This window comes from Bradyrhizobium sp. NAS96.2 (assembly GCF_001908235.1).
GTDB lineage: Bacteria > Pseudomonadota > Alphaproteobacteria > Rhizobiales > Xanthobacteraceae > Bradyrhizobium.
This window is the reverse complement of sequence record NZ_LGHK01000016.1, coordinates 1-57,671: the sequence shown is the minus strand read 5'-3', so window position 1 is coordinate 57,671 and position 57,671 is coordinate 1. Positions and strand designations below refer to the sequence as shown.

Genomic DNA, 57,671 nt, shown 5'->3' with positions numbered 1-57,671 from the left:
CAACAACCGTGAAAGCTGCGCCTTGCCGCCGGTTGATTTCGTCAATAAGCTGGTTCCCACAACTGCTAACAGGCTGATGGCTCTTACGGAAACCTCCCGGCGCGGCGTCGCGATCGCCATATGCTTGCTGGCGCTCGGCGCCGGCGCTTGGGCTGTCACGGGTCAGGTTCGGCGCGCAGCGGCGGAGCCGCAGCCGGGCAAGCCGGATTCGGGCCGCCCTGAGCCCTCCCGCACCGCAAACAGCGACCAGGCACCGGTCAAGCTGACGACCAGCCAGCAGGGACAGATCGGGCTCGAAACTTCGGTTGTGGAAGCCGCTCCGCATCCCGAGCAATTCCGCGCATACGGTGCGGTGCTGGACATCTCTCGCATTACCGAGCTCACCAACAGCTACGCCAATGCGCAGGCCCAGTTCCAGACAGCGCAGGCCAAGCTCGAAGTCGCGAAGAGCGCATTCGACCGGACCAAGAATCTCGTCGACTCCGCCGCGCTTCCGAGAAAGGAAGCCGAAACCGCGGAGGGAACGCTGCGAACCGACAAGGCCGCGCTTGCCGCGGCGGAATCGCAGCTCAGGACTCTCGCAGCAACAGCACAGCAGGAATGGGGACCGGTGATCGGCCGCGGCATCGTCGAGCGCTCGCCCGCGGTCGTCAGGCTGATCGAGCGCGGTCAGTTTCTGGTTCAGGTGACGCTGCCGCCCGGCGTGAGTGTCACCGAGACTCCGGGAACGGCCCTCGCACAGGCGCCGACGCGAAATGCGAATATCGATCTGCAGTACGTCTCCCCGGCAACCCGCACCGACCCGCGCATTCAGGGGCTGAGCTATTTCTTCTCGGCGCCAGGCGACAGCGGCCTGCTGCCCGGCATGAACACCACTGTCTACGTGCCTTCAGGCAACACTTACGAAGGCGTGTTCATCGAGGATACCGCGATCGTGCGATGGCAGGGCCGATCGTGGGTTTACCTGCGCGTGAGCCCCGACAGCTTCCGGCGGCATCCGATCAGCACGGATCAGCCGGTGTCGGATGACGACTACGTCGTCCGGGACATCCCGTCGGGATCCGAAATCGTCATCCGGGGTGCACAGGTCTTGCTGTCCGAGGAGGCCAAGAGCGAACTTCGCAGCGGCGATGACAATGACTGACGGCACCGGCTCCGACCGTTCAGGACCGCAAGCCGCTCTCGTCGCGTTCGCCATCCGCTTCCGCGGCATCGTGCTCGCGCTTTCGTTCGCGCTGCTGGGCTACGGCCTGTTCGCGCTCGGCGAAGCCAAATACGGCGTCTTCCCCGAATTCGCACCGCCACAGGTCACGATCCAGACCGAAGCTCCCGGCCTCAGCCCGGAGCATGTCGAGATCCTGGTCACGCAACCGATCGAAACGTCGATCAACGGCCTGGCCGGCGTCGAAAGCCTGCGCTCGTCGTCGATCCAGGGCCTCTCCATCGTGACGGTCGTCTTCCAACCGGGCAGCGATATCTACCGAGCGCGCCAATTGGTGACGGAGCGACTCTCGGCCGTGGCCGCGCGGCTGCCACAAGGCGTGCAGCCTCCTTCAATGACACCGTTGACTCCGCTGGCCGGCACGGTGCTGGTCATTGGCCTGACGTCCGACCGGCGCTCGCTGATGGATTTGCGCACCGTTGCGGACTGGACCGTGGCAAGACGGCTTCTGGCCGTCACGGGCGTGGCACAAGTATCCACTTACGGCAAAGACGTCCGGTCTCTGCAAGTACAGGTCCGCCCGGACGACCTGATCCGGTTCCGGGTCGGCATGAACGATGTACTCGCCGCCGCGCGCAAGGCCACTGGCGTGCGGGGCGCCGGCTTCATCGATACCGCCAATCAGCGCGTCACGCTGCAAACCCAGGGGCAGTCCCTGACGCCCGACCAGCTTGCCCGCACCGTTCTTCTGCACGAAGGCGGCGCGAGCGTGGTTCTCGGCGACGTCGCCACCGTCGTGACGGCTCCCGAGCCGCCGATCGGGGCCGCCCTCATCGACGGCGTGCCAGGCATCATGCTCATGGTGAGCCAGCAATACGGCGCGAACACGCGAGAGGTCACCACGCGGGCAGAAGCCGCCCTGCAAGAGCTGCGACCGGGCCTTGAAGCCGACGGTGTCAAGCTCCATGCGGACATCTTCCGGCCAGCCAATTTCATCGATGCGGCGACCGAGAACGTGCTCAACGCGTTGTTGATCGGCGGGGCGCTCGTGGTCGTTGTGCTGTTTCTGTTTCTGTTCGACTGGCGTACCTCGATCATCAGCTGCACTGCCATTCCCCTCTCGTTGATTGCGGCCGTGCTCGCACTGCAATGGATGGGTGAAACGCTCAACACGATGACGCTGGGCGGCCTTGCGATCGCGATCGGCGAAGTCGTCGATGACGCCGTGATCGGCGTCGAGAATGTGGTACGTCGACTGCGCGAAAACCGCCAAGCAACAGCGCCGAGACCCGAGGCTCGCGTCGTGCTCGAGGCCTTCCTCGAAGTGCGGACCGCCGTTGCCTATGCGACATTTGCGGTGCTGCTGGTCTTCTTCCCGATCCTGACGCTTTCCGGCATTGCCGGCCGTCTCTTCGGGCCCCTGGGCATCGCTTACATCCTGGCCGTGCTCGCCTCGCTGGCGGTCGCCCTTACGGTGACGCCGGCGCTCTCCATGCTGCTCCTCGCCGGCAGAAGCGGCGGACAGCGCCTGCACGAACCGCCTGCGGTGCGGTGGTCCCGTCGCCACTACCAGGCCTTGCTGCGTCATATCGGCCGTTACCCGAAGCTGGTGATGACGGCGGCCGCGGTTCTGACGATCACCGGCGCGGCGATGCTGCCCTTCTTCGGCGGGACCTTCCTGCCGGATCTGCGCGAAGGCCATCTGATCCTGCACGTCTCCGCGATCCCCGGCACCTCGCTCGACGAATCGCTTCGTATCGGCAAGCTGATGACCGATACGCTCCTAAAAATCCCGGGTGTGCGCCGGGTGGCGCAACATGCAGGCCGGGCCGAGGCCGGCATCGACACGGTCGGTCCGCATTCCAGCGAGTTCGAGGTCGACCTGGAGCCCGGGCTCTCGGGTCGGGCGCAATCCGCGGCGGAAGCGCGCATCAGGGCCGCTCTTGCCGGATTCCCCGGGGTTTCGTTCTCGAGCAAGACCTACCTGACGGAACGTGTCGAGGAGACCGTCTCCGGCTTCACCGCGGCGGTGGTCGTCAACATCTACGGGCCCGATCTCGATTTGCTCGAGCGCGCTGCGCGCGACGTCGCTCGGGAACTGGATGAAGTCGCGGGGGCCGCCGACGTGCAGCAACGATCCCCGCCGGGGATGCCGCAAGTCAACGTAACGCTTCGCCCGACGGATCTGCAGCGCTGGGGGCTCGATGCGGTCGAAGTGCTCGAACTCATTCGCACCGCCTATCAGGGCGATGTCGTCGGCCAGGGATATGAAGGCAATGCCGTCTTCAATGTCATCGTGATCCTCGACGCGCATGCCCGCGCCCGAGTCACTCAGATCGGTGACCTGCCTGTGCGGACGCCGAGCGGCGCCTACGTTCTGCTGAAGCAAATCGCCGACGTCTACGAGACCTCGGGCCGTTATCAGATCCAGCACCTGAATGCGCAGCGCGTTCAGACCGTGACGGCGAACGTCAGCGGCCGCGATCTCGAATCCTTCGTGGTCGCCGCCAAGCGCAAGCTGGCGCGCGAGGTTACGCTGCCGCCCGGTGCTCACGTGGAGTTTGCCGGTGCGGCCGAGGCCCAGGCCCGGTCGCGGCACGATCTCATCGTCAATTCCTTGCTGGCCGGGACGGGCATCGTCGTTCTGCTTGCGATGGTGACCGGTCATTGGCGAAACCTGTTGCTGGTCATGATCAACTTGCCGTTTGCGTTTGTCGGCGGCGTGTTCGCCCTGGCGATGACCGGTGGCCTGCTCTCGCTCGGGTCGATGGTCGGGTTCGTCACGCTGTTCGGAATCACGCTGCGCAACTCGATCCTGATGATCTCGCATTACGAGCATCTGGTCCTGGTCGATGGTCGCGTGTGGGGACTGGATACCGTGATCGAGGGCGCGGCCGACCGCCTCGTCCCGATCCTGATGACATCTCTGGTGACCGGCCTCGGATTGCTGCCGCTCGCGATCGGCGCAGGAGAACCGGGACGTGAAATCGAGGGCCCGATGGCGATCGTCATCCTTGGGGGCCTGATGACTTCGATGGCACTCAGCCTGCTGGTGCTACCCACCCTCGCGCTTCGGTATGCGCGATTCAAGAGCCGCCCCTGAGCACGCGCAAGGCGCGTGACGATCTATTCGCTTCACGGACAGGCAGCGGCGCTGGCCGGGCATAGGCGCAGCACAATCCGGCAATGGACGGTTGAGGTCTCGGGCGGGATCGTCGAAGCCTGCTCAGGTGAGGCTTTGCGCGACGGCACCGGAGCGATCATTTCGACAGGCGTCCGGAGATCGAGGGACCCGCCGACACTGCCACGGCTCCGACGGCGTTTGCCATCGAAGCCGCGGCAGGTCGTCAGGTGGACTTACTTGCGCGCTGCGCAGGCGTACATGTTGATTTCCATGCCGACCGGCACTTCGACGATCTTCGGTGTTTTCCAGGCCATTTCCTTCTCCCAAGTATAAGTTGGCGCAAGCCTCGCGCCGCGCGGCAAGCTAGGGCTGGCTTTTCCAGGGCGCAAGCCGGGCGGGTAAGGACCCGACTTCGCTGCTGGACATGCCGAAACGGACGACGGCTCGCGGGCATCCGCCCGGCTTTGCAACGGCTGGGAAATTCCGACACTGATCTGTCAGGCATTTTCCGGCTGCCGGTCGGCGACGCACCGATGAGCAAACCCGATTGCGCCGGCCGCGTCTTGCCCAAGAGCGAAATCGCAACTTTTTTTGTTATGCGCGGAATCCAGCATCAATATCCGGAATCCGCGCAACGAAACCCGCTTCCAGGCAGCTACTTGAGCAGGCGCAGCAGTGCCCGGCCGGCGCGCGACTTCAGCTCTTTCGCATCAAGCGTTCCGTCATTGTCGGGATCGGCGGCCTTGAAACGCTGCTCGACGACCGCGAGGTATTCGTCGAGCGTCAGGGTGCCGTCGTGATCCGGATCCGCCATCTTGAGCTCTTTCGCGGTCAGCCGTCCGCGCAGTTCGCGCACGTCGAGCGTGCCGTCGTGGTCGGCATCGAGCTTCGCGAACAGATCGGCGGCAGCCTTCTTGGCTTCCGCAAGGTCGACGGTGCCGTCATTGTCGGGGTCGAGCATCTTGAGCGCGTTGCGACCACCGGATGTGGCCAGAGCGGGCCCAGACAGGACGGCAGCAGCCAAAGTCAAAGCAAGCGATCGGCGCGAGATCATCATTCGTCTCCCTTGATGCCGCTCCGGCGTGAGGTACGGAGCAGGTCCGCAATCGAAGTTCACCATAGCAGCTTCGGCGAGGCTTCCGCAGCAATTGCAACCGGTGTGCCCCTGTCGGGTTTCGGGTGGAAACGGACGGCCTGAAGCATCATCGATGGCGCTCCGTCGATTGCATTGGCGCCAGAACGCGCGAGGTGACCCCATGAGCGATATTTGCAGGACCATGTTGGGCTGCGTCGTTGCGCTCGGTCTGATTGCGCCCGTCTCCGCGCAGAACCGGGCCCCCGTCCCATCGGCGGAAGCGATCCAGCCGCGGGTGCTCACCGGCAAGGAGCGGCTCGGACGCAAATGGACCGACGAGCAGCGCATCGACAATTGCAATGTGCCGCCGGACAAGCGCGGCACCAAGCCGCGGCCAAGTGCCTGCCCTCATGCACCGTCGAGCTGATCGAACCGTTCGCGCTGCGGCATAAGTGCGAACTGCGCGGTGGCGTTGTGTATTCCGCGCGACGGTAAGCCACGGACGCATCAGCAAAAAACTGACACGATCGACCGGCCTCCGGCGGTGGCTGGGGTTCGTTCACGTTTTCGTATTGACCCGTTTTGGTTTCAGGCCGATGGTTCCATCCGCAACGTCAGGAATAGGCGTGCAGCAAAGGTTCATTGGGAGGATAGGATGAGACGCATTGCGCTGGCCGCAAGCCTCGTGATTCTTGCATCGTATGGTGCAAGCGCTCAGACCAACGAGCAGTTGGTCAAGGGTGCGACTGATACGTCGAACGTTCTCAATTACGGAATGGGTTACAACCTTCAGCGCTTCTCGACGCTGAACCAGATCAACAAGGACACCGTCAAGAATCTGGTGCCGGTCTGGAACTACAGCCTGAACGACGACCGCAGCGAGGAATCGCAGCCGCTCGTCTACCAGGGCGTCCTCTACGTCACCACGCACAACGCCACGATCGCGATCGACGCCAAGACCGGCAAGCAGATCTGGAAGACCAAGGTCGAATATCCCGCCGAGACGCCGCGCATCGTCTGCTGCGGTATCATCAATCGCGGCGCCGCCCTCTATGACGGCAAGCTGTTCCGCACCACGCTCGACGCCAATGTGATCGCGCTCGATGCCAAGACCGGCAAGGAGCTGTGGCGCGAGAAGGCAGCGGATATCAAGGAAGGCTACTCGATGACGGTGGCGCCGCTGGTCGCCGACGGCGTCGTGATCACCGGCATCTCGGGCGCTGAATTCGGCACCCGCGGCTTCATCGACGGCTGGGATCCCGCGACCGGCAAGAAGCTCTGGCGGACCTACTCGATCCCGACCCCGGACGAGCCCGGTGGAGACACCTGGAAGGGCGATACCTGGAAGCTCGGCGGCGGGTCGACCTGGATCACTGGCTCCTACGATGCCGAATTGAACACGGTGTATTGGGGCATCGGCAATCCCGGACCGTTCAACTCGGCGGTGCGTCCCGGCGACAACCTCTACACCTGCTCGGTGCTCGCGCTCGATCCGAAGACCGGCAAGATCAAGTGGCACTACCAGTTCTCGCCGAACAACCCGTTCGACTACGACTCGGTGGCCGAGATGGTCCTCGCCGACATGAACGTCGAGGGCAAGCCGACCAAGGTGCTGATGGATGCCAACCGCAACGGCTTCTTCTACGTGCTCGACCGCACCAACGGGAAGCTGCTCGCGGCCAATCCTTATGTGAACGTCAACTGGGCCACCGGCGTCGACCTGAAGACCGGACGGCCGATCGAGACCGACGTCGCCAAGGATGCGCGTGACGGCAAGAAGGTCACGGTCTACCCGTCGATCCTCGGCGGCAAGAACTGGGAGCCGATGTCGTTCAATCCGCAGACCGGCCTCGCCTACGCCAACACGCTCGCCTTCGGCGGCAAGTACAAGGCCGAGCCGGTGACGTTCAAGCAGGGCGAATGGTATCTCGGCATGGACCTCACCGACCCCTGGGAATGGGGCACCGGACCGCGCGGCCATCTCAAGGCGATCGATCCGATGACCGGCAAGGCGAAGTGGGAAGCGCCGAGCGATATTCCGCGCTTCTCCGGCGTGCTCTCCACCGCCGGCGGCGTGGTGTTCTCCGGTCAGCTGACCGGCGAATTCGAGGCGTTCGACGCCGACACCGGCAAGAAGCTCTGGCAGTTCCAGACCGGCTCGGGCATCGAAGGACAACCCGTGACCTGGCAGCAGGACGGCGTGCAGTATGTCGCCGTCACCTCGGGCTATGGCGGCGTCTATTCGCTGTTCTCGGGCGACGAGCGGCTTGCCAAGGTGCCCCCCGGCGGCTCGGTGTGGGTTTTCGCGGTCAAGAACTGAGCGCGGAGCACACGTGACTGAAAGAGTAACCCTGTTGACGGCGGCGATCTTCGCCGCCGTCGCGGCGGCCTTGATCACCTTGATCCCGGCGGCCGCGCAGCAAGCCGGTGCAATCGACCTTGAAGGTCAGGCCGACCAGGGCAAGGTCACCTACGCCAAGAACTGCTCGCATTGCCATGGACCCAACATGGTCAACTCCGGCACCATCACGCCGGACCTGCGCGCATTTGCCGGCGACAAGACCCGCTTCGTGACCACCGTGAAGCAAGGCAAGAACGGCAAGATGCCGCCCTGGGCCGATATCCTGAGCGAGCAGGAGATCGCCGACGTCTGGGCCTTCCTGTCGAGCCGGAGGCCCCAATGAGGGGCCTGCTTGCCGGCGTTGCGACGGCCCTGCTTGTTGGCATGACCGCGGCAGCGCATGCCGCCGACGCGCCGCTCAAGGTTTGCCTCGACGAGGATCTGCCGCCCTTGTCGGCGCATCATCGCGGCAAGCCGGATGCCGGCTTCGACGTCGCGCTTGCGCAGGTCATTGCCGAGCGGCTCGGACGTCCGCTCAATATCCAATGGTTCGAGAGCAAGCTCGACGAGGATTCGAGCCCGGCGCTGGAAGCCAATGCCCTGCTGTCGGACGGGCGCTGCTCGCTGGTCGGCGGCTATGCGCTCACCACGGATTCGCTGAAGGCGCCCGGCGTCACGACGGCCAAGCTGCCGGACTTCGATGGCGCCACCCGCGACGATCGCCGTCGCCGGATCCCGATCGGGGTGCTGGTGCCGAGCCAGCCCTATATCTATTCCGCGATGACCGTCGTGCTCGGTCCCAAGGCCAGGGACAAGATCAAGGAGCGCAAGATCACCGATATCGGCGATCTCGCCGGCCTTCGCCTGACGATCGAAAGCGGCACGCTGGGCGATGCCATCCTGATGACCTTCGACAAGGGAAAACTGATCGAAGACATCACCCATCTGGTCCCCGGCCGCAGCGATCTGCTCGGAGAACTGGAGCGCGGCGAATACGACGCCACGCTGCTTGATCTGCGCCGGTTCGACGCTTACCGCGCGAGCCATCCGGATACCAAGATCACGGCGTCGGGATATTACTATCCGATCGGCGCCAATCGCGGTTACGTTGCGCTCGAAACCGACAAGGCGCTGCTGGAGGCCGTCAACAAGGTGCTGTCCGATCTGCAAGCCAAGGGCACCATCGCCGAACTTGGCAAGGCGGCAGGCCTCACGTGGCTGCCCCCGCGCGAGCCGATCATCCTCGGCGATGTCTGGCTGAAGATCCTGAACCGCTAGCGCTTATCGCAGCTCGGGAGGCGACTGCCATCCACATTATTGCACACGCTCTTTCCGCGTCATTGCGAGCGAAGCGAAGCAATCCATGGCGCCGCAAGCGAAGACATGGATTGCTTCGTCGCTAACGCTCCTCGCAATGACGGGGAAGAGATCAGGATCATGACGCGGATGTGAGCCCGCTATCGCAGGTAGCTCGCGAGGTTCATGCTCTGGATCTTGGAGATCGCCGAATAGGACGCCGTCAGCTGCGCCTGATAGGTCGAAAGCTGCGCCGTCACCGCAGCGACGTCGACGCAGGTGAGGTTGGTCGACAGGGTCTTCGCAAAATTCTGGTAGTCGCTCTGGTCGGTGCTGGCGGTCTCGATCTGCGACGCCGCGGTCGAAAGCTTTGCCTGCACCGTGGACGTTGCACCCGGCGCAGTGCTGGCGAGGTCCAGTGCCTGCGAGATACCGCTCGACGTCAACGTCGTGCTGTTGCCGACGTATTTCAACAGCCGCATGACCTGCTCGAACGCCGGGTTGTCGGCGGTGACGCCGTAGGAAATCGACTGGCTGTCCGAGACGCGCACCGACGCGATCTCGCTGTCGCCCTTGTAGTAGCTGGTATCCGACGCCGTCAGCGAGCCGGTGCCGGTGTCGAAGCTCGTCAGATTCGCAGGCGCCGTGTCGGTACGGGCGCCGCTGAAGACATACTCGCCGTCGTACTGGGTGTTGAGCAACCCCTGCATCTGCGACATCGCCTGCTGGGCGTAGTTGATCACCGATGCCGTCGCCGTGCTGCTGCCGGTGGTGGCCGCGCTGAGCTGGGTCCGCAGCTGCGTGATGATATCGGTCACCGAGCCGACCGCCGAATACATCGCCTGCACCTTGTTGTCGGCGAGATTGCTGGCATCGATATAGGACTGAGCCCGCGTCACCGAGACCTGCAGATTGATCACGCGGCCGGCGCCGGAACCGTAACTACCGGAATCCTCGGATTGCAGCCCGGAGGACTCCTGCACCTGCTCATTGGCCATCGCCGCCTGCAGGCGCAGCGCGCTTGATATCATCTGGTCCGACTGCGCAAAGGTGGCGACGCGCATCATCATGACAACGCCCTCACACTCAACCTGTGCATTCCCGACAGGATCAGCGTGCGCGGGCTCGAGCAGATCGCCTATGTGCGGCTTGCCCATCTGTTCTGGCGGATGTCGCGCGAACTCGCCCGGGATCCCTCACCGCTGCACGAATTGGAAATCGCCTGGTGCGGCGTCAAGAGCACCCGACAGATGTACCGCGACGTGTGCGAGCTGCCCGCCGGCATCAGCCCAGCCGAGCTGGCCCGCCGGATCCGCGCCTTTCACGACGACTTCCGCGCCATTCCGCTGACTGTCTCCGTGCACGGCGTCCGCTTCCAGCTGGCGACGACCGCCAAGCAGGCACCCGAGGCGCCGCAGGTGGTGTCGCCGCCCCTCGCCGCGGCTTCCTAGCGGCGCGAGACGCTTCACTGGGAATCGGCGAGCATTCCGTTCAGAAGCGCTTCGGCCCGCTGCAGCAGCGGCTTCGCGCCACTGTCCGATGCAATCGCGATCGCCGTACGCAACTGGTGGAGAACCAGGTTCCTCTCGTTCTCATTCGTGGCTGGCGATATCGTTGCCTCGCTGAACAGCGCCTCGGCTTCCAGACCTGAAAAGCCCTGCTGCCGCGCGGTGTTGCGCACCTCGCGCAGCATGTTCAGCGCAGCCCGTGTATCGCCGAGCCGGTTGACAGCGAGCGCCAGATAGATCGAGGCTCGCAGCACAATCGAGGTGTAGCCGACCGATCTGGCTTCTTCCCGGGCTTCAATGAGCGTCAGCCGCGCTTCATCGAGACGCCCCTGCTCCAGATATGCGATGCCAAGATGGCACGTGACAACCGGCACGAAGAGGCGAATTCCATACTTCTGCGTGAGCGCGAAAGCCTCCCCCAGGATGTCAGCTGCTCCCTCGGGATTGCCCTGGCCGAGCATCAGGAAGCCGCCGCTATACCCCGCGGCAACGCGATCAAACGGTCGATTGCTCTCATCGGCGATCGCGGCCGCGCGCTCGTGAAATTCGATGCCGGTGTCGATCTCTCCCAGAGTCGTGTGGGTCACGCTCTTCATCATGCAACACAGCAACAGCAGTGTTCTCGGCGTCGTTCCGGGCGGTGCGCTGGCATCCGGCCCGGAAAGGCGGAGGCACGCCTGTCCCAGCATCTGCTCAGCTTCACGGAAGCGGCCAGCGATGAAGTAGGCCTGGCCAAGGCTGTATTGAGCCAGGTTGAGCCAACCGGGATTGCCCCATTCAGCGGCCAGGCGAGCAACCTCCTCGCCGGTTTCGATTGCCTCGATAGGCGTGCCGTAGAAGTTCTGGGCCCCAGACCTGACCGCCATCGCCGCGACCTTCCGTCCGATATCGTCGACTGCGTTGGCGCGCCCCTCCGCGTCCCTTCCGAGATCGAACCATTCGGCGACCTTGCCGGCGCTCATGAACGCCGTGCGCGCCTCGATGCGAAGGTCGATCGCATCCGCTTCGCGCGAGCGAGCGAACGGCGTCTTGTCGAGCGCGGCCATCGCGATCTCGAAGTAGTTGGTCGCATCGGCAAATGCCGATCGTGCCAGGCTCTTGCGCGCGGCGGTTCTGCCGTAGGCGAAGGCCTTTTGCCAATCCTTCGCCCGCATTGCGTGATAGCAGAGCTTGCTGGGCTCTTCGTACGAACTGCCATTGCCTTCCAGTGTCGCAAGAATCCGTGCGTGGACGCTCTCGCGCAGCTTTTCGACCATCGAGTCGTAGGTCACCTGGCGAACCATCTCGTGCGGGAATTCGAGCAAGCCGTCCTGCTCGACATCGATCCTCACGAGAAATTCGACACGATCGAGCGCCGTCAGGCAGCGCTGAAAAGCCTCTTGCGGCAGGCCGGACACCTCACGCAGCAAGGATTCCGTCGAAGACGGGCCCAACGCCGCCGCGATCTGCAACAGCGCGCGCTCCTCCTTCGATATGCGATCCAGACGCGTGGCGATAACGCCCTGAATGCTGCTCGGAATCCCGAGATCACCGACCGGACGCGCAAGCGCCAGTTCACCCCAATGGCCCCGGAGGATTCCGCTGTCCTTGAGGCTGCGACAAACCTCCTCAATGAACAGCGGTACGCTCGCCGTATGAAGAACGACGCGGTTCTTCAGATCAGCCATGTTCGCCGACGAGCCCAGGATGTCGTCCAGCATCTCGCGTCCGGCATCCTCATCGAGCGAACGCAACGCCGTGACTTCAGCATTGCTGCGCTCGACCCAATCCGGAATTCCATTGGGCCGGCTGGTCAGCAGCACCAGAAGGCCGGGTGCCCTCAGCGAAGCGAGGGCCGCCATCACGGTCTCGCTGGCGCGATCGATCCAGTGTAGATCCTCGATGAGGATCACCGCGCGCCGGCGGACGACCAGGCCTTCGACTATCGCACAGCATGCTTCGCTGATCGCACGGCCGCGTGCGTGCAGCTCCAGCTCGCCCCATTCCGGATCCGATATCGGGCGGTCGAGCACGGCATCGATGGCCGAACGCTGAATCGCGGTCAGTTTGGTCAAGCCGTCCGCGTCCGCTGCGGCTCCCTCCAGGATCGAGAGCAACAGGGCCTTGAGTGTGCTGAACGGCGCGCCTTGAAGATTCGGGCTGCATTCGGCGTGGATGGGAAGCCACCCCTCCCGGGTGAGCTGGTCTACGAACTCATGCACCAGCCGCGATTTCCCGATCCCGGGATCGCCGATCAAGAGCGCCGTTTGCCGATCAGGGTCGGCATCGTGCGCCAACTGCCTGAGCCGCGCCGTTTCCTTCAGCCGGTTGACGAACCGCGCAACGCTTCGTGCCCTGCGCACCCGCCAACTGGAGACATCCGTTGCGCTGGCGACGCGGTAGATCGGTAAGGGTTCGCTAAATCCCTTGAGTTGCTTCCGACCCAGATATTCAAACTGAACGTTGCCCTCGGCAAGGTTCTGACAGGCTTCGGACGCGTAGATCTGGTTCGGCTCGGCGACCGCTTCAAGCCGCGCCGCAAGATGCTGCGCCGCCCCGCCGATCTCGTAAACCTTGGAGTACTCGCTGGCGACCATATAGGTCACCACCCGCCCCGAATGGAGCCCGACCCGGACCTGGAGCCTCGGATCTCCCAAACCTGCGACCCGTCGAACCAGTTCGATCGCCGCATGGCAGGCCAGCGGCGCGTGGTTGTCGTCAGCGATCGGCGCGCCAAATACCGCGGCGAGCCCATCACCCAGCTCCTTGCTGACGATGCCGCCGAACTGGCGCACGGCGCCTCGCATCGCGATCAGGGCCGGCTCCAGGCGCGAGACCGCCTCTTCCGGGTCCAAATCCGCGACAAGCCCCGTCGAGTCGACCACGTCGGCGCGAAGGATCGTCACAAATCGTTGTTCGCTATCGGGGTCCGCGCGCTTAGCTACCGCAGCACCGCATTTGGCGCACCAATTGTCGTCCGCTCCGATCGTCGACTGGCATGCAAAGCAAAGCATTCCCCTGCTCTCAAAGGCTACTGCGGTATCGCCGGCTCCCCCCGGTGAGCAGCCTAGGGTAGAGATTACCCATCGGGACCTGCTTATCAATCCGGACGTGCAATCCACTTGCATCCGCGCCAACCCGAGAGGTTGTCGAACTAGACGGGATACAGTCTTGAGTGGTAGGTCGGGGCGCGAGAGAAATCGGAAGGCGCAACTGGAGCCGCCGGACTATTCGATCGACGTACCAGCGTTGCATAATTTACGTATAGCCAGAGCAATTCAAAGTTGCAATGAAAGGGAAATCCTATGGGCGGAAGAGTATTCAATAATCAACAATTTAAAGATCACATCAACGCGCACTACTATCCTTTGCAGAACATGATCAAGAGCGTCGCTATACTTAAGGCGTCGGATCATATCGACATCGAGACGCTGGAATATGGCCAATATCAGCCGATCCTGTCGCCCAGGGACCAGTGGCCGGGCGGAAGCGGCAAGCGGTGGCAGCGGGAGATGGGCAAGGCGCGCCTGGACCTGGCCACGCAGGCTAGTACCGCCCCCCTCTCCAAGGACGAAGCCGGGGTCGTGCCGCTGACGAAATGCGCCCTGCTGGATGCCAGCGTCCGCAAGTGCTTCAACTCCGAACCGCCGATCCCGATCAAGATCGACGTCAAGGAGCAGGACAAGAACGCGCCGAACGCCGATCGGCACGACATCCTGCTGGTCTGGGAGCACGCGAACGGTGACGATCAGCCGCCGACGCTTCTGCTGCTGACGATGGTCTGCCCGGCCTAGCTCCTGATCGCGGGCGGCACCTCCTTACAATCGGCTTTGCACCAACGGCGGCTGCCTGATGGCAGCCGTGCCGGCGTGGCCGCACCGATCATCTGCCTCGCTTCAATCCGCTTTCAGCTGCCGGCGCCCGGCGCTGGTCTCGATGACGCCGGGCGGCGCTGCTGCAACAGCGCCCTCACCGCGCGCTCCGCGGCGCGCGCGGAGCCGAAGTGGCCGCCGTCGAGGCCGTCAAAGGCGCGGTCCGAGGAGAAAAAGCAGAAGCCGCTGCTATCGCCGACAACGATACCTGCGGTGCGATCCGAGACTTCAATGATGTAGGCTTTGGATATTTGGGCTTGGGACATCTGGGCTTGGGACATGCGTGCTCACGCGCCGAAGAACGGCGTTCCTATCTGATTGTCGGGTGCTCTGGATTTTTGAAGCGATCAACAACAGACGCCGGTCGCCGCCGAGACGCAGCGATGCTGCATGCGGCTTCGCATGTCGCACATCAGGCTGCGGTGGTTATGTCTCATTGCGGTGACCTTCAACACGGATATCGCGCATCAATATCCAGCCGAACCGCGCGGCGGTCAATGAAATGGCAGTCCAAAGATGACGGTCCGGCGCGATACCTCAGTCGCGACGGCCCGGAAAACAGCACAGATTTGGTGATATCGGCAGCGGGCCGCCGAATTACGGGAACGGCCGGGCACCCTGCGTCCTGGTGCCCGGCCGCGATCGCTCAGGGCAGGATCGGCGGGTGATAGGTGAAGGTCGCCATCAGGATCGCGGCCAGCAGCATCACGATCGGGAAGTGGATGAAGAACTGCACCGACGTATAACCGATCAGATCCTTCGACTTCAGGCCGAGAATGCCGAGCAGCGGCAGCATCCAGAACGGGTTGATGAAGTTCGGCAGCGTCTCGGCGATGTTGTAGACCATGACCGTCCAGCCCAGATGCGCGCCGATGTCGTTGGCCGCCTTCATGATGTAGGGGGCCTCGATGATCCACTTGCCGCCGGCCGACGGCACGAAGAAGCCGAGCAGTGCCGAATAGATTCCGACCAGGAACGAGAACACGGTGGAATTGCTGGAGGCGCCGACGAACCAGTGCGCGATCGTGTCCGACAGCATGGTGCCGCTGCTGTTCGGCACCCTGGTCAGGATCTGGGCGATGCCGGCGTAGAACGGAAACTGCAGCAGTACGCCGGACACGCTCGGCATCGCCTTGGAAAAGGACTCGATCAGGCTGCGCGGCCGCCAGTGCAGCACGATGCCGAGAATGAGGAAGACGAAATTGTAGGTGTTGAGTCCCGACAGCGTGATCAGCGGATTGCCCGACTGGAACGTCTGCCACAGCCAGCCGGCGGCAAGCAGCGCGATCAGGATCGTCAGCAGCGGACTGAACTCCAGCCAGTCGCCCGGACGCGCCGGCTTCCTGGCTTCGATGCGATCATTGTCGAGCGCAACGCCGAGGTCTTCCGCCGTCTTCGCCCGCTCCGCCGCCGGCGTGGTGAAATAGCAGATCGCCGCGGATACGACGCTCACCATCACGACGGTGACCATGTTCTGCCAGGTCAGGATGGTTTCCGAGAAGCCGATCACGCCGGTGATCGGCAGGAGCGATGCCGGAATGCTGCCGGCATTGGCCTGCAGCTGCGCGGCAGACGACGTGATGCCGAGGGTGAAGCCGCAGCCGAGCCCGAGATAGCCGGCCGCGCCGGCCGCCCGGTAATCGAGCCGGATATCCGTGCGCCGCGCGATCTCCCGCACCAGCAGGCCGGAGAAGATCAGGCTGAGGCCCCAGTTCAGCAGCGAGAGAAAGATACTCAGAATCCCGACGAAGACCACCGCGCCACGCCCGGTCTTCGGTACGCTCGCAAGCCGCGCCAGCACGGCTGCGACCGGCGGCGACATCGCCACGACGTAACCGCCGATCGCAACCAGGGCCATCTGCATCGTGAAGGGAATCAGATTCCAGAACCCGTCGCCAAACGCGCGGCTGACGGCGAGCGGCGAACCGCCGTGCAGGATCGCGCCGGCGGCGACCGCAATCACGGCGATCAGGACGAAGACATACGCATCCGGAAACCAGCGCTCGGCGAACGCCACCAGGGCTTGCGAAAACCGCGCCATGATGTTGTCCGCGACAGGTTTTCGCAGGCTCACGGTTTGGTCGTGCGTTGCATTCGTCATCAATCTGATCCCCTTCCGGTGATGCGGTTCGTTTCAATCCTGATTGGTCATTCAAAGTGCGAGCGTGAGATCGGTGAGCGGCACGGCCTGGCAGGTGAGACATTGTCCCTCGCTGCCATCGACCGGACCGAGATGGGTGAACTCCCCATCGACCACCTCGACCGCGCAGCTTTCGCACTGCCCGACACGGCAGCCGCTCGGCAGCGCGACGCCTGCCGCACTCGCCGCGTCGAGCAGCGTCCCCTGCTCTGGTCCCCAGGAAAAGCTCTGCTTGCTGCTCGCAAGCCGGATGGTGCGCGGCGCGAGGTCGCCCGGCACCGATGGCGGCGACACGAAGCTTTCAGCGAAAATGTCGAACCGCGGAATACCGAGCGCCGCTGCGGCCTCGATTTGCGCCGTGACGAAATCCGGCGAGCCGCAGATGTAGACCAGCGGCCGGCGCGTCAGCAACGCCTTGACCTGCGCAAGATCGATCCGCCCCTTGCGCAACCAATGCGGATCGACGGAGTCCTGCGGCAACGGCGCCGAGTAGAAGGTCACGCGCGTCAGCCCCGGCGTGGCCGCTTCCAGCTCCGCGAGCCGCCGCGCGAACGGATGCTCGCGGCTGCTCCGGCAGCCGTGGAGCAGCAGGACATCGGCGACGCGATCCTGCGGCGCTGCGTGTTGCAGCGTCTCGAGATGGCTGATGAACGGCGTGATGCCGATGCCCGCCGCGAGGAAGACCAGCGGCCGCGGCCCTTTCAATGGCGGGGTGAAGATGCCGCCCGGCGGCTCCAGCAGAACCTCATCTCCGACGGCAAGCCCATGCAGACGATCCGGCATGAAGAACGGCGCGTCGTCGCCCTTGGCTTCGTCGAAGAAGCGTCCCTTCACCGCGATCGACAACGCTTGCGGCAGATCGCCCAATCCGGTCAACGAATAGGCCCGCGCCTCGGTGGCACCGGGCAACGCGATCATCACGTGTTGGCCCGGTAAGAACTCGGGCAGCGGACCGCCGTCAAGCGGCAGCAGGCTGAGGGCAATCACGTTATCGGCCTCGGCGCGGCGCTCACCGACCACGAACCGCCGCTGGCCGCTCCAGACGCCGCGGCTGGCAACGCCGTCGCGCCTGATATCGCAGACGATGGCGCGCAGCGGGACGGAGCCGCTGACCGGATCGCGCGCGTCGTCATGCAGCACCGCGTTGATATTGCGTGTGAGAACGCCTGCCGCAGCCGAGCGATCGCGGCCGAGCGGCGGGCAATCCTCCCACCAGCCGAATTCGGCGACAACGACCCGCGTGTCGAGCGCCGCATTGAGCCGCACCTTCAGGCGCACGGCGCCGCCCTGTGTTTCCACCACGGCCCAATCGCCTTCCACCAGCCCGCGCTGCGCGGCGAGTTGCGGGCTGATCTCGACGGCCGGGTCGGGCGACTTCCGCCGCAGCGAGGCGACATGCCGCCAGGAGGAGTGAATGAACCAGCCGCTCTTGGCGGTGGAGAGCACGAGCGGAAAGCGTTCGTCCGCGGCCGCCGTGAGCGGGCTGCCGACCGGTTCGACATGATCGGGCAACGGATCATACCCGTGTCCCAGCATCAGCTCCGAATAGATCTCGACGCGGCGCGTCGGCGTCGCAAAGCCCGCCGCCGTGCCGTCCTCGCGCGTGACGGCATATTTCTCATTGCGGAAGGCCTGCGGGAAGCGCCGTCCCTCGGGATGACCGCGCAGATCCGCGACGCCAATGCCGAGCGGTGCCAGCTGATAGTTCCAGCCGGCCTCGATGTCGCCGCCGAAGAACAACTCGTCCATGCCGAGCTTGAGCGCGAGCGCGGCGGCGATCTCGTAGTCGGCCTTCACCGCACCGACCGGCTCGACCATGCGCGGGCGAAACTGCACGGTCTCGACGGCTTGCTGCGTGATCTCGAACCCGATCTTGAGCGCGTCGCGCTCCCACGGCGTGCTGGCCGGCAGAACGAAATCGGCGCTCTCCGCGGTCGGGTTCATGAACATGTCGATATGAACCTGGAATTCCAGCGCGTTCAGCGCGGCCTTGTTGCGCTCGGAATGGCCCTGCGAGACGACGAAGTTGGTGCCGAAGGCGACCAGTGCGCGTACTTGGTAAGGCTCACCGTCGAGCACGGCCCGGCTGAAATCGCGCGCCGTGATCCAGCCCTTCGCCGGCGGGCCGAGCGGCAATTCGGCAAGACCAAGCGCTTTGGCCTGCTGCTCTGGCGGCAGGATATTGTAGTCGTTGAGGGCACGCGTCGGCGGCGGCACCGGCCAGCGATTGCCGCCGGGCCGATCGCAGGCGCCGGTCAGCGCGTAGAGCGACGCGATCGTGCGCTCGATCGCAGTTGCATTGGTGTGCTGCCCGACGCCGGTCCAGGAATGATAGGCAAGCCGAGGCCGCGTAGCGAGCAGCGCGTAGAACGCCTCGATGTCCTCGACATCAAGCCATGTCAGTTCCGCCACCCGTTCCGGTGTGTAAGGCGCAGCGCGCTCGGCGAGCAATTCGAACGCGGTTGCCGCCGAAATCATCCGGCCATCGCGCGCACGGATCGACAGCGCGCCACGAAGCTGGCCGCCGCGCTCCGGCGCATAGCGCGTGTCGCAAGGTACCGGCGAGCCCGACGCATCGAGACGAACGAAAGCATCCGGCGCGCCGTCCGGCCACAGCGCGTCGGCACGGAGGAAACGTCCGGTGGCGCGATCGACCAGCAGCGATCCGTTGGTCCACGCATCGACGAAGTCCGTATCGAAGCTGCCGGTCGCGATGAGATGGCGGATCGCGCCCATCGCGAGCGCGCCATCGGCGCCCGGACGGATGCGCAGCCAGAGATCGGCCTGCTGACCCGAACCGTTCGGCTTGGGATCGACCACGACAACCTTGGCGCCGCGCCGCCGCGCGTCGGCGATCCGCGTCGCCTGGGCGAGCCAGGTGCGCGCGGGGTTGTGGCCCCACAGGATGATCGCATCGGCATTGTCGTAATCGGGAAAGCCGATGCCGCGGCCGAAGGTCAGCGCGTGCGCAAAGTCCTTGTGCCAGCCGCAGATCTCGACTGCATAGATCAGATTGGGGCTGCCAAAGCCGCGGATGAAGCGCTCGACCCATTCAAAGCTGTCGACCATCGGCGTGCCGCTCGGCGTGGTGACGCCGAACGCCACCGCCTCGGCGCCGCTCTCGGTGCGGATCGCGCGGAGCCGGTCGGCGATCTCGGTCAACGCCTCGTCCCAGGACACCTCGACCCAGCCCGGATCGGCGGCGTCACGCGGACGAGTTCGCTTGAGCGGGACGGTCAGACGGCGCGGGCTGGCGACGATTTCAGGGGCCGCCCGGCCCTTGGCGCAAAGTGCACCGCCGGTTGGATGGTTACTTAATACCTCCACACCGACAAGGCGCCCGTCCTCGACGACGGTGACAGCACCGCAGCGCGAGCGACAAAGCGTGCAATAGCCGGGTAGCCGCTGTTTCACCGCCGTCTCACCGTCAAGTCAGCCCATGTGACGCATTTTTGTAATGCGTTACACATTTACGTCATACGCTACCGGTCTCGTCAAGGCTAAGTAATAATCAGGGACGAATCGGAGTTCCCGGCGAGAGGCGGCTGCGACCACCCATGGACCAGAATTTGCGCGAACAGGTGCTGCAGCGGGTGCGCGCCGAGATCATTTCGGGGCAAAGCCTGCCCGGCACGATGTATTCGGTGCCGAGCCTCGCCGCGAGCCTCGGCGTCTCCTCGACGCCGGTGCGCGAGGCCCTGCTCGAGCTCAGCCGCGGCGGGCTGGTCGAGCCGATGCGCAACCGCGGCTTCAAGGTCGTCGAGCCGACGCTGACCGAGCTGCGCAATCTGTTCGACATGCGCGAGGTGCTGGAGCTGCACGCCGCCGTGCTGGTCGCCGCCAATCCGCCAAAGGATCTGCCAGCCGTACGCGGTTGGGCCGATGAGATCGCGAGGGCCGTCGAGACCGACGACGTCCAGCTCTATCTGGAAGCCGACCGCGCCTATCATCGTGAGTTCATCGCCGCTGCCGGCAACGATCTGCTGACCGAGATGGTGATGGGCCTGCGCGACAAGATGCGGCTCTACGGCATCAGCTCCCGCGCCGGCCACGAGCGGCAGCAGGCCTCGGTGCCCGAGCACTACCGGCTGATCGAACTCGCACTCGCCGGCGAGACCGAGGCGCTGCCGACGCTGCTGCGCAGCCACATCCGCTCCTGGGAGCCAATCTTCGTCGATGCGTTGATGCGGTCCAAGGAGCATGCGCGCGAGCCGCTCAGGCAGGCGCGTGGCTAACGTGGGGAGATAGGCGGTCGCGGTGACCGGCTAAAGCGCGATGAGATTAAGTCATCGCGCTATAGCCCTTTATTTGAGCATGATCTTTTCGGAAAACCGCTTCGCATTTTTCCGGATCATGCTTAGTCCAGAATGCTCTTGTAGTGCTCCGAGAAGACATCGCGGCCGATGATGAGCCGCATCACTTCCGAGCTTCCGGCCAGGATCCGATTGACGCGCGCATCGGTGAACATCCGGCTGATCGGATATTCATCCATATAGCCTGCGCCGCCGTGCAGCTGCACGCCGAGGTCGAGCATCTTCCACTCGACCTCCGACGACATCATCTTGGCCTTGGCGCCCATGTTGCTGGTCAGGCGCCCCGCGTTGTGCTCGGCGACGCAGTGATCGACATAGACTTGCACGAGATCGATTTCGGCATCCATCTCCGCCATGCGGAACTGGGTGTTCTGCTGCTCGGCGAGCGGCCGGCCGAACAGCTTGCGATCCATCACGTAAGCGCGCGTGATGTCGAACGCCTTGCGTCCGTTGGCGATCGATCCGACCGCGGAGATCAGCCGCTCCTCGGCAAGGCCTTCCATGAGGTAGTAGAAGCCCCTGCCCGGTTCTCCCAGCACGTTGGCCTTGGGCACCTTCACGTTCTGGAAGAACAGCTCGGCGGTGTCCTGCGCCGGCATGCCCATCTTCTTGAGATTGCGGCCGCGCTCAAAACCTTCCATGCCGCGCTCGACGATCAGAAGCACCATGGCGTGTTTCTTCTCGGCACCTGCGAGCTTGGCGGCCACGATCACCACATCCGAATTGATGCCGTTGGAGATGTAGGTCTTCGAGCCGTTGAGCAGGAAATGATCGCCCTTGTCCTCCGCCGTCGTGCGCATGCCGGCGAGGTCCGAGCCCGCGCCGGGCTCGGTCATCGCGATCGCCAGGATGGTCTCGCCGCTGACGCATTTCGGCAGGAAGCGGTCGCGCTGCTCCTCGGTGCCGAAGCGCTTGAAATAGGAACCGACCAGGCGGCTGTGCAGCGTATTGAACCAGCCCTTGCAGCCCGAGCGCGCGGTCTCCTCGATGATGATCTGCTCATAGCGGAAGTCCTCATCGCCCATTCCGCCGTATTTTTCCTCAGGCCAGATCATCAGGAAGCCGAGGTCGCCGGCCTTCTTGAACGCGCTGCGGTCGACGATGCCGGCCTCCCGCCACTCCTCCATATGGGGCGTGATCTCGCTGGCGAGGAACTTGCGGTAGGAGTCGCGGAAGATGACCTGGTCTTCGGTAAAGCTGCGCATCATTCACCCAATAGCGCTCTCAAGCGGCGCGAATCCGGCCGGCGCAAGGCGCGGCCTCACAAAAAAACGGAGCGCCGGTTCTGCTGCAATCAAAACCGGCGCTCCCTGATCGAAACAGTCGCTGCCTTACTTGCCCTTCCAGTTCGGCGCGCGTTTTTCTGCGAAGGCAGCAGCACCCTCGCGGGCATCCTCGGACACGAAGACAGGACCGACGATCTCCTGCTGCTTCTTCCACATCTGGTCTTCCGGCCAGAGCCGGGATTCGACGATCACCTGCTTGGATGCCTTGACGGCGAGTGGTCCGTTGGCGCCGATCGCAGCCGCAAGCTCGAGCGCGGCGTCGAGCGCCGGGCCGTCGGTGACGCGGTTGATGATGCCGAGTTGGTGCGCACGCTCGGCGCCGAAGAACTCGCCCGTCAGTGCGAACTCCATCGCCACACGGATCGGCATCTGCCGCGGCATGCGGATCAGCCCACCGGCCGCAGCCGCCAGTCCGCGCTTCACCTCGGGGATGCCGAACTTGGCGTTGCGGTTGGCGACGATCATGTCGCACGACAGCGCGATCTCCATCCCGCCGGCGAGCGCGTAGCCGTCGACCGCCGCGATCAGCGGCTTCTTCGGCGGCGCCTCGGTGAGGCCGGCGAAGCCGCGGCCCGGGATCGACGGCCGCTCGCCCTTCAGGAATCCCTTGAGGTCCATGCCCGAGCAGAACGTGCCGCCGGCGCCGGTGATGATGCCGACGCTCAGGGCATCATCGGCGTCGAGCCGGTCGATCGCCGCGGCTACGCCCTTGGACAGGGCGAGGTTGGCGGCGTTCTTGGCTTCCGGCCGATTCAGCGTGATGATCAGGATCGGTCCGCGGACTTCAGTGAGGACCGGCGTTTCTTCGGACATCGCTTCGTCTCCTGTTGCCGTGGCAAATGCCTAGCGCGGGGCCATGCGGATGGCGCCGTCGAGGCGGACGTCTTCACCGTTGAAGTAGCCGTTGGTGATCATCGTCAGCGCCAGCTGTGCATATTCCTCGGGCATGCCGAGACGCTTCGGGAACGGCACCGACGCGCTGAGCGCGGCCTTGACGTTCTCCGGGGCGCCCTGCAGCAGCGGCGTGTTGAAGATGCCCGGCAGGATGGTGTTGACGCGGATGCCCTCGGCCATCAGGTCGCGCGCGATCGGCAGGGTCATGCCGACGACGCCGGCCTTGGAGGCCGAATAGGCCGCCTGCCCCATCTGGCCATCCTCGGCCGCGACGGAAGCGGTGTTCACAACCGCTCCACGCTCGCCGTGCTCCAGCGGAGACAGCGACAGCATGCCCTGCGCCGACTTGGCGATGCAGCGGAAGGTGCCGACCAGGTTGATCTGGATGATGCGGTTGAAGGCATCGATCGGGAAGTGCGTGGGCTCGCCGGTCTTCTTGTCCCGACCGGCGGTCTTCACCGCGTTGCCGGTGCCGGCGCAGTTCACCAGGATGCGCTCCTGGCCGTGCGCCGCGCGGGCCTTGGCGAAGCCCGCATCGACCAGCTCGTCGGAGGTAACATCGACCTTGCAGAACACACCGCCGATTTCCTTGGCGATGGCTTCGCCCTTCTCTTCGTTGAAGTCGAAGATCGCGACCTTCACGCCCTGCGCGGCGAGCGCGCGCGCGGTGGCTGCGCCGAGGCCGGACGCGCCGCCGGTGACGACGGCGGCGACCGATGAATCGAGTTTCATTTGCGTTATCCTTTCGCGATCAGAGGCGTTCGATGATGATGGCCGGCGCCATGCCGCCGGCGGCGCACATGGTGACCAAGCCATAACGACCGCCGCTGCGCTCGAGTTCGTCGAGCGCGGTGCCGATCAGGATCGATCCAGTCGCGCCGATCGGGTGACCGAGCGCAATCGAGCCGCCATTGATGTTGACCTTCTCGCGGTCGAGCTCGAGGTCGCGGATGAACTTCTCGGCGACGACGGCGAACGCCTCGTTGATCTCCCAGACATCGATGTCGTTCTTGGTCAGGCCGGCCTTGGCGAGAACCTTCTTGGCCGCCGGAACCGGCGCGTTGAGCATCAAGGTCGGATCGTCACCCTGATTGGCATAGGCGACGATGCGGCCGCGCGGCTTGAGGCCGTGCTTCTCGGCATATTCCTTCGACGTGATCAGGACAGCGGCGGCGCCGTCCACCACGCCCGAGCTGTTGCCGGCATGATGCACGCCCTTCCACTCGAGGCCCGGATAGCGGCGCTGGATCTGCTTCTTGAAGGTCACGCCGTTGCCGAGATCGAAATCGGCAAGCTGCTCGAAACTTGGCTTCAGCGAAGCAAGGCCTTCGGCGGTGGTCTCGGGGCGCGGAAACTCTTCACGACCGAGCGCAACGCTCCCGTCGTCGTTGAGAACGGGGATCACCGACTTGGCGAAGCGGCCTTCATCGATCGCCCGCTTGGCGCGCTGCTGGCTCGTCAGCGCCAACGCATCGCAGGCCTCGCGGCTGATCCCCTCGCGCGTCGCGATGGCGTCGCCGCACACGCCCTGGTGCGACTGTGGGTGAATCTCGTCAAGCGCCGGATTGCCCGAACCCATCATCCGCGCCGGCTGCCCCGCCTTGGAGCGCTCGGCTGCGAGGGTCTGCTGGTAGCTCATCATCTCGGTGCCACCGGCGATGACGCAATCTTCCATGCCCGACATCACCGACGCTGCCGCGAGGTTCACCGAGGTGATGCCGCCGCCGCAGAAGCGATCCAAGGTCGTGCCGCTGGCGTTGATGTCGTAGCCGGCGGCGAGCGCCGACATGCGGCCGAGATCGCCGCCCTGCTTGCCTTCCTGAGTCGAGGTCGACCAGATGATGTCATCGACGGTCGCGGTATCAAGCTTGTTGCGCGCCTTGAGCGCGGCGAGCACGGTTGCCGCCAGATGCTGCGGATGCAGGTGCGACAGCGCGCCCTTGCCCGGCTTGCCGATGCCGCGCGGCGTGCGCACCGCGTCGATGATGTATGCTTCAGACATGCGTTTCCCTCTGCTTTGGATGTTTCTTGACTGTGGCTCGCGCCGATTGGGCCGGACCGTTTCCGCTGAGTCTTTTACTCCGGAACCGACCGACGCGTCAGCGGTGTGGCGTCACCGCAAGCGGCGCGGCAACCGGATTGCGCTGATCTTCGAAGTAACGCGAGTTGATCAGCATGGACGGTTGCGCCGTCTCGCGCTCCCGCTCGTCGGCGCAGGCGGGCTTGTCGCATCCCTCTGCAAACAGCGGGACACTCGGCGCGGCCGCGTGCGGACCGAGAGCATATTTCTGCTCTTGCGGCAGATAGATCAATTGGCCGATCTGGGTGAGGGTCAATGTGAGACGGGAGACCGTCGAGCGCGGAAGGCCGCACCGGTCGGCGATTTCCCGATTACCGAGGCGTATGCTTCGGCCTTCGAAGCAACGCACGATGTCGAATGCGCGTGACACCACCTGGATCACGCGCCGGTTGTCCGTGCCGGCGGTCTCTTGCGCCATCAGTACCTCAGATCGACGTCCCATCGTTTACGCCTCACTCCTCAGTTTGCGTTCGGGTGAACGGAGCCATTCCGGTTCGGGCAGGACACGCCGATCCGCGACATCGTTGTCGCGCGTGCAGCGCCACGCGGCGCTCGCGCGAGCGGACCTGCATCAAGGATCTGACCGCAGGCGCCCGGTCTTCCAGCCCAGTGAAGCCGCGACCGCGGGGCGAGCAGCTTCGGATATCGATGGCCGGCCGGCATCAGGCGGATTCTTTCCCTAGGGTTTCAGACCTTAATTAATTGATTAATTAGTCAGGTGATTAAAGTGGGCGCTTCCCCCTGTCAACTGTCGTTGCCGCAGGGCGCCCCGCGCTCGGATGGGACCTCACGCATCGTCCGGCGGCGGCCGATCCGGCGCGACGAACTTCAGACCGGTGCCGGACGGTGATCGAACGAAACGCGCGAGCTGGCGCAAAACCGGTCGCGGACTCATGTCATCGGTCCGCGCGGCGATTGCGGACACCGCAAGACGAACATGCAGGACGGATGAGATCGGAGGTCAGGAAATATCGTGAGACGCGAACAGGGGCAGCCGGATTGTCCGAATAGACGCGACTGCCGGCCGGAATGACCGCTACGAGGGCTAAACCTAAGCTTTGAAAGCTTGGTGGGCGCACCAGGGCTCGAACCTGGGACTCGCTGATTAAGAGTCAGCGACGGGTGAGTATAATCAATGACTTGCGGGTCGCATCGCTGGGCTTATCCGACGGAAAATGGGCTTTCGTCGCAGGATCACGGTGCTTTGCAGCACCTGCCCACGACCGCACCCTCCAGCCTTTCGCGTCCAACTGGACGCGCGAGCTCAGACCCAAAGGATTCCGAAACGTCAACGCGATCCTGGACGCACTCCGTTCCGACGCGCCGAGGTAGGATCTGACCTCCCTACTCGATCGTTATGCTCGATCCCGACCGACGCTCTGGGGTTGTCGGGGGGGGGGGGGGCGGGCTCGGCACGTCACCGCTGAGGATGATGGGACTGCGCTCGACGCCGGGCTCCGGCAGCGGTACTGCGGAGAGCAGAGCCTTGGTATAGGGATGTCCCGGCGCGGCAAAGATCTCTCGCCGCGGCGCCACCTCGACGAGCTTGCCGGGATACATCACTGCGACGCGATGGGTCATGTGCTCGACGATCGCGAGGTCGTGGCTGATGAAAAGCAGAGCGAGGCCGAACTCGCGCTGGAGATCCTGCAGGAGATTGACGATCTGCGCCTTCACCGAGACATCGAGCGCGGAGACCGCTTCGTCGCAGACGATCAATTAAGGTTCAGCCGCAAGCGCCCGGGCGATTCCGATACTCTGACGCTGGCCGCCGGAGAATTCGTGGGGCCTTCGGCTCAGCGCCTCGCGCGGCAAGCTGACGGTGTCCATCAGCGCTGTGACGCGCGCCTCAAGATCGGCCGCGGACTTGGCGAGGCCGAAATTGCGGATCGGCTCGGCCAGGATGTCGCTCACGCGCATGCGCGGATTGAGGCTTGAGAACGGACCCCATCAGTGACGGCGTCTCGCCGCGCGCGATCTCGCCACCGGACCACGGTCGCGGCGGCGGACGAGCTGGCGCTGTCGCAGACTGCGGTGAGCAACGCGCTGAAGACGATGGAAGCGCAGGCGGGCTTTTGCGCTGTTCGAACGCGTCAACAACCACCTGTTTCCGACCGTCGAGGCGATGGCGCTCTACAAGGAAAGCGAGGCGATCTTCGCCCTGCATGCCAAGCTCGAAAATCGCGTGCGCGACTTGAGGGAGAACCGGTCGGGACATCTGTCGATCGTGGCAACCCCGCCGCTCGCCTACAGCATCATCCCGTCCGCGTTATCGAGATTCCTGCGCCGCTGTCCCGAGACACCGGTGTTTTTCGATGTCCGCCGCTACGAAGGCATCAAGGAGGCGTGCTCAGCCATGTAGCCGAACTCGGCTTCGCACTCGGCCTGGCGCATCATCCGGGCACTGCGCATGAGGTGGTTCATTCCGGCGAAATGGCCTGCGTGCTGCCGCCGCAACATCCGCTGGCCGGACAGCCGATCGTCTCCGCAGCCGACCTGGTCGGCCTGCCCTTCATCGGGCTCGAGCGAGGCACCCGCCTCGGTAAAGCCGTGCGTGACAGCTTTGCCCGAGCCGGCGCGCCGTTCCAGCCGACCGTCGAAGTGCACTATTGCAATACGGCCTGCGTGCTGGCGGCCGCTGGCGTCGGTGCGGCCGTCGTCGATCCCTTCTCTCCGCGCCAAGGCGGCAGCAACGTTCTTGTCGTGCGCCCCTTCGCGCCCAAGACACTCGCTGTCGCCTACATGCTATGGTCGGAGGCAGAGCCCTTGTCGCGGTTGGCGAAGGCGTTCCTGAGCGAAGTTCGGCAGGCGAGCCGGTTGCTGGACTGAATGCGGCAAAGAAGGCACGAGGAAACCGGCTGTTGACTTTTTTAGCGCCTGTTTGATGCTGGGCGCACGTTAGCGAGGTCGGACGAATTGCGAGACAGGAAGTGGGATGAGCGGTTCATGCTTCTGGCGCATCATTTGGCGCACTGGAGCATTGAAAAGGGACGCCGCGTGGGCGCCGTCGTGGTCGGGCCCGATTATGAGATCCGCTCGACCGGGTACAATGGCCTGCCACGCGGGGTCAACGATGCGGTGGAAGAGCGGCACTCCCGTATCACCGGCGCAAAATACGTCTGGAGCTGCCATGCCGAGCAGAACGCCATTTTCAACGCTGCGCGCATCGGGATAGCACTCAAGGGCTGCACGATCTACGTGCCCTGGTTCCCCTGCGTGGAATGCACCAAGGCGATTATCCAATCGGGCATATCGGAGGTGGTCGGCTATGAGCCTGACCGGCCGAATTCCAACTGGTCCCAGGATTTTGCGATTGCCGGTACGATGCTGAAGGAAGCAAACGTCGCGGTACGGTTCATTCCGAGGCTCGCAGAGCTGCCGGATGTTTCCGACGAAAGCGATTGATCGCCGAATCCTCCGACCAGCCTCGACTATCGAGTCCCGTAGGCACGGTCACCCGCATCGCCAAGGCCCGGCAGGATGAAGGCGTTTTCGTCCAGCCCTTCGTCGATCGCGGCAAGCCAGATTGGAACATCCGGGTGAATGCCGCGCATGCGTTCGACCCCTTCAGGAGCGGCGATCAGACTGACCAACCGGATGTCGTTGGCACCACGCTCCTTCAGCCGGTCCACCGCCGCGACGGACAGATTGGCTGTCGCCAGCACCGGGGAAATCACGATCACGAGTCTCTCGTGCAGATCGCTCGGCGCCTTGAAAAAATACTCCACGGCCACGAATGTTTCGGGCTCGCGATAAAGGCCGATATGGGCGACACGCGCCGTCGGCACGAGGTCCAGCATGCCTTCCGCAAAAGTGACACCGGCGCGCAACACAGGTGCGAACACCAGTTTCTTGCCTGATATCTCCGGCGATTTCATTTTCGCCAGCGGTGTCTCGATCTCGACATCCGCCAGTGGCAGATCGCGGGTCACTTCGTAGCAGAGAAGCATCCCGATTTCCTTGAGGAGTTCTCGAAACGACTTGGTCGAGGTGTCCTTGCTGCGCAACAGTGTCAGCTTGTGCTGTACCAGCGGGTGGCTAACGATCGTGACGCCTTCCATACCGAGCCTCTGCCCTAAAACACCGTACCATCGCTGATGATCTTGATCGGAGGCGACGCGTCGGCGCGGCGCTCACGCGCCAGCCGTCGGCCCGCAGCCCAGGTTCCTCCTTCGAGGATTTTCGCCAGCGGCAGCGCGTTTGCGTCGAGCCCGAGACGACGCCGCACATCATCCGCGACGCGGTCGAGCAACGCCACCGTCAGCCCCCGCCATTCCACAACAAGCGGCGAAGCGACATCATGCTCCCGGAATGCATCGCCCTCGTCGCAGAATGTCAGCACGCCATTGTCGAGGAAAAGACCACCGTTTCGGTACTCGGCAAGGCCGGTCAACCCATCGATATCGGTCACGGCAATGCCGGCATTCTGCAGCGGCTCGATCAGCGAATAGGCCAACCACTGCGAAAGCTTGTGCAACGGCATGAGCTGGCTGGTCACATCGTCAGTCGCCAGGACCGGATGCTTCCAGCAATCACCGAGCGCGATCCCGCCAAGCCTCAGTCGCGACGGCCAGATCGGCCCAAGCTCCGTCAAAAGCTCCGACAGTATCGTCGGCGCGGGAAGTCTGCGATCGTCGGTCAGCGATGCCAGCCGATCGAACAGCCCGCCGGGCCGCGGCGTATCGCAGCTGCCGAAGACATCGGACTTCGCGGCCACCAGGCGGCCGAGGCTGCGCAACAGATTCACCCTGCCGTCGACGCCGACCAGCGGATTGGCGTCCGACACCTGCATGCCGCGTGCGAGGTCGGTCACGGATAGATTCGCGAGCACCTCGGCATCGGCGCGAAGCGGCTGCCGCGGATCGGAGGAGAATGCGCCAGCAGCAAACATCGCAAGCGAGACCAGTCCCAATCCCTCCGAACGGCCAATCGCCGATCCGGTCACAGGGTCGTGGTAACGCCATGATGGCCCGGCGCCGGCGTCGAGAAAGACGCTGACCATGGCCAGATCGAATTCGGCACGGGCCCGTGCCGCGGAATCCTGCCATGCGATCCGGTCAGCCAGGGCCGTCCAGCGATCGGCACCGTCACTAGAAAAATGCCGCCAGCGCGAATGAAACGGCACGGCCAGCGACGGATACGCCTTTCGCGTGGTCTCCACCACCAGTTCGGCCGTCGCATCCATGCGGTCGAGGTCGACGTGGAAGTTCGGCAGCCGGTCCTCGAGGCCGACGGCAAGAAGCTTGTGCGCGCGCTCCCGCACCGCGCCTGCATTGAGCAACGACAGGGCCGCCGACGCCTCGGGACTCACAGCCGCGCTCAATACTTGTCGAGCGAGCGGCCGACGAAGTCCCGCTCGGTTGGCTCCTCGGCCGAGTAGTAGCCGGCCGCCTTCTTGGCGACGATCTCCACTTGGGCATCGGCCGGCACCAGATCGTCGGGGATCGGCACACGCTCGACGATGTCGATGCCTTGGCTCACCAGCGCGTCATACTTCATGTCGCTCATCGAAACGAAGCGATCGATCCGCTTCAGTCCGAGCCAGTGCACGACATCAGGCATCAACTGCTGGAATCGGGCATCCTGAACCCCCGCGACGCATTCGGTACGTTCGAAATACTGGGCGGCGGCATCGCCGCCGTCCTGCCGCTTTCGCGCATTGTAGACTAGGAATTTGGTCACCTCACCGAGGGCGCGACCTTCCTTGCGGTTGTAGATGATGATGCCGAGCCCGCCGGTCTGTCCGGCGCGCACGCATTCCTCGATGCCGTGCAGCAGATATGGGCGGCAGGTGCAGATGTCCGAGCCGAACACGTCGGAGCCGTTGCATTCGTCATGCACGCGGCAGGTGATTCTGGTGCGATGGTCCGGCAGTTTGGCGACATCGCCGAACAAATAGGCCGTGGTGCCACCGATCGGCGGCAGGAACACGTGAAGGTCAGGCCGTGTCACCAGTTCCGGAAACATGCCGGCCGTCTGCTCGAACAATTGCCGGCGCAGATTGCTTTCGGTCGTGGCGAAGCGCGCTGCGATTCCGGGCAGATACCAGACCGGGTCGATCGCGATCTTGACAACGGAGACGCTGCCACTCTCGTGAACGACAACACCGTCACGCTTGAGCCGACCGGCGGCGATCGCCGCATGTAACTCGGGCAAATCGAGGCGGGCGCGGGTAACGGCAATGCTCGGACGGATATCGACGCCCTCGGCGATCTCTTTCGCGAACGCCTCTGCAGCCAGGTGTCCCCATGGATCGAGCGAGACGATCCGGTTCGGATCGGTCCATTGCGGGAATGGCCCAACCGTGGCGGCAGGTTGCGTATTGGTCAGGTCCGGACGCCGGATCGGATCGAGTGCGCCCGACGAGACCGCCAGCGCGCGATAGATCGAATAGGAGCCGCTGTGGGTGCCGATGACATTGCGCTGCTGGGGACGTGAAACCGTCCCGATCACCGGCCCGCGCTCACGCGCCGTGGCCGCTCCCCAATGAATCGGGAAATCGATCTTCGCGCCCGGCGCCGGATGGGATGTAATCCGGATATGATCAGTTCGATTAGAGCGAGTCATCGCGCACCAACGGATATCGACTGACGGCCGGGCGGACAGGCCCGGTTGCCGGCAATCGGGGGATTCTCCAGTATGGCCGAATCGCGCCTGAAGACAACGGCCGTTTCGGAGAGCGCGGGCATTAACAGCAGAGTTTACGACGCGATCATGACCTTTGCAGCGATGCGCGCCCCCGTTTGCCCGCCCAATGAACGAAGCGGCACCCGACGGTCAGAAGCGGCATGGGCACGCTCCTTGCACAACATCCCACGCGCCCCCCCGGATAAAGCAATCTCATGACCAAGAGCGTAAACCTCGTCAGCCATCCCCTGGTCCAGCACAAGCTCTCGCTGATGCGCGAAAAGGACCGCTCGACCAAGGGGTTTCGCGAGCTTCTGAACGAGATCGGAATGCTGCTCTGCTATGAGGTCACCCGGGACTTGCCGTTGGAGATGGTCGACATCGATACGCCCGTCGCTGCAATGAGGGCACCGAAAATCGCTGGCAAGAAACTCACACTCGCTCCGATTTTGCGGGCGGGCGTCGGATTTCTCGACGGGATGCTGGCGCTCGTTCCCTCAGCGCGCGTAGCGCATATCGGCCTCTATCGGGATCCGGAAACACTTGAAGCCGTGGAATACTTCTTTAAGGCGCCGCAGGATGTGTCGGAGCGCATCGTGATCCTCCTGGATCCGATGCTTGCCACCGGAAACTCAGCCTGTGCTGCGGTCAGCCTGCTCAAGTCGCGAGGCGCCCGAGACATCCGGTTCGTCTGCCTGCTCGCCGCTCCCGAGGGGATCGCCCGATTTCAGGATGAGTGTCCCGACATCCCGATCTGGACGGTTGCGATCGACGAAAGACTGAACGATCACGGTTATATCGTGCCAGGCTTGGGCGATGCCGGGGACCGCATGTTCGGCACCAAGTAGGCGTATGGCATCGGCTCTGATGAAAATGCGATCAACCTGACCGATTTTGTGCGCACGCCCCATGCCCTCACATTGCTCGAGGCCAACGAAAGGATACATCAACACACAACGGCCGGCGGCGCCTTCGAACGCGGAAAGCTTCGATGGGGTCGGCATTGGCTTGCGAAAAGGCCGTTTTTGGCATCGCCTCAATCGCTTGCGTAACTAAGCCTGAGGAAGCGGGCTAAAGCGACAGCTTGACCTGCGAAATCTGGCCAGAGCGGCGCAGGCGACTACGTCGAACGGCGGAATGTGCCCAGTTTTTGGGTCCGCTGTCGCAATTTTTGGCACACCTGTTGCATCCCGTCACGCATAGCGCCCCGAGCGACAGCTCGCCCTGGGTCCTCGGTAAGACGATGCGGAATGGTGCGGATGACGACGGCAGCGCTCGAATTAGTGCAAGTGACGAAGATGTACGGCGGCGTCACCGCCGTTGACCGCATCAACCTCAAGATTCCCGCCGGCTCCTATTGTTGCCTGCTCGGACCGTCCGGCTGCGGTAAAACTTCCACACTGCGCATGGTGGCCGGTCATGAATCGGTGAGCTCAGGCGACATCCTTGTCGGGCCGAAGAATGTGACGGACTTGCCCCCTGCCGATCGAAGCACGGCGATGATGTTCCAGTCCTACGCCCTGTTCCCTCATCTTTCCGTCATCGACAATGTCGGCTTCGCCTTGAAGATGAAAGGCGTAGCCAAGGCCGTGCGCCACGCCGAGGCCGGGAAATTGCTGGAGCTCGTCGACATGCAGGATTATGCGGCAAGGCTACCGAGTCAGCTTTCGGGCGGCCAGCAGCAGCGCGTGGCGCTGGCGCGCGCGCTGATCACCTCTCCCCAAATCCTGCTGCTGGATGAGCCGCTTTCGGCGCTTGATCCGTTTTTGCGGCTGCGGATGCGGGCCGAACTGAAAAAGCTGCAGCGCGAGCTCGGGCTGACCTTCATCCATGTGACACACGGCCAGGACGAGGCGATGGCGCTGGCCGACATCGTGGTGCTGATGAACGGCGGCCGGATCGAGCAGCAAGGTTCGCCGCGTGACATCTTCAACCATCCCCGCACCGAGTTCACGGCGAAATTCATTGGCGGCCACAACATCATTGCCGTGGGCTCCGAGACCTTCGCCATACGGGTCGATCGGCTGATGCTGAAGCGACCGAACGAAGCCGTTGCCGGTCCGTCGGTCGCCGGCACCATCAGCGAGGTCGAATACCAGGGGACCTATGTCCGCGTCGTCATCGCTATCGACGGCGGACCCGAAATTTCGGCCCAGATCACCGAAACCCAATTCGACGCAGCCGACTACGCCGTCGGTGAGCGTGTTCTCGCCACGTGGGATCCGGCGCAGGCCAGCCTTCTCAACACCACCGGCTCTGTAATCGTCCGGTCGCCCGAAAAGGCGGCGTGACACCAAGGGAGATCATCATGACCAAATCTTCGAAACTCGATCGTAGCATCAGCCGTCGCGCCATGTTGAAGGGCACCGCCGGAGCGGTCGGCCTTGCGGCAGGTTCAGGCGCGATCACCGGATTTCCCTATATCCATGGGGCCGAGCCGAAAGTACTGCGCTATCTCGGGACGGCGGTGAACGAAGGCGACGAGATCTCAAAGAAATGCCTGGAGGATACCGGGATCAAGATCGAATACATCACCGCAACTACCGACGACGTGACCAAGCGCGTGATTACCCAGCCGAACTCGTTCGACGTGCTGGATACCGAATATTTCTCGCTGAGGAAGCTCGTGCCGTCGGGCAACATCTTCGCGCTGGACGCCAAGAAGATCAAGGAATTCGACAACATCACCCCGGTGTTCACCAAGGGTCAGTTGCCGAACGGCAAGAAGATCGGCGATCAGGGCACCGCGCCGTGGAAGGTGCTCTACCTCGAGGGGGCGAACTCGAAGACATTCTCCAAGACGCCGACCGAGTTCGTGACGCTGATCCCCACCGTCTACAACGCCGATACGCTCGGCATCCGGCCCGACCTGATCAAGCGACCGATTTCATCCTGGACCGAACTGCTCAACCCCGAATTCAAGGGCAAGGCGTCGATTCTCAACATTCCGTCGATTGGAATCATGGATGCCGCAATGGTGGTCGAAGCCAGCGGTCAGCACACCTATGCCGACAAGGGCAACATGACGAAGCCGGAGATTGATCTCACCATGAAGATCATGACGGAAGCCAAGAAGGCCGGCCAGTTCCGCGCGTTCTGGAAGGACTTCAATGAGTCCGTCAACCTGATGGCATCGGGTGAAACCGTCATCCAGTCGATGTGGTCGCCCGCGGTCACCAAGGTGCGCTCGATGGGAATCGCCTGCACGTTCCAACCGCTCAAGGAAGGCTATCGCTCGTGGGCATCGGGCTTCTGCGTCTCGAAGGCGGTTTCGGGACCCAAGCTCGATTGGGCCTATGAGTTCGTGAATTGGTATCTGTCGGGCTGGGCAGGCGCCTATCTCAATCGCCAGGGCTATTATTCCGCTGTGCTGTCGACCGCCAAGGCCAACATGACGGCGGACGAGTGGGGCTACTGGATGGAAGGCAAGGCCGCCGTCAACGACATCAAGGCGCCCGACGGCACCATTCTCGAGAAGGCCGGCGCCAAGCGTGACGGCGGATCCTACGACGATCGCATGGGCGCCGTCGCCTGCTGGAACGCGGTCATGGACGAGAACGATTACATGGTGCGCAAATGGAATGAATTCATCGCCGCTTGATGCAATCCAGATGACTTGAGCTGCAGGACTTGCCCAGGCCAAAGCGCATGGCAAGTCCTGCTTCGCCATCACCGCGACCGGCCTTTCAATGACGCAAGACCGCAAGACCTTCGTTGCCTGGCTGCAGGCCGCACCGATGATGCTCGTTTTCGCGCTGTTCTTTCTGCTGCCGTTGCTCTTCGTGACGATCGTCAGCGCATGGGACTACAACGAATATGAGATGATTCCGGCCTTCAGCCTGCGCGGCTACACCGATACATTCGAAGGATGCATTGCCGACCTGCCCAATCTCTGCACCATCCTGAAGACCTATCTGAACACGCTGAAATTATGCCTGCTGACCTGGGGCCTGACCCTGCTGATCGGCTTTACCGTCGCCTATTTTCTCGCGTTCCACGTCCGATCCAAGACCTGGCAGATCGTGCTCACCCTGCTTTGCACCATCCCGTTCTGGACGTCGAACGTCATCCGCATGATTGCGTGGATTCCGCTTCTTGGCCGGAACGGATTGGTCAACAGGGGCCTTGAGGGCGCAGGTTTGATCAAGCAGCCGCTGGAGTGGCTGCTGTTCTCCGAGTTTTCGGTCGTGCTCGCCCTCGTTCACCTCTTCACGTTCTTCATGGTGGTGCCGATCTTCAATTCGATGATCCGCATCGACAAGCGCTTGATCGAAGCCGCCTATGATGCCGGCGCCAGCGGATGGCAGACGCTGGTGAACGTCATCATTCCGCTGACCAAACCCGGTATCGTCATCGGCTCGATCTTCGTGATCACGATCGTGATGGGAGATTTCGTCACGATAGGCGTGATGGGCGGCCAGCAGATTGCGTCCGCCGGGAAGATCATCGAGTCGCGGCTGAATGCGTTGCAGTTTCCGGCGGCGGCAGCCAACGCGGTCATCCTGCTCGGCGTCACGATCCTGATCATTTCGGCGCTGACCCGGATCGTCGATATCCGTAAGGAGCTGTGAGATGAGCGAGAGGCGGCCGAGGTCCTTTTACCTTCTCGCTGCGTTCTTCAGCGCCTATGTCCTGTTCCTCTATGGACCAATGTTCGCGATCTACATCCTGTCGTTCCAAGGCCCCGATGGTGGTCTGACCTTCCCCATGAACGGCGTGTCGCTGGTGTGGTTCGGCAAGGTGTTCTCGGGTTCGGGCATCGTAGACATCGGGGCAGCATTCAAGCGATCGCTTCAGCTCGGCCTCGTGGTCATGGTGTTGACGGTCGTTCTTTCCGTTTCGGCCGGCCTCGCCTTCCGCAGATCGTTCCGCGGTGCGACCTTGCTGTTTTATGTTGCGATCGCAAGCCTGATCATGCCCTCGATCATCACCTCGCTCGGCATCGCCCTGGAATTCCGCCTGCTTGACGATTTCATCATCAAGAGCGGCGCTGCGAATTGGACGACGGCGATGGGGCTTTTCACGTCCGGCCTCGGCGCGCATCTGACCTGGACCCTGCCCTTCGGCCTGTTGATCATGTTTGCGATCTTCAACAGGTTCGATGGCCGTCTTGAAGAGGCGGCGCGCGACCTCGGCGCAACGCCTTGGCAAACATTTCGCCATGTCGTGCTACCTATCATCCTGCCGTCCGTCGTGGGTATCGGCCTGTTCGGATTTACCTTGTCCTGGGACGAACTCGCGCGATCGAGCCAGACCATCGGCTCGGTCAACACGCTGCCGCTCGATTTGCAGGGTCTGACAACCACCGTGACAAAGCCGGACATCTATGCGCTGGGAACACTGACGAGCGCGGTATCCTTTCTTGTGATTTTCTCGGCGCTGGTCGTCATTCTCGTGCTTCAGGCCCGGCAGCGACGCCATGGATCGGACGCCGGCAAGGGAATGGTGTAGAATCAGCTTCATGCGCATCCTGATCGTCAACCCGAACACCACGGCCGCGATGACGGAGAAGATCGGCCGGGCCGGCCGCGCCGTTGCCGCCCCGGGAACCGAGATCATCGCCGTCAATCCAGCGGATGGGCCGGTTTCCATCGAGGGCTATTATGACGAGGCATTCTCGGTGCCCGGGCTGCTGGCCGAAATCGCCAAGGGCGACGCAACAGGTGTATCCGCTCACGTCATTGCCTGTTTCGATGATACCGGCCTCGAAGCGGCGCGCTGCGTCTCGCAGGCTCCCGTTATCGGTATCGGCGAGGCGGCGTTTCATTTGGCCGCGATGCTCGGCCATCGCTTCACGGTCGTGACTACGCTCTCCCGGTCGATTGCGGCCATCGAGAACAATCTCTTGAAGTACGGACTGGCCAGCCGGTGCGCCAAGGTGCGCGCGTGCGAAGTGCCTGTTCTGTCACTCGATGATCCCACGTCCGATGCGGCCGCGCAGATCAGCGCCGAAATCGAACGATCGAAGCAGGAGGACCACGCCGAAGTGGTCGTGCTCGGATGCGCCGGCATGGCCGATTTGGCTGCGCGGCTCTCGGAAGACCACGGGCTGCCGGTGATCGATGGCGTCGCGAGTGCGGTCAAGCTGGCGGAAGCGTTCGGAACCCTGGGCCTCAGGACATCCAAGATTGGGGCTTATGCGCAGCCGCGACCAAAGCCGTATCTCGGATCTTTCGCACCATGCGAACCCCGTTAGCGCCCCTTCTGCGATCCATGGCGACGGTCCGACGAACCAAGACTATACTATCTGAGGGCAAGCGAAGCCGGCAGATTCGACCGAGAATGCTACATGACGTTCGACACCATCATTCGCGGCGGCACTGTGGCGACAGCCTCCGACACCTTCCGGAGCGACGTCGGGATCTCGGCCGGACGGATCACTACCCTCGGGCTTGATCTCGGCGCCGCACGGCAGGTTATCGATGCCACCGATCGCCTGGTGTTGCCGGGCGGCATCGACAGCCATGTCCATATCTCGCAGCCGAATGCCCCCGGCATCGTGATGGCCGATAATTTCGAAAGCGGCACGCGCGCCGCCGCGTTTGGCGGCAACACCATGGTGCTGCCATTCTGCCTGCAGGAACGCGGACAGAGCCTGCGCCAAGCGGTGCGCGACTATCACGCCAAGGCCGACGGCAATTGCTACGTCGACGTTAGCTTCCATCTCATCATCTCCGATCCGACCGAGCAGGTGCTCGGCCAGGACCTGCCGGCGCTGATCAAGGACGGCTACACCTCGTTCAAGGTGTTCATGACCTATGAGGACCTCGCGCTCAGCGATCGCCAGATCCTGGAAGTGATGTCGGTGGCGCGCGAGACCGGTGCGCTGGTGATGGTGCACGCGGAAAACTTCGATGCGATCCGCTTCCTCACCGACCGCCTGGAACGAGCCGGCAAGACCGCGCCGCATTTCCACGGCACGTCGCGCCCGATCCCGGTCGAGCGCGAGGCCACCCACCGTGCGATTGCGCTTGCCGAGCTGATCGACGTTCCCGTCATGATCGTCCACGTCTCCAACCGCGAAGCGATGGAGGAGATTCGCCGCGCCCAGCAGCGCGGGCTGAAGGTGTTCGGCGAGACTTGTCCGCAGTATCTGGTGCTGACCGAGAAGGACATGGAGGGCCTCAACATGGAGGGCGCCAAATATGTCTGCAGCCCCCCGCCGCGCGATGCCGCAAGTCAGGTCGCCTGCTGGGAAGGTCTCCTGCATGGCGTGTTCAGCGTGTTCTCCTCCGACCACTGCCCGTTCCGCTATGACGAGAGCGGCAAGCTCGCGCCGAGGGGGCGCACCAGCTTCCGCTGGGTGCCGAACGGCATTCCCGGCATCGAGACACGGCTGCCGATCCTGTTTTCCGAAGGCGTTTCCAAGGGACGCATCGATCTCAACCGCTTCGTCGCGCTGTCGGCGACCAACCACGCCAAGACCTACGGCCTATATCCGCGCAAGGGTACGATCGCGGTTGGCTCGGACGCGGATATCGCGATCTGGGATCCGAAGCGCGAGGTCACGATCAGCCAGCAGATCCTGCATCACGGCGCCGACTACACGCCGTATGAGGGACTCCGTGTCACCGGCTGGCCGATGACCACGCTGGTACGTGGCGAGGTGATCGTGTCGGATGGCGCGCTAGCCGGCAGCAAGGATCACGGCCAGCATCTGGCGCGGGACATCTCGTCATTTGCGCCGCCGTCGCGTCCGGAGTGAGTTTGAGATGGTGGGCGCAGGGACATAAATTCATGGTTGACATCGCGGCATTGAGCCAGGAGCAAGCCGACGAGCATTTTCTGCGACGGTCTTTCGATGTGGCGCGCCGGGCGCTCACCCATGGCAACCATCCCTTCGGCGCAATTCTGGTCGACCACGACAGGCGGGTGCTGCTTGAAGTCGAAAATGGCTTCATGCCGCCACGCGACGGCACGGCGCATGCCGAGCGGTTGCTGGCAACACAGGCCTGCGTGACCCTTCCCGCCAGCGTCTTGCGCCAAGCAACGCTTTATTCTTCTGCGGAACCTTGCGCCATGTGTGCGGGCGCAATCTATTGGGCAGGCATCGGCCGGGTCGTCTATGGCCTGAGTGAGCATGCATTGCGCGAACTCACCGGCGACCACCCCGAGAATCCAACGCTCAACCTCCCTTGCCGCGAGGTATTCGGCAGCGGACAGCGCCCGACCGAAATCGTCGGACCCCTGCTTGAGACGGAGGCCGCGGCACTCCATCAAGACGTCTGGCAACGCAACCGAACCAGCGAAGCTTAACTCCCTTGCCCGGCAACAGAAAAATGGCGCCGCGGGGAGCATCGCGGCGCCATCAGTGCCACCCGGAGGAACGGTCCAGGTGGATCAGAACTTCACGCTGATGCCGGAATAGAGCGATTCCTCGGTGCAGGAATTATTGCTGACGCCGGCAGCGACGTTACAGACGACGCTTTTGGCGTGGTCGAGGCCGAACTTGTTCTGCCAATAGCGATAGGCCACCCAGACGTCGACGAAGTGTGAGTATTTCGGCCCCCAGAACGCCTTGCTCGCGTCGAAGGTCAGGCGGATCGGCTCGGAGTTGAGCTCGACCGCCGTACTGACATTGGTGACCGGATTGAAGGCCATCGGCTCGTTCTCGGTGCCCTTCTTGCCGTACCAGCCGGCGCGGCCGCTGATCGAGAAATACTGCATGTTCTCGGGCAGGAAGCCGAGATCCATGTAGTAGTTCACTTCGACGGCCCATGTCGGTTTGAATTTGGTGTTGCCGTCGCTGATGCAAGTCACGCCCGGTACGCCCGCGCCGAACAGACCGCACTGGTCGAACGCATTGTGGTTGAAGTACTCGTAGTACATCAGCGGGGACACGTTGATGTAGCCCTTGTAGGGAAGATTAAATTCGAACTGGAGACCGGCAACGACGTCACGCTTGGCCGGCGCGAGGAAGTTGTTTTCCGTGTTGGCGTCCATACCGACTTCGAACGAGATGTTGTTCAGCGGCCCCATGCTGAACGCCTTCGTGTTGAAGATCTGATTCCAGCCGAAGGTCGACCGGAACAGGCCGTAGATCTCGGTCGCGCCGGCGCAGGTGGCCGGAGCTCCGGTGATGGTCACGCCGACATTCGAGCACGGCGACGCCGGGTCGTTGTGATCCGACTTGTACATCGAGATTGTGAAGAAGTTCTGGCCATAGGCCCAGATGTCGAAGTGCGTGAAGGAGTAGACCTGCTTTGCGGTCTTTCCGTTGATGCTCCCGTCGGGACGAACGGAGAAGACGCCGGGATCGGTACCGGAGAAGATGTACGAATAGGTCACGCGGTCGTCGATGACCAGAAAGAACGGCAGGTCGGCGGCCGGCTTGGGCGCCTTGACCGGCAGATCGGCGGCACTTGCAAGGTTAGTGGCGGCCGGTATCAGCCCAAGCGATAGCACGGCGGCTGACAAGGTTCGGCGGAAATTGAACATCGTGAAGACCCCCAAAGTGAAGCATCAGGAATTCAGGCTTCAATGAGAGCCTTGCGCAGCTTGGGGGCGGACAGGAAGCCTGAAGTTTTTTCAGCTGCTGATGCGAGTTTGATCAACAACCTCTGCGAGTTGGTCCGGTTTGATCGGATCTGGCGAGCCAAAATTTTGCTTCGACTGAATTCAGAACTTTTCAAATTATGCCCATCATTGTTCGGCTTCCGCGACATTTCCGCGCAACGCACGGAGCGCCGTCGACACGCGAAAAAGCCAGACAAAACCGCGTCATCGCGCTCTGCTCAAATTTCCGCCATCGATGCCTACCCCTGTGCGAATTGGGTCGACAGTCACAATTCTGCAACAGCGAAATTCGGGTGCATGGCCGGCCAACGGCCAAGTCGCGCTGCGCCACGCACCGCGGACGTCCCCGTGGATTTACGGAAAAGCTCAACTATGCCGAAGGCTTGAGCAGCCGGTGGCGCTTTTTCGCTACTTACGCATGCAGGAAAACTGGCTCACTATTGCCGCTCCCTCTCCTCATGAACGCGATATCCACGGATGCGAGACACGACATCGGCCGCGCCGCACACGAGTGCCACGCCGCTCTTGCAGACGGTCGGCCTGACCAAGCGATACGGGTCGTTTCTCGCCAACGACAAGATCGATCTCGACGTCTGGCCGCAGCAGATCCACGCACTGCTCGGCGAGAACGGCGCAGGCAAGTCCACCCTCGTCAAGGCCATCTACGGTCTGGTGCAACCCAGCGAGGGCGAACTGCGCTGGGAGGGCCAGACCATGGTGCTGTCGGGTCCGTCGCAGGCTCGCGCCCGCGGCATCGGGATGGTGTTTCAGCACTTCTCGCTGTTCGACAACCTCACCGTTGCCGAGAACGTGGCACTCGGCCTCGATGGCAAGGAATCGTTCAAGGAGATGTCCGCGCGGCTTCAGCAGGTATCCCGCAGCTATGGGCTTCCGCTCGATCCCAAGCGCGAGGTCTGGCAGCTTTCGGTGGGCGAACGTCAACGCATCGAGATCGTACGCGCATTGATGCAGAATCCCAAATTTCTCATCCTGGACGAGCCGACCGCGGTGCTGACGCCGCAGGAAGCCGACCAACTGTTCGTCGTGCTCGAGCGCCTCAAGAGCGAAGGGCGTGCAATTCTCTACATCAGCCATAAGCTCGAAGAGGTGAAGAGGCTGTGCGACACTGCAACTATCCTGCGCGGCGGCAGGAAGGTCTCGACTTGCAATCCCAAAGCGGAGACCGCCGCCTCGCTGGCGCGCATGATGGTCGGCACCGAAATCAAGGAAGTGAAGCCGGCGGCAAGCCGCGAGATCACCGTGCCGCGGCTGGTCATCAACGATCTCAACCTAGAGCCCGACGATGCGCATGGCGTGCACCTCAAGGGCATCTCATTGGAGCTCAGAGGTGGTGAAATCTTGGGCATTGCGGGCGTGGCCGGGAACGGACAGGACGAGTTGTTTGCGGCATTGTCGGGCGAGCGGCTCGCCCGCGACCCCGGCACGATCGTGATCGAGGGAATCGCGGCCGGACATCTCTCGATCAGCCGGCGGCGCAAGCTTGGAGCAGCCTTTGTGCCCGAAGAACGTCTCGGTCACGGGACCGCGCCGCGCATGAGGCTTTCGGAGAATGCTCTGCTGACCGGACACGCCGCCGGCAACATGGTGCAGCACGGTTTCGTCAACACGGCGGCGACGCTGAATGCCGTCGACCGAGCGACGGAGACTTTCGACGTGCGCAAGGCAAAGCGTGATCCGGAAGCTGCGAGCCTGTCAGGCGGCAACCTTCAGAAATTCATCGTCGGCCGCGAGATCCTGCGCAATCCGGCCGTGCTTGTCGTCAGCCAGCCGACCTGGGGCGTCGATGCCGGCGCGGCTGCCGTGATCCGACAGGCCTTGCTCGATCTTGCGGCCGGCGGCGCTGCAGTGCTGGTGACGAGCCAGGATCTCGATGAACTCATCGAAATCTCCGATCGAATTGCCGTGATGTTTCACGGCCACCTGTCCGCATCGCTGCCAACGGCGGAGGCCAGCCGCGAGAAACTCGGCCTGTTGATGGGGGGCAGCAGCCTCGAGACAAAGGAGCAGGCGCATGCAGCTGATACTTGAGAAGCGCGCCGAGCGATCGAAGATCGTCGCGCTGGTCTCCCCGCTGATCGCGATCGGCCTCACGATCGTCACCATGACCATCCTGTTCATGGTCCTCGGCAAGAATCCGATCTCAGCGCTCTACGTCTATTTCATCGTACCACTTACCGACGGCTACTCGCTGCAGGAGATCGCCGTGAAGGCGACCCCCCTGGTGATGATCGCGATCGGCCTGTCGCTTTGCTACCTCGCCAATGCCTGGAACATCGGCGCCGAGGGCCAGTTCCTGATGGGGGCGGTCGCGGGAAGCTGGATTGCGGTGAAAACGCAGGGGACCGAGGCCGGCCATTGGGTGCTGCCGGCGATGCTGCTGCTCGGCGCCATCGCCGGCGCGCTCTACGCCCTGATCCCCGCTATCTGCAAGGTCAGGTTCGGCGCCAGCGAGATCCTGACCTCGCTGATGCTGGTCTACGTGGCCGACCTGCTGCTCGACTATCTGGTCCGCGGACCCTGGCGCGATCCGCAAGGCTTCAACTTCCCGACCACCGCCGAGTTCGACCCGGTCGCCACGGTGCCGACGCTGATCGAAGGCGGCCGACTGCATCTCGGCTCCATCCTCGCGCTGATCGTGGTGGCCGCAGGTGCCGTGCTGCTTGGCAAGACCATCAAGGGGTTCGAGATCCGCGTGGTGGGCGCAGCGCCCCGCGCGGCCCGTTTCGGCGGCTTCAACGCCAATCAACTCATCCTGCTGACGTTTGCGATCTCGGGCGCGCTTGCGGGGCTCGCCGGGATCATCGAGGTCGCGGGCCCGGTCGGCCATCTCCAGCCGGGCATCTCGCCCGGCTACGGCTTCACGGCGATCATCGTTGCTTTCCTCGGCCGCCTGAATCCGATTGGAATATTAATTGCAGGGCTGTTTCTCGCACTCACCTTCATAGGCGGCGAGCAGGCGCAGATCACCATGAAAATCCCTTTGGACGTCACCAAGGTTTTCCAGGGAATCCTGCTGTTCTACGTGCTCGCCTGCGACTCCCTCATTCTCTATCGCTTCCGCATCGTTTCCTCGTCTCCGCAGGTGGCGCGTGGAGCTCATTGAAGCCATCATCCTGTCGGTGCTTGCGGCATCGACACCCCTATTGCTGGCAGCGACCGGTGAACTGGTGGCCGAGCGCTCGGGCGTGCTCAATCTCGGCGTCGAGGGCATGATGATCGTCGGCGCCGCGTGCGGCTTCGGCGGGGCATGGCTGACCGGCTCGATCATCATCGGCGCGCTCTGTGGAATGCTTGCCGGCGTGCTGATGTCGCTGCTGTTCGCCGCGATGGCGCTCGGGCTTGCGGTCAATCAGGTCGCCACCGGTCTGGCGCTGACCATCTTCGGCGTCGGCTTGTCGGGCCTGATCGGCGCACGCTTCGTCGGCGAACGGATTACACCGGCGCCGCATCTCCAGATCCCCTTCGTCACCGACATTCCGCTGATCGGGCGTATCCTGTTCGGCGAGGATGCGTTCGTCTACCTGTCGCTGGCGCTGGTCGCGGCGGTATGGTGGTTCCTGTACCGGACGCGGGCCGGGTTGATCCTGCGTGCCTGCGGCGACAACCATGTCTCGGCGCACGCGCTGGGCTATCCGGTGCTGAAGATCCGGATGTATGCCGTGATGTTCGGCGGCGCCTGCGCCGGACTCGCCGGCGCCTACCTGCCGCTCGCCTACACGCCATTCTTCATTCCGGGCATGACCGCCGGCCGCGGCTGGATTGCACTCGCGCTGACGGTCTTTGCTTCCTGGCTGCCGGGCCGGCTGGTGATCGGAGCCTATCTGTTCGGCGCGGTGACGATCCTGCAATTGCACGCCCAGGGTGCCGGCATCGGTATTCCCTCTCAGTTCATGTCATCCCTGCCCTATCTCGCAACCGTGATCGTCCTGGTGCTGCTGTCGCGCGCGCGGACCGGCGGTTCAACCGCGCCAGCGGCGCTCGGCACCGTGTTCGTGCCTGATCGATGACATTCGTTTCCGGGCGAGCGCGATGGGGCGCGCCATCCCGGACCATGGTTCACCCCGCTGTTGTTGGAGGACATCACGATGAGAAAGAACTTGCTTGCAGCCGCCGCGACGCTTCTGTTGGCAGGAGGCCTGACGAGCAGCGCCATTGCCGCCGAGAAGCTGAAGGTCGGATTCATCTATCTCGGACCGGTCGGCGATCTCGGCTGGACCTATCAACACGAACTTGCCCGACAGGCGGTCGTGAAGGAGTTTGGCGACAAGATCGAAACCACCTTTCTCGAAAACGTCCCCGAGGGCCCCGACGCCGAACGCGCCGTCGAGCAGCTCGTCCGCGCCGGCAACACGCTGATCTTCACCACCTCCTTCGGCTACATGGATCCCACTTTGAAGGTGGCGAAGAAGTATCCCAACGTGCATTTCGAGCACTGCTCCGGCTATAAGCGCGACAAGAACATGGCAACCTACTCGGCGCGCTGGTACCAGGGCCGCTACATCCAGGGAGAAATCGCAGCCAAAATGTCTAAGGCGGGCGTGCTCGGCTACATCGGCTCGTTCCCGATTCCCGAAGTCGTCTCGGGCATCAACGCGACGATGATCGGCGCGCAGACCGTCAATCCCAATATCAAGGTCAAGATCATCTGGGTGAACTCGTGGTTCGATCCCGGCAAGGAGGCCGACGCCGCCAAGGCGCTGCTCGATCAGGGCGCCGACATCATCATGCAGCATACCGACTCGCCCGCAGCGATGCAGATTGCAAGCGAGCGCGGCAAGTTTGCATTCGGCCAGGATTCCGAAATGATCAAATTCGGCCCCAAGGCCCAGCTCACCTCGATCCTTGACACCTGGGCGCCGTATTACATCGAGCGCGTCAAGGCGCAGCTCGACGGCAGCTGGAAGTCCGCGGATACCTGGGGAGGCCTCGAGACCAAGATGTTCGAGATGGCGCCCTACACCAACATGCCGGATGACGTGAAGAAATTGGCTGAAGATACCCAGGCTGCCATCGCGGCCGGCAAGCTGCATCCGTTCAAGTGTCCGGTTGTCGGGCAAGACGGCAAGGAAGTCGAATGCAAGGGCGGCGATCATCTGGATGATGGCCAGATCCTCAGCATGAATTTCTACGTCAAGGGCATCGACGACAAGCTTCCCGGCAAATGAGCGATCGCCCGCACAACAAGTGCCCTCCCTCCGGGGAGGGCATCTTTGACGATTGTACCTCCCGGGCTCGCCCGAAACCTAACCGGCGTGCATGGCCCGCGCGGTCGCGCTGTGGCGGCGGATCAGATCGGCGACGTCGAGACCCGGGATCGCTCCGTCGATGACCGTCCAGCGGCCACCGACCATGACGCGATCAGCGCGGTGCGCGCCACACAGGACGAGTGCGGCAAGAGGGTCACCGTGACCGGAGAAGCGCAGTTCGTCCGGCTTGAACAGTGCGAGATCAGCCGCCTTGCCGACCGCGATCTCACCCAGTTCGGGCCGCCCGACGCAAGCCGCGGAGCCCCTGGTTGCCCATCGCAGCGCATCGATGTGACTGACGCGATTGACGCCGTACCGCGCCCGCTGCAACAGGAACGCCGCGCGCACTTCCTGCATCAGATTCGATCCGTCGTTGGAGGCGGAACCGTCGACGCCAAGCCCGATTCCGACGCCGACCTCCTCCATCTCGCAGACCGGGCAGCAGCCCGACGCCAAGACCTGGTTGCTGCATGCGCAATGGCTGATCGTCGTCCCTGCCCTGCCAAGCCGCACCATCTCGCCTGCATTGAAGTGAACGCCGTGGGCAAGCCAGGTGCGCGAATTGAGCCAGCCGCATTGTTCGAGATAGTCCAGCGGACGACAGCGATACATCTCCTCGCAGAATCTGTTCTCGTCCTCGGTCTCGGCGAGATGAGTGTGCAGGCGAACCTCGAGCCTGTCGGCAAGCTCCGCCGTCTTGCGCATCAACGACGTCGTCACCGAGAACGGCGAGCATGGCGCCAGCGCGATCTGTACCATGGCATCCTCGCCGCGCTGGTGATACCGGGAGACGACGCGTTCGCTGTCGGCCAGGATGGTGTCCTCGTCCTGCACCACGCTGTCGGGCGGCAAGCCGCCATCGCGCTGCGACAGGTTCATCGAGCCGCGCGTGAGCAGCACGCGCATGCCGAGTTGCCTGGCCACCTCGACCTCGATGTCGATGGCGTCCTCCAGCCCCGCGGGAAACACATAGTGATGATCGGTTGTCGTGGTGCAGCCCGAGAGCAGCAATTCCGACATCGCCACCTTGACGCCAAGTTGCAGCGAGCCCGGCGTCAGTCGTGCCCACACCGGATAGAGCGCCTGAAGCCAGGGAAACAGCTCGCGATCGAGGGCGGCAGGCAGGGCACGCGTCAGGGTCTGGTAGAAATGGTGATGGGTGTTGATCAGGCCCGGCAGAACGACATGCGCACCGGCGTCAAAGACAACCGCGTTGGAGGCCTCGGCTTCGCGGCCGCGACCGACCAGTTCGACGATCTTGCCATCCCGGACCACAACGCCGCGTTCGGCCCCATCGGCCAGGATGGAGAGTGGATCCTTGATCCAGATTGGTTGCGTTTGAGCCATGATCCCAACATCATACCCGACTGCCGGGCAAAGCCCAGAGATGCAAGGATCGGCCCACAATTGGCGTCAGTCTTGCAAGACTGCCTCCAAGGATCATCCGAGGGACACAACCCGGAGAAAGCGCTGACATCGCAATGGACCTGAACACGATCAGAGAGATCGCGCGCCCACACACCCGCGCGCAATTGCCCGTTTGGACAGCAGGCGATGCATGGCTTGCGGGCGGAACATGGCTGTTTTCCGAACCGCAAGTTCATTTGAACCGCCTGATCGACCTGACCGATCTGAAGTGGCCTGCCTTGATCGTAAGTGACAACCACCTCCGCATCGCGGCGACCTGCACTGTGGCGCAACTCGACGCTCTCGCCTGCGCGCCCGATTGGATCGCGGCCCCGCTGATCGGCCAGTGCTGCCGTGCCTTCCTCGCGTCCTTCAAGATATGGAAGACGGCGACCGTCGGCGGCAATATCTGCATGTCGCTGCCGGCGGGGCCGATGATCTCACTGGCCTCGGCGCTCGATGGCGTCTGCACGATCTGGCGCGCAGACGGCAGTGAATATCAAATTCCAGTGGCGGATTTCGTCGTCGGCAACCGGAGAAATCTGCTGGCCAGCGGCGATCTCTTGCGGCAGATCGATATTCCCCTGACCGCGTTACGGCGACGCTCGGTCTTCCGCCAGATCTCGCTGACGCCGGTCGGCCGCTCGGCCGCACTTCTGATCGGAACTCTGGATGGCGACGGCGCACTGTCCCTGACCGTCACCGCCTCGACCGTACGGCCGATCAAGCTCTCCTTTGCGGATTTGCCCGGGCGAGAGGCGCTGCGCAGCGCCATCCTTCAGCAGATCCCGGAAGCGGTGTACCATGCCGACGTTCATGGCAGACCGATGTGGCGCAGGCATATGACCTTGCGCCTGGCCGAGGAGATCCGCAGCGAACTCGCCATCGACCCATGAGCTTCGGCATCACATGAGCATCGAGATCAACGGCAGAACATTTGCGGAGACGCCCGGCCCGGGCCAATGCTTGCGCACGTTTCTGCGAGAGCTCGGACACTTCGGGGTCAAGAAGGGCTGCGACGCCGGTGATTGCGGCGCGTGCACTGTCCTGCTGGATGGCGAGCCGGTCCATAGTTGCGTGATCCCGGCATTCCGCGCCGAAGGACGCGCCGTCACGACAATCGAGGGCCTCGGGTCCGAAGGCGGGACGCATCCTCTGCAACAGGCGTTCCTGGATGCCCAGGGATTTCAATGCGGCTTCTGCACCGCGGGCATGATCCTGACCTGCGCCTCGCTCAACCAGGCACAGCGGCAGGAGCTCGGCGTAGCGCTGAAAGGCAACATCTGCCGCTGCACCGGCTATCGCTCGATCCAGGATGCGATGGATGGAAAGTCGAATATCGAGGACGCCGCCGCCGGTGGCGCCTTCGGGCGCAGCCTCCCCGCACCGGCCGGGCCGCTCGTGGTACGGGGTGCGGCTCCCTACACGTTCGATATCGCGCTTGACCGGTTGCTGCACATCAAGCTGCTGCGCTCGCCGCATCCGCATGCGAGGATCATCGGGATCGACAAGGCTGCGGCGCTGGCGGTGCCAGGCGTACATGCCGTCCTGACGCATGAGGACGCACCCAAAATCCTGTTTTCGACCGCGCGGCACGAAAAGGATTGGATGGACCCGGACGACACCCGCGTGCTTGACGACACGGTGCGTTTCATAGGGCAGAAGGTCGCGGCTGTGGTGGCCGAAACCGAGGCAGCGGCCGAGGAAGGTTGCCGCCGGCTCAAGGTCGATTACGACATCTTACCGGCGGCGACGGACCCGGCGCTGGCGATCGCGCCGGGTGCGCCGGTGATCCACGGCGGCAAAACCGCCGAAATCCATCGTGTCAGCGACGCAGCCCGCAATGTCGTCGCCGAAAAGCACGGCGAATTCGGCGACGTCGCCAGCGCGCTTGCAAGTTCGGCCGCTATCTATGAAGGCACGTTCACCACTCAGCGGGTCCAGCACGCCGCCCTGGAAACCCACGGCGGACTTGCCTGGATCGATGCCGGTGGTCTGCTGAATGTCCGCTCCAGCACGCAGGTGCCTTTCCTGATCCGAAGATCGCTGGCGCAGATTTTCGATCGCCCGCTCGACCAGATACGGGTGTTCTGCGATCGCGTCGGTGGAGGATTCGGCGGCAAGCAGGAAATGTTCGTTGAGGACATTCTGGCGCTCGCCGCGATTGCAACCGGCCGGCCGGTCAAGCTCGAATTCACCCGCGAGGAACAATTCATCGCGACGTCGACCCGGCATCCAATGCGCGTCACCGTCAAGGCCGGCGCCGACAAACAGGGCATGCTGACCGCATTGCAACTCGACGTGCTCTCCGATACCGGAGCTTACGGCAACCATGCCGGACCGGTGCTGTTCCACGCCGTCAGCGAATGCATCAGCGTCTATAACTGTCCGAACAAGAAGGTCGACGCGGTCGCGGCCTATACCAACACGGTGCCGGCGGGCGCCTTCCGCGGCTATGGCTTGCCGCAGACACTGTTTGCCGTCGAGGCCGCCATCGACGAATTGGCAAGACAACTCGGCATCGACCCGTTCGAGATCCGCCGACGCAATATCGTGAAGCCCGGCGATGCCATGCTGTCGCCGCCGCCATCGCAATACCATGACGTGTTCTACGGCTCCTACGGGCTCGACCAATGCCTCGATCTGGTCGAGCGCGCAATGTCCACGGCACGCCCCGACTACGGGCTTTCCGATGACTGGCTGGTCGGTGACGGCGTCGCGCTCACCATGATCGACACCGTGCCGCCAGCCGGGCATCTCTCCGATTCGACGATCACGCTCCGCGACGACGGCGGGTTCGAGCTGACGGTGGGGACCGCCGAATTCGGCAACGGCACCAGCACCGTGCATCGACAGATCGCCGCGACGGCGCTGGCAACGACCGTCGATCGCATCAGCCTGCGGCAGTCCGACACCGCGCTGGGGGGCCACGACACCGGGGCCTATGGCAGCGCGGGCACCTTCGTGGCCGGCCGCGCCACGCAAGCGGCGGCGGAGCAACTTGCCGATGGCATCAAGCTTTGGCTGCGGAGCTGAGCAACGCCGCCGCCTCGTCATGCATCGTCGAGAATGAGACCGCGATCTGCGGGAGCGAACGCCGGTCGTTCTCAGAACTTGCATCGGCCGCAAGGACAAAGGGACGCGTGCTGCAAGCCAGCGGCAATTCGGCCGGCACGCCGCGCTCGGTCGCCTTCAATGTGCAGGGCTTTCGGGTCGCCGTGAACAAGGGTACGGGAGAGGTCCGCATCCTGAAGAGCGTACAGGCCGCCGATGCTGGCCGCGTCGCCAATCCAATGCAATGCCGCGGCCAGATCGAGGGCGGCGTCGCGCAATCACTCGGCGCCGCGCTTTATGAGGAGTTGCTCATCGACGATAGCGGCAGGGTGATCAATCCGGCGTTCCGCGACTACCATCTGCCGTCGTTCGCCGATGTACCGCGCACCGAGGTCTATTTCGCCGAGACGTCGGATGCAATCGGCCCGATGGGCGCGAAATCGATGAGCGAGAGCCCCTACAACCCCGTCACCGCAGCGCTCGGCAACGCCATCGCCGACGCCACCGGCATCCGCTTTACCAGCACCCCCTTCAAGCCGGACCGGTTGTTCCCGGCCCTGCATGAAAAGTTCGGCTGAAATCCGCGAGGGGCCGCACGAAAGCAACCCGTCCAATGAAACCAATGCCTCGCCTAGCCCCTGGCCACGGTGCATTCGATCTGGCCGTGCGGCTCATCAGTGGGCAGAAAGACCTGGTTGTCGTTGTCGAGCCCGAAGGCCGATAGATTCATCAGGATGAAGTGCATGTTTGGACAGGCCATGCTGATGTCGGAAATCTCCGGCACCGCCGCGAGCGCCGCCTCGCCCATCCGGTAGAGGCTGTCCTGCACGCTCCAGCTATAGGTCGTGGCAAACACCTCGAGCATCGTATCGAGAATCCTGGCATTGGTCGCGGGGTAGCTCGCCGGCCTGCCCGACCATTTCCAGGTTGCCACCATGCTGGTCGCGCACAGCCGATCGTTGGTTGGCGGAATCGTCGTATAGCGGTCCCTGACGTAATTCTCCCAGCCGGACTGCGTCGACTTCATGAAGGCAAAATTGTCGACGCCGGACGACATCGTCATGGGCCCGCCCCGCTTCACCGCGACCTCCACCGTCGGCCTGCCATTGCCGTCGAGCACGAAGCTGTGCGGATGCGGCTTCCCATCGAAGCTCAGCCGGCTCCATTTGGTCTCGCGCGAGGTGATCGACACCGAGGAGATCTGCGGATAGGTATCGAGATATCTCTGCGCCAGAACCTGACAGAAGTCTTCCGGACTCAGCCCGGTATTTTCCCGCGCCACGACATTGACGATGTTCTTGATCGTGTCGGTCGACACCGTCGAGGAATTGTCGGCGTGGGTGAAGGTGCGGGCGAAATCGCCCTCGAGCATGGCCTTGATGCTGAGCTGGCTGACCTCGTGCCGGTCGCCGTCGCGATGAATCCGCATCACACGGACGCGGCCCTTACCGTATCGGTTTTTGATCAGCGGCACATCTTGTCTCCAACGGGGCTGGCGATCGTACGGATGCTACCTCGGGTTCCGGATAGAGAGCAATGTTCGTGCCAGAGGTGGGCATCAGCTTCCGCGATACGTCGCGTAGCTCCACGGCGTCACAAGGAGCGGCACGTGCAAATGACCTTCCGGCTCACTCACGGCGAAGCGCAGCGTGATGCGATCGAGAAAAGGAGGATCCGCCAACGGCACGCCGCGCGCGGCGAAATAGTCGCCGATGCTGAACGTGAGCTCGTATTTGCCGACCGGCACGGGACGTCCGCCAATCAGCGGCGCATCCGTTCGACCATCTCGATTGGTCGTCGCACTTGTCACCACCCGGCTGACGCCGAGTTCGGCCAATTCAACCAATTCGAGAGCGACGCCCGCGGCCGGCCTGCCGCTATTGGTGTCGAGCACGTGTGTTGTCAGCCGGCCGGAAACGGCTAGGCGATCGGTGCTCGTCACCGACTGGTCCAGTCGCAGCGCGGCAATCCGGCAGATTTCATCGACCGAGGTCTGTGTTTCAGTCGCGAGATCGTTCGGCAAACGCCGCGCGAAGTCGCGCAAGATCGAGTCCTTGGTGTGCCGGCGCACACAGACGATGTAGGGGAAGCCGAATTTCGAACGATAGGCCGTGTTGACGCGCTCGAACGCTTCATACTCCGCATCCGACAGGCGATCGAGACCGACACTGTTCTGCTCGGCGCTGGATTCCACGGTCAGCCCCGCAGCACGCTGCGTCTTGTCGGCGAGGTCGGGGTGTGCCTTGATGAGCGCCATCCGCAAGTCGGCCGGCGCTTGATCGACAGCCTCTCGCATCGCGGCAAACAGGTCACCGATGCCGGCGAATGGCCGCTTGGCCGCCGCCCGTTCTGCGATCCATGGTGAATGTTCAAAGATATTTGCGAGCGCCGCGACGAAAGTATCACGGCTGCAAGCGTTCAATTCGGCAAGCGGCTTGGACATCAACGATCCAATTCTGACGGCATGCTCGGTGCGGGATTTCTCACCAGCCGGAATCCATCGAAACTCTCCAAGATGCACCCGGGACGCAGATAGATATCGGACGCAAAGACTGTTCTATCCGGGACGCGTGGCAGGCCCTGCTATCGGCGATCATAAGACCATCCGAACACGCCGCTCCGGCGTACCTCGGGTTCCGCGGCTGGGGCCGCCGCCGGCGCCTCCACCCGCGGCGCCGTCGAAGCAGCCGCAGTGGACGGAACCGGCAGGTTGTCGCATTTCAGCGAATAGACCAATTCGCCCTTCTCGGTGCGGCCGATCGGAGCGCAATCGTCAACCACCGGCGCAGCCGGCCTTGCCGAGGGTTTGACGGTCGCTGGCTTGGTCTGAGCCCAGACCGGCGATACCAGCAGCAGGAGGATGGGCAGAACCTTTTTCATGGGCAGCTCTCGAACACTTGTGCATTCAAACGGATCGAACCGGCAAAGTCCACGATAACACCGCTGATAGGTGCCGATTATTTAGCCGTGACTAAGGAATTTGCTCGCCACTTTGTGAATCCACCCGCCGTCGCAACCAACGCATGCGGGCACCACCTAAACCGGTAACGACGCCATTCGCGGACAAGGCGCATCGGCGTCGACGCAACTATCGACAACGGGAGACAGGACATTGCCCAGGACATTCCTGACCGCGATCGGCGCGGTCCTCATCAGCACGACTTTGGTTCAGCATGCGACGGCAGCGCAACGCCATCACGCGAGGGCGGACCGGGCTGCAACGACCCAGACCTCGGGGCGCAACCTCGACTCCTACGCGGCTTGGCCGCGCGCCACATCTGAAGGATACGGAGGCGCCGCGCCAAGCTATTATCGCGGTGGCTACTCGGCCCCAGCCGGGCACTGACGGGACTTGCTCTCAACCCGACCTGATTTGCGACCTCGATCCGTCATCTTCGCGGTCACCCGTAAGCCGACGTTTAGCCAGCTTGGGACCGAGCAGGCTTGTGCGGCTCCTACGGATGGATGGGTTCATGCTCTCGCGACGCTTAGGAGCAATCCGATTTTTAATGTGCCTTAAGGACCGAGCCGCTTTAGCGCCCGCGTCACCCGACCGATGAAAGCGACGCGCCGGGCCTCCGAAGCAACATTCAGATGATAAAGCGCGTGATAGTCCACGCGCGCCTTGCCACCGGTAAACCAGCGCAGATAACGCTTGACGATCCTGCGCGGTGGATCGCTCATCCACAGCGCCATAAAGCGTGGCCGGCCGTAGGTGACGATGCCGATGATGCACGTGATGTTGTCGAGCATCGGCCTGACCTTGGCCGGATCGCTGATGTCGAAGGCAACGCCGGGCATGATCATGCGGTCGAGGAATCCCTTGAGCATCGCTGGCATGCCGAAGCACCAGGTGGGAAACTGTACCACCAGTACCTCGGCACGCTTCAGCCTCGCGATGTAGTTTTCCAGCCCGGCCTGATTCCGCGACATATCGTGATAGTGTCGCCGCGCATCTTCCGACAATACGGGATCAAACCTCTCGGCATAGAGGTCGAGCAGATCGACCTCATGCCCGGCTGCCTGCAAGGCCCCCAGCGCCCTTGCGCGAATGCCGGCGTGGAAGCTCTCAGGCAATGGATGGCAATAGACGTAGAGGATTCGCATGGGCTTAAGCGATCAATGCCTGGCCCGGCCTCGGGGCCGCGCCGTCGGCAGAAGCTGGTGGATGAGCATGGATGAACTCTCTATTCCGCCGCAGCCGTCCTGCCTGGCAAATCGTCATCTGGCCAAAGCTCCGAATAATCGGGCGGCTTCGCGGTAATCCGCCTGCCACCCTCGAGGACAACGCGGTCGGCCTGCGGCCGGCTGACGATCTCGTTGAGGCTGCGCGCGTTGAACACGATGAGCCGCGCCGGCGCGCCCTCGCCGATCGATCCATGCCCCTCCAGTTTCGCGATGCGCGACGGCGTGCTCGCAACCAGCGACGGCGCCTCAGAAAGCGGATGATCGAAATGCAGGATACGCACGGCCTGCCGGAACGTGTCGACCATGTCGTGATCCCCGTATGCGTAGAAGCTGTCGCGGCAATTGTCGCCGGCAGCAGCCACGCGGATTCCACGCTTGATCATCTCGTGCACCACCGTGACGCCTCGCCAACGCGGTGTTCGGCCGCTGCACCTGTCCTGGAGATACATATTGACCGTCGGCAGCGTCACGATGGATATGTCCGCTTCAGCCAGCAGGTCGAGCGTCCGGTCGATCTCGCTGTCGCCCTGCATCGCAAGGCTGCAGCAATGGCCACAGACGACACGGCCCTTGTAGCCGTGCCGGAGCGCCGAGCGTGCGATGAAGGGCAGCGTCGCGGCGGCCGGGTCGTCCGTTTCGTCGACGTGGAGGTCGATATCGAGGTCATGGCGGGCGGCCAATGCGAACAGCCGATCGAGCTGTCGATCGATGTCGGCCTGCGGAGCGCCATGCATGCCGATCGCCGGACGCGTGACGCCGCCAAGCAGCCCTCCCGATTCCTTCACGATTTCGGCGACGCGGTCACCGAAGGAATCCATCAAGAGTTCGATCGGGCAGAGCGAGACCGCCTGCAGATCCACCCTGCCGGCCCATTCCTCGCGCATCTCGCGCAACACCGGCCAGCTTCGCTCGGCGCTGTCATGATAGGTGTCGATATGCGTGCGGATTGCCGATACGCCGTGCGCGTGGGCGCAGCGCAGGCCAAAACCCATGCGCCGCCGCAAATCGGGCGCCGTCCAGTTCGGACGGTCGGCGGCCGCGGCGAGCCGCGCGTTGTTGAAGGTTCCGTCGATATTCGGGTTGCGCTCGATCGAATGGCCTTTGTCGAGATGCGTGTGAACGTCGATCAGCGTCGGCCAAATCTGGCGGCCGCCGAGATCGACGCGCGCGATGGCATCGTCATGAGTATCCTGCGCGGGCATGACACGCGCGATCTTGCCGTGCTCGACCAGCACGTCGACGCGTACGACACCTTCATGATCGCTGTCCGCCGACTTTGCGGAATTTGCCAGCAGGCAACCCGGAATGCGCGCATTGGCAAGCCAATAGCGCGGCGCGTCGGACCAGACAATCTCGGCGAAATGAATTGTCATAAGGCGTATTCAAACCTGTCAGGGGAACGTAGCAAGCATCAATTTGTGTCCGCGGCGATGCCTATTCGTCATCATTCATGTCCGTTGCAAGCCCGGCATGGCAATGCGCATCTCCTCGAGCAGGACACTCGGAAATGCATCAAGCGTGCCACGGGCGCGCACCGCGAGCTTTATCGTGATCGGATCGACCCTGAGATCCTGGAACGGGATAAAGACAAGATCGCCGCGCGCGATGTCGACGCCGATATCCACTGGGTTGAGGAAGGTGACGGCATTGCCCTCGCGCACGATCCGCATCATAAACGCAATGGAATTGCTCTCGATGGTCGGATGCAAGGGGATGCCGGCGCGCGTGAAGGCGAGTTCGACCACGGGACGGATGGTCATGGACGCATCGCCCAACACCAGCGGGAATTCGAGACAATCGGCGAGCCAGGCCGGCTTGCGACGCGTCAACGGATGTCCCGGCGCGACCACCGCACCCAGGTGCAAGTCGTGGCTTGCCACGACGCGCAGGCCCGGCCCCGCGGCGAAATTATAGCCCAGCGCGATATCGGCCTCGCCGGTGAGCACTGCGTTCGGAATCTGATCGAGCGTCAGGACGCGCAGTCGAATATGCATGCGCGGATGCGCGCCCATCACCCCGGCGAGGAACCTGGGCAACGGACCGCCGGCGAGGCCGTTCATCGTCGCGATCGTCGCCTCGCCGCGCTGAAGACCCTTGAGCGCTTCGATCTGCGCCGCGACACGCTGGCTCGATTTCAGCGTCTCCCGGACATGCATGATCAGGATCTCGCCGGCGGAGGTCAGGCGGAGGCGGCGCGGCATGCGCTCGAAAATCGGTGCGCCCAATTCCGCCTCGAGCGCCAGGATCTGCCGGTTGATGGCGGAAGACGCCACGTTCAGCCGCGCCGCCGCCTTACGGATCGATCCGAGCCGCGCCACCTCGTCCAGATAGGTCAGGATTCGGGCATGCAGCATTGGGAACCGGCCTCCAGCCATTTGATAATTCAATGCGTTGAATCGGCGATGATGAGCCGCTGCCTGGTGTGAAAGCTCGTCGCCCAAGAACTAGCCATCGATGCCGTAAAAGCATCACAACGCACTAAAATTGATGCTTTCTCATCATTCGCATTTGCTGACATCCTTGCCAAGCCTGATCACACCCA

Annotated in this window: 45 protein-coding genes and 4 pseudogenes (1 of these 49 running past the window's edge); 25 read left to right on the top strand and 24 right to left on the bottom strand. The window is 63.3% G+C overall.

Annotated features, from left to right (window positions below; all coding sequences use genetic code 11):
* Both AC628_RS03365 and AC628_RS03360 read left to right on the top strand, forming a co-directional pair.
* Positions 1–1,144, top strand: the 3' portion of a protein-coding gene (locus AC628_RS03365; protein ID WP_245321006.1) for an efflux RND transporter periplasmic adaptor subunit. 11 nt of this gene lie to the left of the window's left edge; 1,144 of the gene's 1,155 nt are visible here — the last part of the coding sequence; the start codon falls outside the window, past its left edge; the stop codon is at positions 1,142–1,144.
* The gene (locus AC628_RS03360; protein ID WP_074125333.1) at positions 1,137–4,265 is read left to right on the top strand and encodes an efflux RND transporter permease subunit; all 3,129 of its coding nucleotides are present in this window, start codon (positions 1,137–1,139) and stop codon (positions 4,263–4,265) included. The genes AC628_RS03365 and AC628_RS03360 overlap by 8 nt, the downstream gene beginning before the upstream one ends.
* Positions 4,266–4,519: 254 nt before the next feature.
* Here the strand turns inward: AC628_RS03360 and pqqA are convergent, their stop codons facing one another.
* Both pqqA and lanM read right to left on the bottom strand, forming a co-directional pair.
* Positions 4,520–4,600, bottom strand: a complete 81-nt coding sequence (pqqA, locus tag AC628_RS03355) for a pyrroloquinoline quinone precursor peptide PqqA (RefSeq protein ID WP_009031067.1) — start codon at positions 4,598–4,600, stop codon at positions 4,520–4,522.
* Between the two features lie 341 nt (positions 4,601–4,941).
* Positions 4,942–5,340 (bottom strand): lanmodulin LanM, encoded by a 399-nt coding sequence (lanM, locus tag AC628_RS03350; RefSeq protein WP_074125485.1) that lies wholly within the window; start codon positions 5,338–5,340, stop codon positions 4,942–4,944.
* A 202-nt stretch (positions 5,341–5,542) separates the two neighbouring features.
* Between lanM and AC628_RS03345 the strand changes: the two genes are divergently transcribed.
* From AC628_RS03345 to AC628_RS03330, 4 genes are all read left to right on the top strand, one after another.
* Positions 5,543–5,788 carry a hypothetical protein gene (locus AC628_RS03345; RefSeq protein ID WP_074125332.1) on the top strand — a complete coding sequence of 82 codons (246 nt, stop codon included), beginning with the start codon at positions 5,543–5,545 and terminating at the stop codon, positions 5,786–5,788.
* A 228-nt stretch (positions 5,789–6,016) separates the two neighbouring features.
* A complete protein-coding gene (locus tag AC628_RS03340) occupies positions 6,017–7,681 on the top strand; it encodes a methanol/ethanol family PQQ-dependent dehydrogenase (RefSeq protein WP_074125331.1) in 1,665 nt (554 codons plus the stop codon).
* Between the two features lie 70 nt (positions 7,682–7,751).
* Complete coding sequence (locus AC628_RS03335) at positions 7,752–8,045, top strand: c-type cytochrome (protein ID WP_245321019.1); 294 nt, start codon at positions 7,752–7,754, stop codon at positions 8,043–8,045.
* Positions 8,042–8,980 (top strand): substrate-binding periplasmic protein, encoded by a 939-nt coding sequence (locus tag AC628_RS03330; protein ID WP_074125329.1) that lies wholly within the window; start codon positions 8,042–8,044, stop codon positions 8,978–8,980. Before AC628_RS03335 ends, AC628_RS03330 begins: the two co-directional genes overlap by 4 nt.
* Before the next feature lie 179 nt (positions 8,981–9,159).
* Here the strand turns inward: AC628_RS03330 and AC628_RS03325 are convergent, their stop codons facing one another.
* A complete protein-coding gene (locus AC628_RS03325; RefSeq protein WP_074125328.1) occupies positions 9,160–10,068 on the bottom strand; it encodes a flagellin in 909 nt (302 codons plus the stop codon).
* 45 nt (positions 10,069–10,113) lie between these two features.
* On the opposite strand from AC628_RS03325, the gene AC628_RS03320 reads away from it, so the two are divergent.
* On the top strand, positions 10,114–10,449 hold the full coding sequence (locus tag AC628_RS03320; protein WP_210190155.1) for a hypothetical protein: 336 nt from the start codon (positions 10,114–10,116) through the stop codon (positions 10,447–10,449).
* Positions 10,450–10,463: 14 nt separating this feature from the next.
* Here AC628_RS03320 and AC628_RS03315 read toward each other — a convergent pair whose 3' ends face one another.
* Complete coding sequence (locus tag AC628_RS03315; protein ID WP_074125327.1) at positions 10,464–13,499, bottom strand: ATP-binding protein; 3,036 nt, start codon at positions 13,497–13,499, stop codon at positions 10,464–10,466.
* Positions 13,500–13,790: 291 nt separating this feature from the next.
* On the opposite strand from AC628_RS03315, the gene AC628_RS03310 reads away from it, so the two are divergent.
* Positions 13,791–14,279: a hypothetical protein gene (locus AC628_RS03310; RefSeq protein ID WP_050419227.1), complete on the top strand. Its 489-nt coding sequence runs from the start codon at positions 13,791–13,793 to the stop codon at positions 14,277–14,279.
* A 113-nt stretch (positions 14,280–14,392) separates the two neighbouring features.
* Here the strand turns inward: AC628_RS03310 and AC628_RS03305 are convergent, their stop codons facing one another.
* From AC628_RS03305 to AC628_RS03295, 3 genes are all read right to left on the bottom strand, one after another.
* The gene (locus tag AC628_RS03305) at positions 14,393–14,638 is read right to left on the bottom strand and encodes a hypothetical protein (protein ID WP_502689529.1); all 246 of its coding nucleotides are present in this window, start codon (positions 14,636–14,638) and stop codon (positions 14,393–14,395) included.
* Positions 14,639–15,003: 365 nt separating this feature from the next.
* A complete protein-coding gene (locus tag AC628_RS03300) occupies positions 15,004–16,458 on the bottom strand; it encodes a short-chain fatty acid transporter (RefSeq protein WP_074125326.1) in 1,455 nt (484 codons plus the stop codon).
* Between the two features lie 51 nt (positions 16,459–16,509).
* Complete coding sequence (locus AC628_RS03295) at positions 16,510–19,911, bottom strand: molybdopterin-dependent oxidoreductase (RefSeq protein WP_074125325.1); 3,402 nt, start codon at positions 19,909–19,911, stop codon at positions 16,510–16,512.
* 143 nt (positions 19,912–20,054) lie between these two features.
* Here AC628_RS03295 and AC628_RS03290 point away from each other — a divergent pair, with 143 nt between their 5' ends.
* Positions 20,055–20,732, top strand: a complete 678-nt coding sequence (locus AC628_RS03290) for a GntR family transcriptional regulator (RefSeq protein WP_074125324.1) — start codon at positions 20,055–20,057, stop codon at positions 20,730–20,732.
* Positions 20,733–20,854: 122 nt separating this feature from the next.
* Here the strand turns inward: AC628_RS03290 and AC628_RS03285 are convergent, their stop codons facing one another.
* The 6 genes and pseudogenes from AC628_RS03285 to AC628_RS03260 form a co-directional block, all read right to left on the bottom strand.
* Positions 20,855–22,015 (bottom strand): acyl-CoA dehydrogenase family protein, encoded by a 1,161-nt coding sequence (locus AC628_RS03285; RefSeq protein WP_083632568.1) that lies wholly within the window; start codon positions 22,013–22,015, stop codon positions 20,855–20,857.
* Between the two features lie 126 nt (positions 22,016–22,141).
* Positions 22,142–22,909: a crotonase/enoyl-CoA hydratase family protein gene (locus tag AC628_RS03280; RefSeq protein WP_074125322.1), complete on the bottom strand. Its 768-nt coding sequence runs from the start codon at positions 22,907–22,909 to the stop codon at positions 22,142–22,144.
* Positions 22,910–22,939: 30 nt separating this feature from the next.
* Positions 22,940–23,722 (bottom strand): SDR family NAD(P)-dependent oxidoreductase, encoded by a 783-nt coding sequence (locus AC628_RS03275; RefSeq protein WP_074125321.1) that lies wholly within the window; start codon positions 23,720–23,722, stop codon positions 22,940–22,942.
* 19 nt (positions 23,723–23,741) lie between these two features.
* Entirely contained in the window at positions 23,742–24,992 is a 1,251-nt protein-coding gene (locus AC628_RS03270; RefSeq protein WP_074125320.1) for an acetyl-CoA C-acetyltransferase, read from the bottom strand.
* Between the two features lie 241 nt (positions 24,993–25,233).
* Positions 25,234–25,512 (bottom strand): annotated as a pseudogene (locus tag AC628_RS45110) (helix-turn-helix domain-containing protein); the annotation flags it as partial.
* Between the two features lie 950 nt (positions 25,513–26,462).
* A pseudogene (locus AC628_RS03260) lies at positions 26,463–27,014 on the bottom strand (ATP-binding cassette domain-containing protein); the annotation flags it as partial.
* A 9-nt stretch (positions 27,015–27,023) separates the two neighbouring features.
* On the opposite strand from AC628_RS03260, the pseudogene AC628_RS03255 reads away from it, so the two are divergent.
* Together AC628_RS03255 and AC628_RS03250 are read left to right on the top strand one after the other, a co-directional pair.
* A pseudogene (locus AC628_RS03255) lies at positions 27,024–27,899 on the top strand (LysR family transcriptional regulator).
* Positions 27,900–27,986: 87 nt separating this feature from the next.
* Complete coding sequence (locus AC628_RS03250) at positions 27,987–28,475, top strand: deoxycytidylate deaminase (RefSeq protein ID WP_279708442.1); 489 nt, start codon at positions 27,987–27,989, stop codon at positions 28,473–28,475.
* A gap of 26 nt (positions 28,476–28,501) precedes the next feature.
* Here the strand turns inward: AC628_RS03250 and upp (AC628_RS03245) are convergent, their stop codons facing one another.
* The 3 genes from upp (AC628_RS03245) to AC628_RS03235 are packed head-to-tail and all read right to left on the bottom strand — an operon-like array spanning position 28,502 to position 31,637.
* A complete protein-coding gene (gene upp, locus AC628_RS03245) occupies positions 28,502–29,131 on the bottom strand; it encodes a uracil phosphoribosyltransferase (RefSeq protein WP_074125318.1) in 630 nt (209 codons plus the stop codon).
* Positions 29,132–29,145: 14 nt separating this feature from the next.
* On the bottom strand, positions 29,146–30,381 hold the full coding sequence (locus AC628_RS03240) for a URC4/urg3 family protein (RefSeq protein ID WP_143201423.1): 1,236 nt from the start codon (positions 30,379–30,381) through the stop codon (positions 29,146–29,148).
* 8 nt (positions 30,382–30,389) lie between these two features.
* Positions 30,390–31,637 (bottom strand): GTP cyclohydrolase II, encoded by a 1,248-nt coding sequence (locus AC628_RS03235; protein ID WP_050419254.1) that lies wholly within the window; start codon positions 31,635–31,637, stop codon positions 30,390–30,392.
* 275 nt (positions 31,638–31,912) lie between these two features.
* Between AC628_RS03235 and upp (AC628_RS03230) the strand changes: the two genes are divergently transcribed.
* From upp (AC628_RS03230) to AC628_RS03195, 8 genes are all read left to right on the top strand, one after another.
* Positions 31,913–32,545: a uracil phosphoribosyltransferase gene (gene upp, locus AC628_RS03230; protein ID WP_074125316.1), complete on the top strand. Its 633-nt coding sequence runs from the start codon at positions 31,913–31,915 to the stop codon at positions 32,543–32,545.
* 411 nt (positions 32,546–32,956) lie between these two features.
* Positions 32,957–33,988, top strand: a complete 1,032-nt coding sequence (locus AC628_RS03225; protein ID WP_074125483.1) for an ABC transporter ATP-binding protein — start codon at positions 32,957–32,959, stop codon at positions 33,986–33,988.
* Between the two features lie 17 nt (positions 33,989–34,005).
* Positions 34,006–35,298: an ABC transporter substrate-binding protein gene (locus AC628_RS03220; protein WP_074125315.1), complete on the top strand. Its 1,293-nt coding sequence runs from the start codon at positions 34,006–34,008 to the stop codon at positions 35,296–35,298.
* A gap of 88 nt (positions 35,299–35,386) precedes the next feature.
* Positions 35,387–36,268 (top strand): ABC transporter permease, encoded by an 882-nt coding sequence (locus AC628_RS03215; RefSeq protein ID WP_050419336.1) that lies wholly within the window; start codon positions 35,387–35,389, stop codon positions 36,266–36,268.
* A gap of 1 nt (position 36,269) precedes the next feature.
* Positions 36,270–37,148: an ABC transporter permease gene (locus tag AC628_RS03210; protein WP_074125314.1), complete on the top strand. Its 879-nt coding sequence runs from the start codon at positions 36,270–36,272 to the stop codon at positions 37,146–37,148.
* 10 nt (positions 37,149–37,158) lie between these two features.
* Entirely contained in the window at positions 37,159–37,893 is a 735-nt protein-coding gene (locus AC628_RS03205) for an aspartate/glutamate racemase family protein (protein WP_074125313.1), read from the top strand.
* Positions 37,894–37,986: 93 nt separating this feature from the next.
* Positions 37,987–39,402: a dihydropyrimidinase gene (hydA, locus tag AC628_RS03200; protein WP_074125312.1), complete on the top strand. Its 1,416-nt coding sequence runs from the start codon at positions 37,987–37,989 to the stop codon at positions 39,400–39,402.
* A 32-nt stretch (positions 39,403–39,434) separates the two neighbouring features.
* Positions 39,435–39,953: a nucleoside deaminase gene (locus AC628_RS03195; RefSeq protein ID WP_074125311.1), complete on the top strand. Its 519-nt coding sequence runs from the start codon at positions 39,435–39,437 to the stop codon at positions 39,951–39,953.
* Positions 39,954–40,037: 84 nt separating this feature from the next.
* Here the strand turns inward: AC628_RS03195 and AC628_RS03190 are convergent, their stop codons facing one another.
* On the bottom strand, positions 40,038–41,135 hold the full coding sequence (locus AC628_RS03190; RefSeq protein ID WP_074125482.1) for a hypothetical protein: 1,098 nt from the start codon (positions 41,133–41,135) through the stop codon (positions 40,038–40,040).
* Between the two features lie 555 nt (positions 41,136–41,690).
* Between AC628_RS03190 and AC628_RS03185 the strand changes: the two genes are divergently transcribed.
* From AC628_RS03185 to AC628_RS03170, 4 genes are all read left to right on the top strand, one after another.
* On the top strand, positions 41,691–43,262 hold the full coding sequence (locus tag AC628_RS03185; protein ID WP_074125310.1) for an ABC transporter ATP-binding protein: 1,572 nt from the start codon (positions 41,691–41,693) through the stop codon (positions 43,260–43,262).
* Complete coding sequence (locus AC628_RS03180) at positions 43,246–44,337, top strand: ABC transporter permease (RefSeq protein ID WP_074125309.1); 1,092 nt, start codon at positions 43,246–43,248, stop codon at positions 44,335–44,337. The genes AC628_RS03185 and AC628_RS03180 overlap by 17 nt, the downstream gene beginning before the upstream one ends.
* Positions 44,324–45,241, top strand: coding sequence for an ABC transporter permease (locus AC628_RS03175; protein WP_074125308.1), 918 nt, complete (start codon positions 44,324–44,326; stop codon positions 45,239–45,241). Before AC628_RS03180 ends, AC628_RS03175 begins: the two co-directional genes overlap by 14 nt.
* A 78-nt stretch (positions 45,242–45,319) precedes the next feature.
* The gene (locus AC628_RS03170; RefSeq protein WP_050631654.1) at positions 45,320–46,399 is read left to right on the top strand and encodes a BMP family ABC transporter substrate-binding protein; all 1,080 of its coding nucleotides are present in this window, start codon (positions 45,320–45,322) and stop codon (positions 46,397–46,399) included.
* Between the two features lie 78 nt (positions 46,400–46,477).
* On the opposite strand, the gene AC628_RS03165 is transcribed toward AC628_RS03170, so the two are convergent.
* The gene (locus tag AC628_RS03165; RefSeq protein WP_074125307.1) at positions 46,478–47,827 is read right to left on the bottom strand and encodes an 8-oxoguanine deaminase; all 1,350 of its coding nucleotides are present in this window, start codon (positions 47,825–47,827) and stop codon (positions 46,478–46,480) included.
* 134 nt (positions 47,828–47,961) lie between these two features.
* On the opposite strand from AC628_RS03165, the gene AC628_RS03160 reads away from it, so the two are divergent.
* Positions 47,962–48,783, top strand: a complete 822-nt coding sequence (locus tag AC628_RS03160; protein WP_074125306.1) for an FAD binding domain-containing protein — start codon at positions 47,962–47,964, stop codon at positions 48,781–48,783.
* Between the two features lie 13 nt (positions 48,784–48,796).
* Positions 48,797–51,519: pseudogene (locus tag AC628_RS03155) on the top strand (molybdopterin-dependent oxidoreductase).
* Positions 51,520–51,572: 53 nt separating this feature from the next.
* On the opposite strand, the gene pucL reads toward AC628_RS03155, so the two are convergent.
* From pucL to AC628_RS03125, 6 genes are all read right to left on the bottom strand, one after another.
* A complete protein-coding gene (gene pucL, locus AC628_RS03150; protein WP_074125305.1) occupies positions 51,573–52,415 on the bottom strand; it encodes a factor-independent urate hydroxylase in 843 nt (280 codons plus the stop codon).
* Positions 52,416–52,499: 84 nt separating this feature from the next.
* Positions 52,500–53,384, bottom strand: coding sequence for a 2-oxo-4-hydroxy-4-carboxy-5-ureidoimidazoline decarboxylase (uraD, locus tag AC628_RS03145; RefSeq protein ID WP_074125304.1), 885 nt, complete (start codon positions 53,382–53,384; stop codon positions 52,500–52,502).
* 140 nt (positions 53,385–53,524) lie between these two features.
* On the bottom strand, positions 53,525–53,821 hold the full coding sequence (locus tag AC628_RS03140; RefSeq protein ID WP_074125303.1) for a hypothetical protein: 297 nt from the start codon (positions 53,819–53,821) through the stop codon (positions 53,525–53,527).
* 636 nt (positions 53,822–54,457) lie between these two features.
* Positions 54,458–55,048: an NAD(P)H-dependent oxidoreductase gene (locus AC628_RS03135; protein WP_074125302.1), complete on the bottom strand. Its 591-nt coding sequence runs from the start codon at positions 55,046–55,048 to the stop codon at positions 54,458–54,460.
* Between the two features lie 80 nt (positions 55,049–55,128).
* On the bottom strand, positions 55,129–56,502 hold the full coding sequence (locus tag AC628_RS03130; RefSeq protein WP_074125301.1) for a cytosine deaminase: 1,374 nt from the start codon (positions 56,500–56,502) through the stop codon (positions 55,129–55,131).
* Between the two features lie 75 nt (positions 56,503–56,577).
* Positions 56,578–57,570: a LysR family transcriptional regulator gene (locus AC628_RS03125; RefSeq protein ID WP_245321005.1), complete on the bottom strand. Its 993-nt coding sequence runs from the start codon at positions 57,568–57,570 to the stop codon at positions 56,578–56,580.
* Between the last annotated feature and the right edge of the window lie 101 nt (positions 57,571–57,671).

Coding starts and splice junctions, on each gene's coding strand:
- lanM (WP_074125485.1), bottom strand. CDS start 5,340: ATGATCTCGCGCCGATCGCTTGCTTTGACTTTGGCTGCTGCCGTCCTG.
- AC628_RS03140 (WP_074125303.1), bottom strand. CDS start 53,821: ATGAAAAAGGTTCTGCCCATCCTCCTGCTGCTGGTATCGCCGGTCTGG.
- AC628_RS03360 (WP_074125333.1), top strand. CDS start 1,137: ATGACTGACGGCACCGGCTCCGACCGTTCAGGACCGCAAGCCGCTCTC.
- AC628_RS03280 (WP_074125322.1), bottom strand. CDS start 22,909: ATGTCCGAAGAAACGCCGGTCCTCACTGAAGTCCGCGGACCGATCCTG.
- uraD (WP_074125304.1), bottom strand. CDS start 53,384: ATGTCCAAGCCGCTTGCCGAATTGAACGCTTGCAGCCGTGATACTTTC.
- AC628_RS03210 (WP_074125314.1), top strand. CDS start 36,270: ATGAGCGAGAGGCGGCCGAGGTCCTTTTACCTTCTCGCTGCGTTCTTC.
- AC628_RS03270 (WP_074125320.1), bottom strand. CDS start 24,992: ATGTCTGAAGCATACATCATCGACGCGGTGCGCACGCCGCGCGGCATC.
- AC628_RS03235 (WP_050419254.1), bottom strand. CDS start 31,637: ATGACTCGCTCTAATCGAACTGATCATATCCGGATTACATCCCATCCG.
- AC628_RS03190 (WP_074125482.1), bottom strand. CDS start 41,135: ATGTTCAATTTCCGCCGAACCTTGTCAGCCGCCGTGCTATCGCTTGGG.
- upp (WP_074125318.1), bottom strand. CDS start 29,131: ATGGAAGGCGTCACGATCGTTAGCCACCCGCTGGTACAGCACAAGCTG.
- AC628_RS03300 (WP_074125326.1), bottom strand. CDS start 16,458: ATGACGAATGCAACGCACGACCAAACCGTGAGCCTGCGAAAACCTGTC.
- AC628_RS03290 (WP_074125324.1), top strand. CDS start 20,055: ATGGACCAGAATTTGCGCGAACAGGTGCTGCAGCGGGTGCGCGCCGAG.
- AC628_RS03285 (WP_083632568.1), bottom strand. CDS start 22,015: ATGCGCAGCTTTACCGAAGACCAGGTCATCTTCCGCGACTCCTACCGC.
- AC628_RS03220 (WP_074125315.1), top strand. CDS start 34,006: ATGACCAAATCTTCGAAACTCGATCGTAGCATCAGCCGTCGCGCCATG.
- AC628_RS03315 (WP_074125327.1), bottom strand. CDS start 13,499: ATGCTTTGCTTTGCATGCCAGTCGACGATCGGAGCGGACGACAATTGG.
- hydA (WP_074125312.1), top strand. CDS start 37,987: ATGACGTTCGACACCATCATTCGCGGCGGCACTGTGGCGACAGCCTCC.
- AC628_RS03170 (WP_050631654.1), top strand. CDS start 45,320: ATGAGAAAGAACTTGCTTGCAGCCGCCGCGACGCTTCTGTTGGCAGGA.
- AC628_RS03180 (WP_074125309.1), top strand. CDS start 43,246: ATGCAGCTGATACTTGAGAAGCGCGCCGAGCGATCGAAGATCGTCGCG.
- AC628_RS03310 (WP_050419227.1), top strand. CDS start 13,791: ATGGGCGGAAGAGTATTCAATAATCAACAATTTAAAGATCACATCAAC.
- AC628_RS03205 (WP_074125313.1), top strand. CDS start 37,159: ATGCGCATCCTGATCGTCAACCCGAACACCACGGCCGCGATGACGGAG.
- AC628_RS03135 (WP_074125302.1), bottom strand. CDS start 55,048: ATGCGAATCCTCTACGTCTATTGCCATCCATTGCCTGAGAGCTTCCAC.
- AC628_RS03345 (WP_074125332.1), top strand. CDS start 5,543: ATGAGCGATATTTGCAGGACCATGTTGGGCTGCGTCGTTGCGCTCGGT.
- AC628_RS03130 (WP_074125301.1), bottom strand. CDS start 56,502: ATGACAATTCATTTCGCCGAGATTGTCTGGTCCGACGCGCCGCGCTAT.
- AC628_RS03330 (WP_074125329.1), top strand. CDS start 8,042: ATGAGGGGCCTGCTTGCCGGCGTTGCGACGGCCCTGCTTGTTGGCATG.
- pqqA (WP_009031067.1), bottom strand. CDS start 4,600: ATGGCCTGGAAAACACCGAAGATCGTCGAAGTGCCGGTCGGCATGGAA.
- AC628_RS03215 (WP_050419336.1), top strand. CDS start 35,387: ATGACGCAAGACCGCAAGACCTTCGTTGCCTGGCTGCAGGCCGCACCG.
- AC628_RS03165 (WP_074125307.1), bottom strand. CDS start 47,827: ATGGCTCAAACGCAACCAATCTGGATCAAGGATCCACTCTCCATCCTG.
- AC628_RS03195 (WP_074125311.1), top strand. CDS start 39,435: ATGGTTGACATCGCGGCATTGAGCCAGGAGCAAGCCGACGAGCATTTT.
- AC628_RS03185 (WP_074125310.1), top strand. CDS start 41,691: ATGCGAGACACGACATCGGCCGCGCCGCACACGAGTGCCACGCCGCTC.
- AC628_RS03340 (WP_074125331.1), top strand. CDS start 6,017: ATGAGACGCATTGCGCTGGCCGCAAGCCTCGTGATTCTTGCATCGTAT.
- AC628_RS03325 (WP_074125328.1), bottom strand. CDS start 10,068: ATGATGATGCGCGTCGCCACCTTTGCGCAGTCGGACCAGATGATATCA.
- AC628_RS03160 (WP_074125306.1), top strand. CDS start 47,962: ATGGACCTGAACACGATCAGAGAGATCGCGCGCCCACACACCCGCGCG.
- AC628_RS03305 (WP_502689529.1), bottom strand. CDS start 14,638: ATGTCCCAAGCCCAGATGTCCCAAGCCCAAATATCCAAAGCCTACATC.
- AC628_RS03275 (WP_074125321.1), bottom strand. CDS start 23,722: ATGAAACTCGATTCATCGGTCGCCGCCGTCGTCACCGGCGGCGCGTCC.
- AC628_RS03225 (WP_074125483.1), top strand. CDS start 32,957: ATGACGACGGCAGCGCTCGAATTAGTGCAAGTGACGAAGATGTACGGC.
- upp (WP_074125316.1), top strand. CDS start 31,913: ATGACCAAGAGCGTAAACCTCGTCAGCCATCCCCTGGTCCAGCACAAG.